Source organism: Salinicola sp. RZ23, assembly GCF_003206675.1.
GTDB lineage: Bacteria > Pseudomonadota > Gammaproteobacteria > Pseudomonadales > Halomonadaceae > Salinicola > Salinicola endophyticus.
In genome coordinates, this window is record NZ_PZJK01000005.1 from 1 (window position 1) to 57,165 (window position 57,165).

The 57,165-nt window shown below is 67.1% G+C and carries 51 protein-coding genes (1 of these 51 only partly in view); 38 read left to right on the top strand and 13 right to left on the bottom strand.

Going from position 1 to position 57,165, the window contains the following annotated elements; all coding sequences use genetic code 11:
• Positions 1–221 precede the first annotated feature (221 nt).
• Together epsC and ilvD are read left to right on the top strand one after the other, a co-directional pair.
• On the top strand, positions 222–1,133 hold the full coding sequence (gene epsC / locus DOM67_RS03840; RefSeq protein ID WP_110674357.1) for a serine O-acetyltransferase EpsC: 912 nt from the start codon (positions 222–224) through the stop codon (positions 1,131–1,133).
• Between the two features lie 270 nt (positions 1,134–1,403).
• Entirely contained in the window at positions 1,404–3,254 is a 1,851-nt protein-coding gene (gene ilvD / locus DOM67_RS03845; protein WP_110674358.1) for a dihydroxy-acid dehydratase, read from the top strand.
• Between the two features lie 157 nt (positions 3,255–3,411).
• Here the strand turns inward: ilvD and cmoB are convergent, their stop codons facing one another.
• A complete protein-coding gene (cmoB, locus tag DOM67_RS03850; protein ID WP_110674359.1) occupies positions 3,412–4,452 on the bottom strand; it encodes a tRNA 5-methoxyuridine(34)/uridine 5-oxyacetic acid(34) synthase CmoB in 1,041 nt (346 codons plus the stop codon).
• A complete protein-coding gene (cmoA, locus tag DOM67_RS03855) occupies positions 4,449–5,246 on the bottom strand; it encodes a carboxy-S-adenosyl-L-methionine synthase CmoA (RefSeq protein WP_110674360.1) in 798 nt (265 codons plus the stop codon). Before cmoA ends, cmoB begins: the two co-directional genes overlap by 4 nt.
• A 228-nt stretch (positions 5,247–5,474) precedes the next feature.
• Here cmoA and pgi point away from each other — a divergent pair, with 228 nt between their 5' ends.
• The 9 genes from pgi (at position 5,475) to DOM67_RS03900 (ending at position 17,621) form a co-directional block, all read left to right on the top strand.
• Positions 5,475–7,124, top strand: a complete 1,650-nt coding sequence (gene pgi / locus DOM67_RS03860) for a glucose-6-phosphate isomerase (RefSeq protein ID WP_110674361.1) — start codon at positions 5,475–5,477, stop codon at positions 7,122–7,124.
• 4 nt (positions 7,125–7,128) lie between these two features.
• Positions 7,129–7,785 carry a YqiA/YcfP family alpha/beta fold hydrolase gene (locus DOM67_RS03865; RefSeq protein ID WP_232825128.1) on the top strand — a complete coding sequence of 219 codons (657 nt, stop codon included), beginning with the start codon at positions 7,129–7,131 and terminating at the stop codon, positions 7,783–7,785.
• A 189-nt stretch (positions 7,786–7,974) separates the two neighbouring features.
• Entirely contained in the window at positions 7,975–9,855 is a 1,881-nt protein-coding gene (gene parE, locus DOM67_RS03870) for a DNA topoisomerase IV subunit B (protein ID WP_110674363.1), read from the top strand.
• Positions 9,856–10,023: 168 nt separating this feature from the next.
• On the top strand, positions 10,024–12,276 hold the full coding sequence (gene parC / locus DOM67_RS03875; protein ID WP_110674364.1) for a DNA topoisomerase IV subunit A: 2,253 nt from the start codon (positions 10,024–10,026) through the stop codon (positions 12,274–12,276).
• Positions 12,277–12,390: 114 nt separating this feature from the next.
• Positions 12,391–13,605: a phosphoserine phosphatase SerB gene (gene serB / locus DOM67_RS03880; RefSeq protein WP_110674365.1), complete on the top strand. Its 1,215-nt coding sequence runs from the start codon at positions 12,391–12,393 to the stop codon at positions 13,603–13,605.
• A 145-nt stretch (positions 13,606–13,750) separates the two neighbouring features.
• Complete coding sequence (locus DOM67_RS03885) at positions 13,751–15,457, top strand: HD domain-containing phosphohydrolase (RefSeq protein WP_110674366.1); 1,707 nt, start codon at positions 13,751–13,753, stop codon at positions 15,455–15,457.
• A 111-nt stretch (positions 15,458–15,568) separates the two neighbouring features.
• Positions 15,569–16,621: a M4 family metallopeptidase gene (locus tag DOM67_RS03890; protein ID WP_110674367.1), complete on the top strand. Its 1,053-nt coding sequence runs from the start codon at positions 15,569–15,571 to the stop codon at positions 16,619–16,621.
• Positions 16,618–16,962, top strand: a complete 345-nt coding sequence (locus tag DOM67_RS03895) for a protealysin inhibitor emfourin (RefSeq protein WP_110674368.1) — start codon at positions 16,618–16,620, stop codon at positions 16,960–16,962. Before DOM67_RS03890 ends, DOM67_RS03895 begins: the two co-directional genes overlap by 4 nt.
• Before the next feature lie 233 nt (positions 16,963–17,195).
• Positions 17,196–17,621, top strand: a complete 426-nt coding sequence (locus DOM67_RS03900; RefSeq protein ID WP_198651721.1) for a DUF3465 domain-containing protein — start codon at positions 17,196–17,198, stop codon at positions 17,619–17,621.
• 48 nt (positions 17,622–17,669) lie between these two features.
• Here DOM67_RS03900 and DOM67_RS19750 read toward each other — a convergent pair whose 3' ends face one another.
• Positions 17,670–18,359 (bottom strand): glycosyltransferase, encoded by a 690-nt coding sequence (locus DOM67_RS19750; protein WP_157958789.1) that lies wholly within the window; start codon positions 18,357–18,359, stop codon positions 17,670–17,672.
• Between the two features lie 310 nt (positions 18,360–18,669).
• Between DOM67_RS19750 and DOM67_RS03910 the strand changes: the two genes are divergently transcribed.
• The 3 genes from DOM67_RS03910 (at position 18,670) to DOM67_RS03920 (ending at position 21,164) form a co-directional block, all read left to right on the top strand.
• On the top strand, positions 18,670–19,332 hold the full coding sequence (locus DOM67_RS03910) for a response regulator transcription factor (protein WP_110674529.1): 663 nt from the start codon (positions 18,670–18,672) through the stop codon (positions 19,330–19,332).
• The gene (locus DOM67_RS03915) at positions 19,329–20,723 is read left to right on the top strand and encodes an ATP-binding protein (RefSeq protein WP_110674371.1); all 1,395 of its coding nucleotides are present in this window, start codon (positions 19,329–19,331) and stop codon (positions 20,721–20,723) included. The genes DOM67_RS03910 and DOM67_RS03915 overlap by 4 nt, the downstream gene beginning before the upstream one ends.
• Before the next feature lie 102 nt (positions 20,724–20,825).
• The gene (locus tag DOM67_RS03920; protein ID WP_110674372.1) at positions 20,826–21,164 is read left to right on the top strand and encodes a DUF2834 domain-containing protein; all 339 of its coding nucleotides are present in this window, start codon (positions 20,826–20,828) and stop codon (positions 21,162–21,164) included.
• Here the strand turns inward: DOM67_RS03920 and epmB are convergent.
• Positions 21,159–22,184 (bottom strand): EF-P beta-lysylation protein EpmB, encoded by a 1,026-nt coding sequence (epmB, locus tag DOM67_RS03925; RefSeq protein ID WP_110674373.1) that lies wholly within the window; start codon positions 22,182–22,184, stop codon positions 21,159–21,161. The two genes, DOM67_RS03920 and epmB, sit on opposite strands and share 6 nt — an antisense overlap.
• An 89-nt stretch (positions 22,185–22,273) precedes the next feature.
• Between epmB and efp the strand changes: the two genes are divergently transcribed.
• From efp to epmA, 3 genes are all read left to right on the top strand, one after another.
• On the top strand, positions 22,274–22,840 hold the full coding sequence (gene efp / locus DOM67_RS03930; protein WP_110674374.1) for an elongation factor P: 567 nt from the start codon (positions 22,274–22,276) through the stop codon (positions 22,838–22,840).
• A 170-nt stretch (positions 22,841–23,010) separates the two neighbouring features.
• Entirely contained in the window at positions 23,011–23,781 is a 771-nt protein-coding gene (locus tag DOM67_RS03935) for an SDR family oxidoreductase (protein ID WP_110674375.1), read from the top strand.
• 5 nt (positions 23,782–23,786) lie between these two features.
• Entirely contained in the window at positions 23,787–24,761 is a 975-nt protein-coding gene (epmA, locus tag DOM67_RS03940; RefSeq protein ID WP_110674376.1) for an EF-P lysine aminoacylase EpmA, read from the top strand.
• Positions 24,762–24,844: 83 nt separating this feature from the next.
• On the opposite strand, the gene arfB is transcribed toward epmA, so the two are convergent.
• From arfB to DOM67_RS03955, 3 genes are all read right to left on the bottom strand, one after another.
• The gene (arfB, locus tag DOM67_RS03945; protein WP_110674377.1) at positions 24,845–25,261 is read right to left on the bottom strand and encodes an alternative ribosome rescue aminoacyl-tRNA hydrolase ArfB; all 417 of its coding nucleotides are present in this window, start codon (positions 25,259–25,261) and stop codon (positions 24,845–24,847) included.
• A 355-nt stretch (positions 25,262–25,616) separates the two neighbouring features.
• Positions 25,617–26,066, bottom strand: a complete 450-nt coding sequence (locus DOM67_RS03950; RefSeq protein WP_110674378.1) for an NUDIX domain-containing protein — start codon at positions 26,064–26,066, stop codon at positions 25,617–25,619.
• On the bottom strand, positions 26,066–27,346 hold the full coding sequence (locus DOM67_RS03955) for an NAD(P)-binding protein (RefSeq protein ID WP_157958790.1): 1,281 nt from the start codon (positions 27,344–27,346) through the stop codon (positions 26,066–26,068). Before DOM67_RS03955 ends, DOM67_RS03950 begins: the two co-directional genes overlap by 1 nt.
• A gap of 191 nt (positions 27,347–27,537) precedes the next feature.
• Between DOM67_RS03955 and DOM67_RS03960 the strand changes: the two genes are divergently transcribed.
• Positions 27,538–28,152, top strand: a complete 615-nt coding sequence (locus DOM67_RS03960; protein ID WP_198651722.1) for a TetR/AcrR family transcriptional regulator — start codon at positions 27,538–27,540, stop codon at positions 28,150–28,152.
• A gap of 109 nt (positions 28,153–28,261) precedes the next feature.
• On the opposite strand, the gene asd is transcribed toward DOM67_RS03960, so the two are convergent.
• Together asd and DOM67_RS03970 are read right to left on the bottom strand one after the other, a co-directional pair.
• Positions 28,262–29,092, bottom strand: coding sequence for an archaetidylserine decarboxylase (gene asd / locus DOM67_RS03965; RefSeq protein WP_110674381.1), 831 nt, complete (start codon positions 29,090–29,092; stop codon positions 28,262–28,264).
• Between the two features lie 162 nt (positions 29,093–29,254).
• Positions 29,255–30,085, bottom strand: a complete 831-nt coding sequence (locus DOM67_RS03970; RefSeq protein ID WP_110674382.1) for a sulfurtransferase — start codon at positions 30,083–30,085, stop codon at positions 29,255–29,257.
• A 283-nt stretch (positions 30,086–30,368) separates the two neighbouring features.
• On the opposite strand from DOM67_RS03970, the gene DOM67_RS03975 reads away from it, so the two are divergent.
• Positions 30,369–31,703, top strand: a complete 1,335-nt coding sequence (locus tag DOM67_RS03975; RefSeq protein WP_110674383.1) for an NCS2 family permease — start codon at positions 30,369–30,371, stop codon at positions 31,701–31,703.
• A gap of 71 nt (positions 31,704–31,774) precedes the next feature.
• On the opposite strand, the gene rsgA is transcribed toward DOM67_RS03975, so the two are convergent.
• Positions 31,775–32,821 carry a small ribosomal subunit biogenesis GTPase RsgA gene (gene rsgA / locus DOM67_RS03980; protein WP_110674384.1) on the bottom strand — a complete coding sequence of 349 codons (1,047 nt, stop codon included), beginning with the start codon at positions 32,819–32,821 and terminating at the stop codon, positions 31,775–31,777.
• 132 nt (positions 32,822–32,953) lie between these two features.
• On the opposite strand from rsgA, the gene orn reads away from it, so the two are divergent.
• Positions 32,954–33,523: an oligoribonuclease gene (gene orn / locus DOM67_RS03985; RefSeq protein WP_110674385.1), complete on the top strand. Its 570-nt coding sequence runs from the start codon at positions 32,954–32,956 to the stop codon at positions 33,521–33,523.
• 180 nt (positions 33,524–33,703) lie between these two features.
• Here orn and queG read toward each other — a convergent pair whose 3' ends face one another.
• On the bottom strand, positions 33,704–34,822 hold the full coding sequence (gene queG / locus DOM67_RS03990) for a tRNA epoxyqueuosine(34) reductase QueG (RefSeq protein ID WP_110674386.1): 1,119 nt from the start codon (positions 34,820–34,822) through the stop codon (positions 33,704–33,706).
• Between the two features lie 111 nt (positions 34,823–34,933).
• Between queG and DOM67_RS03995 the strand changes: the two genes are divergently transcribed.
• The 18 genes from DOM67_RS03995 (at position 34,934) to DOM67_RS04080 (ending at position 55,830) form a co-directional block, all read left to right on the top strand.
• The gene (locus tag DOM67_RS03995; protein ID WP_110674387.1) at positions 34,934–36,421 is read left to right on the top strand and encodes an NAD(P)H-hydrate dehydratase; all 1,488 of its coding nucleotides are present in this window, start codon (positions 34,934–34,936) and stop codon (positions 36,419–36,421) included.
• A 141-nt stretch (positions 36,422–36,562) separates the two neighbouring features.
• Positions 36,563–37,042 carry a tRNA (adenosine(37)-N6)-threonylcarbamoyltransferase complex ATPase subunit type 1 TsaE gene (gene tsaE / locus DOM67_RS04000; RefSeq protein WP_110674388.1) on the top strand — a complete coding sequence of 160 codons (480 nt, stop codon included), beginning with the start codon at positions 36,563–36,565 and terminating at the stop codon, positions 37,040–37,042.
• On the top strand, positions 37,036–38,562 hold the full coding sequence (locus DOM67_RS04005; protein ID WP_232825129.1) for an N-acetylmuramoyl-L-alanine amidase: 1,527 nt from the start codon (positions 37,036–37,038) through the stop codon (positions 38,560–38,562). The genes tsaE and DOM67_RS04005 overlap by 7 nt, the downstream gene beginning before the upstream one ends.
• A 31-nt stretch (positions 38,563–38,593) precedes the next feature.
• Positions 38,594–40,624 carry a DNA mismatch repair endonuclease MutL gene (gene mutL / locus DOM67_RS04010; protein WP_110674390.1) on the top strand — a complete coding sequence of 677 codons (2,031 nt, stop codon included), beginning with the start codon at positions 38,594–38,596 and terminating at the stop codon, positions 40,622–40,624.
• Positions 40,625–40,646: 22 nt separating this feature from the next.
• On the top strand, positions 40,647–41,588 hold the full coding sequence (gene miaA / locus DOM67_RS04015; RefSeq protein WP_110674391.1) for a tRNA (adenosine(37)-N6)-dimethylallyltransferase MiaA: 942 nt from the start codon (positions 40,647–40,649) through the stop codon (positions 41,586–41,588).
• A gap of 159 nt (positions 41,589–41,747) precedes the next feature.
• Positions 41,748–41,999 carry an RNA chaperone Hfq gene (gene hfq / locus DOM67_RS04020; protein WP_035469968.1) on the top strand — a complete coding sequence of 84 codons (252 nt, stop codon included), beginning with the start codon at positions 41,748–41,750 and terminating at the stop codon, positions 41,997–41,999.
• A gap of 14 nt (positions 42,000–42,013) precedes the next feature.
• Positions 42,014–43,336, top strand: coding sequence for a ribosome rescue GTPase HflX (gene hflX / locus DOM67_RS04025; protein WP_110674392.1), 1,323 nt, complete (start codon positions 42,014–42,016; stop codon positions 43,334–43,336).
• A gap of 174 nt (positions 43,337–43,510) precedes the next feature.
• Positions 43,511–44,758, top strand: coding sequence for an FtsH protease activity modulator HflK (gene hflK, locus DOM67_RS04030; protein WP_110674393.1), 1,248 nt, complete (start codon positions 43,511–43,513; stop codon positions 44,756–44,758).
• Entirely contained in the window at positions 44,758–45,717 is a 960-nt protein-coding gene (gene hflC / locus DOM67_RS04035; RefSeq protein WP_110674394.1) for a protease modulator HflC, read from the top strand. The genes hflK and hflC overlap by 1 nt, the downstream gene beginning before the upstream one ends.
• Positions 45,718–45,940: 223 nt before the next feature.
• Positions 45,941–47,122, top strand: coding sequence for an ATP phosphoribosyltransferase regulatory subunit (locus DOM67_RS04040; RefSeq protein ID WP_110674395.1), 1,182 nt, complete (start codon positions 45,941–45,943; stop codon positions 47,120–47,122).
• A gap of 55 nt (positions 47,123–47,177) precedes the next feature.
• The gene (locus tag DOM67_RS04045) at positions 47,178–48,470 is read left to right on the top strand and encodes an adenylosuccinate synthase (RefSeq protein WP_110674396.1); all 1,293 of its coding nucleotides are present in this window, start codon (positions 47,178–47,180) and stop codon (positions 48,468–48,470) included.
• A gap of 484 nt (positions 48,471–48,954) precedes the next feature.
• Complete coding sequence (locus tag DOM67_RS04050; protein ID WP_035470671.1) at positions 48,955–49,428, top strand: SUF system Fe-S cluster assembly regulator; 474 nt, start codon at positions 48,955–48,957, stop codon at positions 49,426–49,428.
• Between the two features lie 105 nt (positions 49,429–49,533).
• The gene (gene sufB / locus DOM67_RS04055) at positions 49,534–50,976 is read left to right on the top strand and encodes a Fe-S cluster assembly protein SufB (RefSeq protein ID WP_110674397.1); all 1,443 of its coding nucleotides are present in this window, start codon (positions 49,534–49,536) and stop codon (positions 50,974–50,976) included.
• Between the two features lie 76 nt (positions 50,977–51,052).
• Positions 51,053–51,805: a Fe-S cluster assembly ATPase SufC gene (gene sufC / locus DOM67_RS04060; RefSeq protein WP_110674398.1), complete on the top strand. Its 753-nt coding sequence runs from the start codon at positions 51,053–51,055 to the stop codon at positions 51,803–51,805.
• Positions 51,802–53,139 carry a Fe-S cluster assembly protein SufD gene (gene sufD, locus DOM67_RS04065; protein ID WP_110674399.1) on the top strand — a complete coding sequence of 446 codons (1,338 nt, stop codon included), beginning with the start codon at positions 51,802–51,804 and terminating at the stop codon, positions 53,137–53,139. The genes sufC and sufD overlap by 4 nt, the downstream gene beginning before the upstream one ends.
• Positions 53,139–54,380: a cysteine desulfurase gene (locus tag DOM67_RS04070; RefSeq protein ID WP_110674400.1), complete on the top strand. Its 1,242-nt coding sequence runs from the start codon at positions 53,139–53,141 to the stop codon at positions 54,378–54,380. Before sufD ends, DOM67_RS04070 begins: the two co-directional genes overlap by 1 nt.
• Positions 54,380–54,949 (top strand): putative Fe-S cluster assembly protein SufT, encoded by a 570-nt coding sequence (gene sufT, locus DOM67_RS04075; RefSeq protein WP_110674401.1) that lies wholly within the window; start codon positions 54,380–54,382, stop codon positions 54,947–54,949. The genes DOM67_RS04070 and sufT overlap by 1 nt, the downstream gene beginning before the upstream one ends.
• Positions 54,950–55,173: 224 nt before the next feature.
• Positions 55,174–55,830, top strand: coding sequence for an ElyC/SanA/YdcF family protein (locus tag DOM67_RS04080; RefSeq protein WP_110674402.1), 657 nt, complete (start codon positions 55,174–55,176; stop codon positions 55,828–55,830).
• 126 nt (positions 55,831–55,956) lie between these two features.
• Here the strand turns inward: DOM67_RS04080 and DOM67_RS04085 are convergent, their stop codons facing one another.
• Both DOM67_RS04085 and rimK read right to left on the bottom strand, forming a co-directional pair.
• Positions 55,957–56,397 carry a hypothetical protein gene (locus tag DOM67_RS04085; protein WP_035470638.1) on the bottom strand — a complete coding sequence of 147 codons (441 nt, stop codon included), beginning with the start codon at positions 56,395–56,397 and terminating at the stop codon, positions 55,957–55,959.
• 109 nt (positions 56,398–56,506) lie between these two features.
• A protein-coding gene (gene rimK / locus DOM67_RS04090; RefSeq protein WP_110674403.1) for a 30S ribosomal protein S6--L-glutamate ligase crosses the window boundary here: on the bottom strand, positions 56,507–57,165 show its 3' portion. Its footprint extends 250 nt past the window's final position; only the last 659 of its 909 coding nucleotides appear in the window; its start codon lies beyond the right edge, outside the window; it ends in the stop codon at positions 56,507–56,509.

The window sequence follows — 57,165 nt, forward strand, 5'->3', positions numbered from 1 at the left end:
TGGGAAGCGAAGGACGTGCGGGAGCTTTTCAAGCGCTGAGACGCGCTCGCGCGACGCTTCGCTTTCACGATGGCGGCCCCGGCAGCGGGGCCGCCTTTTTGCGTCCCGTGGGTGGGCGAGGCCGTCACCCCGGGGCGCGCGACCCTCGCCGTGGTTGGTCAACGCGGCGTCGAGTCGTATGATATCGCTCCGGCCCGTGCGCAGATTCAAAGGACACGCTCATGCAACACGTCAACTGGCAGCTCGATGGCATCGTCACTCAGCTTCGCGCGACCCGCGAACAGTGGCGCGCCCAGAACGGTCGTGAGAAAGAGCGCGGCTGTCGGGAGCTGCCGTCGCGTCATCGCCTGCGCGATACCCTGGATGTCCTCAGTGGCGCGGTCTTCCCGATGCGTCTGGGGCCTTCGGACCTGCGCAAGGAGAGCGAGGACTTCTACGTCGGCCATACCCTCGACCGGGCGCTCAACGCGCTGCAAGAAGAGGTGCTTCTGGAACTGCGCTACATGGCACGTCTGGACGGTGATCGCGACAGCGACCCCAGCGAGCGCGCCAACCAGATCGTGCAGGGCTTCGCCGACAGCCTGCCGGGGCTGCGTCGACGCCTCGATGGCGACGTCATGGCGGCCTACTACGGCGACCCTGCCGCGCGCAGCGTCGACGAGGTACTGCTCTGCTATCCCGGTGTCCATGCGGTGATCTATCACCGGATCGCGCACTACTTCTATCGCGCCGGCGCCGGCCTGGTGGCCCGTATCATCGCCGAGCTGGCGCACTCAGATACCGGGATCGACATTCATCCCGGCGCGCAGATCGGTGAAGGCTTCTTCATCGATCACGGCACCGGCGTGGTGATCGGCGAGACCGCGATCATCGGCGACCGCGTGCGCCTCTATCAGATGGTGACCCTCGGCGCCAAGCGCTTCCCGGCCGACGAGAAGGGGCATCTGGAGAAGGGGTTGCCGCGCCACCCGATCGTCGAAGACGACGTGGTGATCTATGCCGGCGCCACGATTCTCGGCCGTATCACCGTCGGCCGCGGATCGGTCATCGGGGGCAACGTCTGGCTCACCTGCAGCGTGGAACCCGGCAGTAACATCACTCAGGCAAACATCCAGAGTGGTCCGTGTCCTTAACGACACCTTTCGACGCGCACCCCTGCCGCCGCGTCGTCCTGCGCGGGTGCTCGACGCCCGCCGCTGAGAGGGTGTTTACAAAATGCCTGCGCTCGGCAATACGGCGTTAAAATCGGCCTCAAAATGCTCATTTACCCCGTGTAAACTCCGCTTTTTCGACCGATTTTGCCTTGTCTTGCCTTCGCTCGCCGAATTTGTAAACACCCTCTGAGACCCTGACACGACCCGGGCCCGGCCAGGCCGGCCCCGACCCAGACAGATGAGGACAGCATGCCCGAGTATCGCTCGCGAACCACCACCCAGGGCCGCAACATGGCCGGCGCCCGCGCCCTGTGGCGCGCCACCGGGATGAAGGACGACGACTTCCACAAGCCGATCATCGCCGTCGCCAACTCCTTTACCCAGTTCGTTCCCGGCCATGTGCACCTGAAGGACATGGGCCAGCTGGTGGCGCGTGAAATCGAAAAGGCCGGCGGGGTGGCCAAGGAGTTCAATACCATCGCGGTCGACGACGGGATCGCCATGGGCCACGACGGCATGCTCTATTCGCTGCCGAGCCGCGACATCATCGCCGACAGCGTCGAGTACATGGTCAATGCCCACTGCGCCGATGCGCTGGTGTGTATCTCCAACTGCGACAAGATCACCCCCGGCATGCTGATGGCGGCCATGCGCCTCAACGTGCCCACCATCTTCGTCTCCGGCGGGCCGATGGAGGCCGGCAAGACCAAGCTGCTGGACCATGGCCTCGACCTGATCGACGCCATGATCTCCGCCGCCGACGACAAGTACAGCGACGACGAGATCGCCGAGATCGAGCGCAGCGCCTGCCCGACCTGCGGCAGCTGCTCGGGGATGTTCACCGCCAACTCGATGAACTGCCTGACCGAGGCGCTGGGCCTGGCGCTGCCCGGCAACGGCACCATGTTGGCGACCCACGCCGACCGCCGCCGGCTGTTCGAGACCGCGGGCGAGCGCATCGTCTCGCTGGCCAAGCGCTACTACGAGGGTGACGAGGCGCACCTGCTGCCGCGTGCCATCGGCTCCAAGCGCGCCTTCCGCAATGCGATGACGCTGGACATCGCGATGGGCGGTTCGACCAACACCATCCTGCACCTGCTGGCCGCGGCGCAGGAGGCGGAGGTCGACTTCACCATGGCCGACATCGACCGCCTGTCGCGGGAGGTGCCGCAGCTGTGCAAGCTGGCGCCCAACACCCAGAAGTACCATGTCGAGGATTGCCACCGCGCCGGCGGGATCATGGGGATTCTGGGTGAGCTGGATCGCGCCGGGGTGCTGGATACGTCGGTGCCCACCGTCTATGGCGACTCGCTGGCCATCGCGCTCGACGAGTGGGACATCATGCGCAACCCGACCCCGGAAGTGGTCGAATTCTACAAGGCCGGCCCCGGCGGCGTGCCGACCCAGCAGGCCTTCTCTCAGGCGGCGCGCTGGCCGTCGCTGGACGGCGACCGCGCCGAGGGCTGTATCCGCAGCCTGGAGCACGCCTTCTCGCGCGAGGGCGGCCTGGCCGTGCTCTACGGCAACATCGCCGAGAACGGCTGCGTGGTGAAGACGGCCGGCGTCGACGATGCCATCCTGGTGTTCGAGGGGCCGGCCCATGTTGTCGAGTCCCAGGATCAGGCGGTCGAGCGCATTCTCGCCGGTCAGGTGAAGGCGGGTGAAGTGGTGGTGATCACCTACGAGGGGCCGAAGGGCGGCCCGGGCATGCAGGAGATGCTCTACCCGACCTCCTACCTGAAGTCGAAAGGGCTCGGCAAGGCGTGCGCGCTGATGACCGATGGCCGCTTCTCCGGCGGCACCTCGGGGCTCTCGATCGGCCATGTCTCGCCGGAGGCTGCTGCCGGTGGCGCGATCGGTCTGGTCGAGAGCGGCGACACCATCCGTATCGACATCCCCAACCGCACCATCGAGGTGCTGCTCTCCACCGAGCAGCTGGCGCATCGCCGCCAGGCCATGGAGGATCGCGGTGCCCAGGCGTGGAAGCCAACGATCCAGCGCGAGCGCAAGGTCTCCGCGGCGCTCAAGGCCTACGCCATGCTGGCGACCTCGGCGGACCGCGGCGCGGTGCGCGACCTGGACAAGCTCGAAGCGCGCTAGGCGGTAGATCCCAATGGCTGTCCAGACTGACTGAATGCACCTGGCCGCCATGACCGAGAACGCCCGCTGACCAGCGGGCGTCCTCTTTTGGGGAGCGCTTCTGTGGTGGGCTTCGCGCGGGCTGGGTGCCCCCCGGTATCTATACGAGGCCCTAGGGTCAGCGTTGCGGCTTGCGTGCGATCAGCGTTGCCCTGCGCGGCGCGGGGTAACCTTCGATCGTCCGGCTGCGGTCCTGCGGATCGAGAAAATCGGCCAGCGAATGGAAGGTCATCCACTCGGTGGCGCGCTGCTCGTCGAGACGGGTGACGGTCTCGTCGACGCAGCGGATCGCCTCGAAGCCGCAGCGTCCGAGCCAGTGTGCCAGCGCCCGCGACGATGGCAGGAAGTAGACGTTGGGCATGCTGGCGTAGCGCTCGCCGGGCATGAACACGGTCTGTTCGTCGCCCTCGACCACCAGGGTCTCCAGCACCAGCTCGCCGCCGGGGGCGAGGGCGTCCTTGAGCTGCAGGAGATGCTCCAGCGGCGAGGCGCGGTGATAGAGCACGCCCATCGAGAACACCGTGTCGAAGGCGGCGAGGCGCGGCGGTACGTCCTCGATGCCCACCGGCAGGAAGTGAGTGCGGTGGCCGTCGGCGTCGCCGACGAAGTGACGCACTGCCTGGAACTGGTAGTAGAAGCGCGGCGAGGGGTCGATCACCAGCACGAAGGCGGCCCCGGCGCCGGCCATGCGCCAGGCGTGGTAGCCGTTGCCGCCGCCCACGTCGAGCACCCGGCGCCCGGCCAGCGGCGAGAGGTGCGGCGCCACGCGCTGCCACTTCCAGTCCGAGCGCCACTCGGTGTCGATGGTGATGTCGCCGAGCCGATAGGGCCCCTTGCGCCACGGCATCAGAATGCGCAGCAGGTTGTTGCAGCGGCGGCGATTGGCGTCGCCGAGGTCGACCTCGACGCTGACCTGATCGGCATCGAGATCGACCCGACGCGCGGCGGGCAGCGGCGGCAGCTTGGCCACCGCCTTCTCCCACGCTGGCAGATCGCCGTGGCGCTGGCGGTCGAGCCCGCGGGCGAGCTGTTCGGGCAGGGCGGCCAGCCAGCGGGTCAGCCCCTGGTCGAGAAAGGCCAGGTAGAGGCGGCGCTCGGCCTCGGCCAGGGTGGTGGCGGCGTCGCGGCTCTCTGCGGGCAGGGCGGAGGGCTGGCTCATGCGGGGTCGCCACCTGCGCTGGTGTCGGCGGTCTCTGTGCTGGCGCCGCCCGCGCGCTCCTTGAAGGCGACCATCGAGGCGAAGTTGAGGTACTGGAACCAGGTCGTCACGCGGGCGAAGCCGACCGCTTGCAAACGCGCCTGGTGCTGCGCCAGGGTATCGGGCATCAGCACGTTCTCCAGCGCGGTACGCTTCTGGCTGATCTCCATGTCGCTGTAACCGTTGGCGCGCTTGAAGTCGTGGTAGCGCTCCACCAGCCAGGCGTTCTCCTGCTCGTCGGGGGCGACGATCTTCTCCGACAACACCAGGATGCCGCCGGGTTCGAGCGCCTCGAAGAGTCGCGCGATCACCGCGTCGCGATCCGCCGGCGGCAGGAACTGCAGGGTGAAGTTGAGCACGATCATGCCGCTGGCCCGATAGTCGAGCTCACGAATGTCGCCCTCGACGAATGCCAGCTGATGGCGTGGGGCCTCGGTCTCGGCGGTGGCACGGGCGCGGGCGAGCATCGCCGGTGACAGGTCGACCCCGGTCAGCGCGAACGCCTCCGGTGCCAGGCGCCCGGCCAGCGACAGCCCTACCGCGCCCAGCGAGCAGCCGAGATCGTAGACGTGAGCGCCGTGGCGCAGGTGACGCTCGGCGAGCAGGCCGAGCATGCCCAGGATCTGGCCGTAGCCGGGAATCGAGCGGCGCACCATGTCGGGAAAACACGCCACGACCTGCTCGTCGAACGAAAAACTGGCCACGCGATCGAGGGGTGTCGAAAAGATGGCGTCACGGTAAGATGCGTCAGTCATTGTCGGAAGACTACGTGGAAGATCCGTTTCATCGTGGAAGATCATTTTCATCGGGATCGCGTGAAGCGAGCGACGGGGCACGGCTCACGCCAAGCGTAGTGTACGTTTTGCGCGCCCGGGCTGCACGTGACCGGGATGCACCGGGTGGCCACGCCGGCTTCCTTCGCGCCAGCGTGCCCCGACGCCGCTCGTTCGCCGCCAGTTCCCCGATACAAGGAGAGTCAATCGATGTCGATCCGTGAGACCCAGGCATGGCAGGCGCTCGAGCAGCAGCTCGAGGGTGGCATGCGCGATGTCCACCTCAAGACCCTGTTCCAGCAGCCGTCGCGTTTCGAGACCTTTGCCCTCGAAGCGGCGGGTATTCACCTCGATCTGTCCAAGCAGCGCTGGACGCCGGAGGTGCGCGATCAGCTGATCGCGCTGGCGGAAGAGGCGCGGGTCCCCGAGGCCATCCAGCGCCTGCTCCGCGGTGAGCGGGTCAACCAGACCGAGGATCGCCCGGCGCTGCACAGCGCGCTGCGGCTGCCGCGGGAGGCCAAGCTGGAGGTCGAGGGCGTCGATGTCGTCGGCGAGGTGCACGCGACCCTCGACAAGATGGAGACCCTGGTCGGTAAGCTGCTGCAGGGGCAGTGGCGCGGTGCCACCGGCAAGCCGATCACCGACGTGGTCAACCTCGGCGTCGGCGGCTCCGACCTCGGCCCCTTGATGGTGACCTCGGCGCTGGCCGACTTCGAGCCGGATCACGCCCACGAGGTGGCGACCCACTTCGCCTCCACCATGGACGGCTCGCAGCTGGCGGACTTCCTCGGCTGGCTCAACCCCGAGACCACGCTGTTCATCCTGTCGTCGAAGTCCTTCGGCACCATCGATACGCTCTCCAACGCTTCCACCGCGCTGGACTGGATCGCCTCGCGCCTGGGTGGCGACGAGAAGCTGATCAAGCGCTTCCACTTCGTCGGCGTCTCGACCAAGCCGGACAAGATGAGCGAGTGGGGCATCGATCCGGCCAACCAGCTTCTGTTCTGGGACTGGGTCGGCGGGCGCTACTCGCTGTGGAGTGCCATCGGCCTGCCGATCGCCATTCGTGTCGGCATGGACAACTTCCGGCGTCTGCTCGCCGGCGCCCACGCCATGGACGAGCACTTCCGCACCGCGCCGCTGGCCGAGAACCTGCCGGTGCAGCTGGCGCTGATCGGGATCTGGAACGTCAACTTCCTCGATATCCGCTCGCACGCCGTGCTGCCCTACGATGGCCGGCTCAAGCATCTGCCGGGCTATTTCCAGCAGCTGGAGATGGAGTCCAACGGCAAGTCGGTGACCAACGACGACGCTGTGGTCGACTACTCCACCTGCCCGGTGATCTGGGGCGAGATCGGACCCAACGGCCAGCACGCCTTCTATCAGCTCTTGCACCAGGGCACCCAGCCGGTGGCGTGCGACTTCCTGGCGCCGATCAACCGCTACAACGACGTCGAGGACGTGCGCTTCCGTGACGATCTGATGGCCCAGCACCGCCTGGCGCTGGCCAACTGCTTTGCCCAGTCGCGGGTGCTGATGCTGGGTGACGATGCGATCAAGTCCGAGAGCACGCCGCCGAGCTACAAGCGCTACCGCGGCAACCAGCCCTCGACCACGATGCTCTTCGACAGCCTCAACCCGGCCACGCTGGGGGCGCTGATCGCGCTCTACGAACACAAGGTGTTCGTCCAGGGGGTGATCTGGAACATCGACTCCTTCGACCAGTGGGGCGTGGAGCTGGGCAAGAAGATCGCCACCGAGACCGAGGAGATCATCGCCACCCAGAGCGGGCTCGAGACCCTCGACGACTCCAGCCGTGGCCTGATCGAGGCGATCTGGCGCGGCCAGCAGCAGGCGTGAGCGGGTGCCTGCGCACTCTGCCGTGATGGTGAGCGAGTCGGCCGGTGTTTCGACGCCGGTGGATTCGCTGCTCTACCTGCACGGCTTCAACAGTGCCGGTGCCTCGCCCAAGGCGCAGCTGGTGGCTGCTGCCTGCGAGACGCTGGCGGCGCAGGGCGGGCGCGAGCTGGCCTGTGCCACGCCGGACCTGCCGCACTACCCCCAGGCCGCCCTCGACCACGCCGAGGCGTGCCTGGACGAGCTGCCCGGTACCACGCTGCTGGTGGGCAGTTCCATGGGGGGCTTTCTCGCCACCTGCCTGGCCGAGCGCCACGGCCTGCCGGCGGTGCTGATCAATCCTGCGGTTCAGCCGGCGCGCTTCGTGGCCGATTATCAGGGACAGCACCTGGTCAACGCCTACACCGGCGACTCCTTCACCATCGGCACTGCCCATCATGAGCAACTGCTGGCGCTGCAGTGGTCGCGCCTGGTGCACCCCCAGCGCTATCTGTTGCTGCTGGGCAGCGCCGACGAGACGCTCGATTGCCGCGATGCGCTACACGCCTACGCCGGCTGCCGAACGCTGATCCATCCCGGTGGTGATCACGGCTTCAGCGAGCTGGCGCGCTATCTGCCGGCGCTGTTCGCGCACGGCGGCTGGACGCTGCCGCCGGTGGTCTGACCCTGGCCGCTGACACGTGAGATGCCCGCGTCTGGCGCAACCCGGTACTGATGATTTGAACAGTGGTGTATGATGTCCGCCGCGGTGACGGATACCGCCGATAGTCACGCTTTCGATATCGGTGGCGTCCAGGCCGTGGGACCGCTGCGGCATCACCCCTTCGTTTCTGCAAATACGGCGAGACACTGCATGACGCAATACAGTGCCAGCTCCATCGAGGTCCTCTCGGGGCTCGATCCGGTCCGCAAACGGCCGGGCATGTACACCGATACCTCCCGCCCCAACCACCTGGTGCAGGAGGTGATCGACAACAGCGTCGACGAGGCGCTGGCGGGCCACGCCCACGATATCCGCGTGGTGCTGCTCGACGACGGCGGCATCGAGGTCTCCGACGACGGCCGCGGCATGCCGATCGATCTGCACCCCGAACATGGGGTCTCCGGGGTGGAGCTGATCCTGACCCGGCTGCATGCGGGCGGCAAGTTCTCGCAGTCGAGCTACCGCTTCTCCGGCGGCCTGCACGGGGTCGGGGTCTCGGTGGTCAACGCGCTGTCGACCCGGCTCGAGGTCGAGGTGTGCCGCGACGGCAGCCGCTACCGGATCGCCTTCGAGAAGGGCGAGAAGGTCGAGGAGCTGGCGGTGATCGGCAGCTGCGCCAAGCGCGCCACCGGTACCGTGGTGCGGTTCTGGCCGGAAGCCAGCTACTTCGACAGCCCCAAGCTGTCGCTGCCGCGGCTGAAGCATCTGCTGCGGGCCAAGGCGGTGCTCTGTCCGGGGCTCAAGGTCTCGCTCAAGGAGAGTGACGGCAACGAGAGCGTGTGGCAGTACGCCGACGGCCTGCGCGACTATCTGGCCCAGGCCACCGATGGCTTCGAGGTGCTGCCGGCGGCGCCGTTCACCGGCCATTTCGAGGATGACGAGCAGGCGGTCGACTGGGCGATCCAGTGGCTGCCCGAGGGCGGCGAACCGCTGCTCGAGTCCTACGTCAACCTGATCCCCACGCCGCTCGGCGGGACCCACGTCAACGGCTTCCGCAGCGGGCTGCTCGAGGCCGTGCGGGAGTTCTGCGAGTACCGCAACCTGCTGCCTCGGGGGGTCAAGCTGAGCCCCGAGGATCTGTGGGAGCGGGTCTCGTTCGTGCTCTCGGTGAAGATGCTCGACCCGCAGTTCGCCGGCCAGACCAAGGAGCGGTTGTCGTCGCGTACCGTGGCCGGCTTCGTCTCCGGGGTGGTCAAGGATGCCTTCTCGCTGTGGCTCAACCACCATACCGATCAGGCGGAAGCGCTGGCCGAGCTGGTGGTCAGCGCCGCCCAGCGGCGCCAGAAGAGTGCCAAGAAGGTGGCGCGCAAGAAGGTCACCTCCGGTCCTGCGCTGCCGGGCAAGCTGGCCGACTGCTCGGGCCAGGACCCGGTGGCCAGCGAGCTGTTCCTGGTCGAGGGCGACTCCGCCGGCGGCAGCGCCAAGCAGGCGCGCAATCGCGAGACCCAGGCGATCCTGCCGCTGCGCGGCAAGATCCTCAACACCTGGGAGGTGGAGTCGGGGGATATCTACAGCTCCCAGGAGGTCCACGACATCGCCGTGGCGATCGGTCTCGACCCCGTCAGCGACGACCTCTCCAAGCTGCGCTACCACAAGGTGTGCATCCTCGCTGACGCCGACTCCGACGGCCTGCACATCGCGACGCTGCTGTGCGCGCTGTTCGTGCGCCACTTCCCGGCGCTGGTGGATGCCGGCCATGTCTTCGTCGCCATGCCGCCGCTCTACCGCATCGACCTGGGCAAGGAGGTCCACTACGCCCTCGACGAGAGCGAGAAGGCCTCGATCCTCAAGCGCCTGGAGAAGAAGCGTGGCACGCCCAATGTCCAGCGCTTCAAGGGCCTGGGCGAGATGAGCCCGCTGCAGCTGCGCGAGACCACCATGGCGGTGGACACGCGGCGGCTGGTGCAGCTCACCCGCGAGCTCGACGACGGTACGCTGGAGATGATGGACATGCTGCTGGCGCGCAAGCGGGCGAGCGATCGCAAGAGCTGGCTGGAAGACTACGGCAACCTGGCGGATATCGAAGTGTAGCGCCAGGGCGCGCGGCGCCGGGGGCAGGTCTCAGCGGAGGTCATTTGCCAGGGATGGCAAATGTAGCGCCCAGGGAGGGGTTCACAGCGCCTCCGCGAAGACCTGCCGCCGGGTAAGCCGCGAAGAGGGCAGACAATGATTCTTGAACCCTGACCAAGGGCTTAGCGTATGACCATGGATATCCAGGTGGCGGAGGGCGACGTCGAACGCCTTTCGCTCAAGGAGTACACCGAGAAGGCGTACCTCGACTATTCGATGTACGTGATTCTCGACCGCGCCCTGCCGCACATCGGTGACGGCATGAAGCCGGTGCAGCGGCGCATCGTCTACGCCATGCGTGAGCTGTCGTTGACCGCCAACGCCAAGTACAAGAAGTCGGCGCGTACCGTCGGCGACGTGCTCGGCAAGTTCCACCCCCACGGCGACAGCGCCTGCTACGAAGCGATGGTGCTGATGGCGCAGCCGTTCAGCTACCGCTATCCGCTGGTCGACGGCCAGGGCAACTGGGGTAGTCCCGACGACCCCAAGTCGTTCGCCGCGATGCGCTACACCGAGGCGCGGTTGTCGCGCTTCTCCGAGACCCTGCTTGCCGAGCTGGGGCAGGGTACGGTGGACTGGACCCCCAACTTCGACGGCACCCTGAACGAGCCGTCGGTGCTGCCCTCGCGTCTGCCCCACGTGCTGCTCAACGGCGGTACCGGGATCGCTGTGGGCATGGCGACCGACATCCCGCCGCACAACGTGCGTGAAGTGGTGGATGCCACCTGCCACCTGCTGCGCCATCCCGGCGCCAGCGTCGCCGACCTGATGGCCTATGTGCCGGCGCCGGACTTCCCCACCGAGGCCGAGATCATTTCGCCGGCCGCGGACCTGCGCAAGCTCTACGAGAGCGGCCGCGGCTCGGTGAAGCTGCGTGGGCGCTACCTGCGCGAAGAGGGCAACATCGTCATCACCGCGCTGCCGTATCAGGTCAGCGGGGCCAAGGTGCTCGAGCAGATCGCCGCTCAGATGCAGGCCAAGAAGCTGCCGATGGTCGCCGACCTGCGTGACGAGTCGACCCACGAGACGCCGACCCGGCTGGTGATCGAACCCCGTTCCAACCGCATCGATGTCGAGGGGCTGATGGCGCACCTGTTCGCCACCACCGATCTCGAGAAGAACGTGCGCGTCAATCTCAACGTGATCGCCCTCGACGGCCGGCCGCGGGTGATGCCGCTCAACGACATGCTTGGCGAGTGGCTCACCTTCCGCCGCGAGACGGTGCGTCGGCGCAGTCAGCACCGTCTCGACAAGGTCGAGGAGCGCCTGCACATCCTCGAAGGCTTGCTGGCGGCCTATCTCAACATCGACGAGGTGATCCGCATCATCCGCGAGGAGGACGAGCCCAAGCCGGCACTGATGGCGGTGTTCGGGCTCAGCGAGCGCCAGGCCGAAGCGATCCTCGAACTGCGCCTGCGCCACCTGGCCAAGCTCGAGGAGATGAAGATCCGTGGCGAGCAGGACGAGCTCGAGGCCGAACGCCAGCGGCTGCAGAAGCTGCTGGGCAGTGAGGCGGCCATGACCAAGCTGATCGAGAAGGAGCTGCGCGACGCCGCCAAGGCCTATGGCGACGAACGCCGTTCGCCGCTGGTCGAGCGCAGCGAGGCCAAGGCGCTCTCCGAGGTCGAGCTGCTCGGCGCCGATCCGGTCACCGTGGTGCTCTCCGAGAAGGGCTGGATTCGCGCCGCGCGGGGGCATGACATCGACCCGGCGGGACTCTCCTACAAGGCCGGCGACAAGTTCCATCTCGCCGCCCGCGGCAAGACCAACCAGCCGCTGGTGCTGCTCGACGACAGCGGCCGCAGCTACACCCTGAGCGCCCACAATCTGCCGTCGGCGCGCGGGCAGGGTGAGCCGATCACCGGGCGGGTCAATCCGCCGGCGGGGGCGAGCATGATCGGGTTGATGCTCGACGTGCCCGAGGCGCGCTACCTGCTCGCCACCGACGCCGGCTACGGCTTCGTGGTCAAGCTCGAGGATCTGCTCGGCAAGAACAAGGCCGGCAAGGCGGTGCTCTCGGTGCCCCAGGGCTGCAACGTGCTGCCGCCGCAGCGGATTCCGGCCGCTGACACGCTGCGCGTGGCGGTGGTCTCCAACGAGGGCCGGCTGCTGGTGTTCGCGCTCACCGATCTGCCCGAGATGGCCAAGGGCAAGGGCAACAAGATGATCGCGATTCCCGGCCAGCGCGCCGCCAATCGCGAGGAGTTCGTGCGCGACCTGGTGCTGCTGCCGGAGGGCGCGGCGCTGGTGGTGCATGCCGGCAAACGCAAGCAGACGCTCAAGGCGGCCGATCTCGACTACTATGCCGGCGAGCGTGGGCGCCGCGGCAGCAAGCTGGCGCGCGGTTTCCAGAAGGTCGACCGGCTCGAGGTCGAGGGCTGAGCGCGCCGCCACGCGTCACCCTGTGAAGACGACACCGACTGACAAGCGCACGGCCCGGCGCTGCCGGCCGTGCCACTGACGAAAGGGGCGTCGACGGCGCCCCGTGGGGAAAACATGGCACGACGTTTCGTGATAAGAGCCACCGGCCCGGCACGCCCGGGGCAGACCGCTACCCTGAGCACCGCGCTGGCGACGGCAGGGCTGCAGCTGCTGGACATGGATCAGCATGTGGCCTTCGGTCAGGTCCGCCTGGAGGCGCTGGTCGAGACCGACGACGAGGTCGACGTGGCCGCGCTGCTGCCGAGTGCCGGCGACATCTGCGGACTCGACTGCCGGGTCGAGGCGGTCACCCCCGAGATGACCCTCGGCTGGGCCGAGGAGGCCGCTGCACCGCGGTGGGTGCTCAGCGTGCTGGGGCCGCGCATCAGCGCCGAGGTGGTGGCCGAGGTGGCCACCCTGACCGCCAGTGAGGGGCTCACCATCGAGCGTATCAAGCGGCTCTCGGCGCCGCCGAGTCTCGACGCCGCGCCTGAAGCGCTGTCCCATGGTGCCTGCCTGCAGTGGCGGCTGCGCGGCGAGTCCGCCGATCTTCAGGCACTGCGCGAGCGCATGCTGGCGTTGAGCGAGCGTTTTGCGGTCGACGTCACCCTGCAGCCCGCCGAGCTGTGGTCGCGGCACCGCCGTCTGGTCTGCTTCGACATGGATTCGACCCTGATCCAGGCCGAGGTGATCGACGAGCTGGCCCGGTGCCACGGCGTGTTCGACGAGGTGGCAGCGATCACCGCACGGGCGATGCGCGGCGAGCTCGACTTCCAGCAGAGCTTTCGCGAGCGCATGCGCAAGCTGGAGGGGCTGGACGAATCGGTCCTCGCCGAGATCGCCGAGTCGCTACCGCTGATGCCCGGGGCGGAGCGTCTGATGCGCCATCTCAAGCGTCTGGGTTACCGCACCGCCATTCTCTCCGGCGGCTTTACCTATTTCGCGCGCTATCTGCAGCAGCGCCTGGGATTCGACGAGATCCATGCCAACGAGCTGGTGATTCGCGACGGCAAGGTGACCGGTGAGGTTGCCGAGCCGATCGTCGATGCCGCACGCAAGGCGCAGTTACTCGAGCAGATCGCTAGCCGCGAGGGGCTCGATCTGGCCCAGACCGTGGCCGTGGGAGATGGCGCCAACGATCTCCAGATGCTGGCCCGGGCGGGGCTCGGCGTTGCCTTCCACGCCAAGCCGCTGGTGCGCCGTGAGGCCGCGCTGTCGGTTTCGACCCTGGGTCTGGATGGCTTGCTCTATCTGCTGGAGTATCCGGAGTGGGCGCTGGTGCCGGAGTGAACGGCATGCGCAGCTGCTGGCACCAGTGAGGCGCTGGTCACTGCGATGCGACCTCGGGTGTATTTTAGTAACGGCAATAGAAGATTTTTGAAATATAGTGTTGTAAATTGTATCTCAGTATCTGCTGCCGGTATCGAGAACCCGCATGAGCACCTCCGCTTCGACCGACATCCTCAATGCCAAGGCCAAGTGGGAGTGGCTCGATCCGCTCTGCATTCAGGGTAGCGTCAATCTGGCGTTCGACCAGGGCGAAGAGTCGTGGCCGGTGCTGCTCGACGATATCGAGCGCGATCATGCGCTGATCATCGATATCAGTGCCGTCCCGGCGCTGGCTGAGCAGCTGAAGCGGGGCGATGCCTTCCACCTCTTCGGGCATGTCAACGGCGCCATGGTGCGCACCTCGACCCTGGCGGTGATCGAGTGGCTCGAGACCGATGGCGACCGGCTGCGTGTGCGCTGCAGCTACCCTGAGCTGCTGAGTACCGTGCATCGACGCAATACCTTCCGGGCTCCGATCCGCGCGGAGATGGGCGTCGAGGCGCGTCTCGTGCTGGAAGGGCACGAGACGCCCGTGGCCGTGGAGCTGCGCAATCTCTCCCTGGGTGGCTGCCTGCTGGCGATGCCGCTGGGGCGTGCCGTCTCGCTGGCCTCGGGTCAGCGCTTCGCGCCGCTCGAACTGCATTTTCCCAGTCTTCAGTCGCTGCGCCTCAGCGGTTCCATTCGCCATGTGCGCAGCGACGAGGGGTGGCGCGAGGCACTGATCGGCTGCGAGTTCGATGATCCCAGTCTCGATAAAGAGCGTCTGCTGTGGTACTGCGTCAAGGAGGCCGAGCGTGAGGGCGCGCGCAGCGTGATGACCCGCGACAAGGTACTCTCACCTTCGCCGCTGTTCCGGGGGCCGGACGGCCAGCGTCCGGCCCCGAAGCCAGCGGAGACAACTGCGTTGGCGGTCGGCAACGCCACCGCGCGGCGGCTCAAGAAGATCGCCGACTATCTCAGTGCGCAGATCCTGACACTGCAGAATGGCGGCGCGATCGCTTCGTCGCTGCTCTCGCGCCACGCCGATACCCTGGTCACCCTGAGCGGTCAGGGGCAGGACGCGCTGCTCTATGCGCTCGGTTACCTGCACGAGGAGACGCCGCTGGTGCGGCATTCGCTCGGTGTCGCGGTGCGTGCCACCGATCTGGTTCGCTGGCAGGGCTATCCCGAGGATGTGATCAAGGCGGTGGCGGCCAGCGCACTGGTGCATGATCTGGGCAAGTGCCAGCTGCCGGCATCGATCCTCGACAGCCGTGAGCCGCTCGACGCCGAGGCGCGCGCGCGTCTGGCCGAGCACGTACCGGCAGTGCTCACCCAGCTCGAGCACTGCCGCTGGCTGTCACCTGAGATTGCCCGGGCCATCGTCGGCGAGGCCAACGAGCGGCTTGACGGCAGCGGCTATCCGGCGGCGCTGGGGGATGCGCAGTTGAGCCCACTGGGGCGCATGATGGCGGTGGTCGACGTGATCGATGCGCTGGGACAGCCCCGCGCGGATCGCGACGCCTGGCCATTGCTCGAGCGCTACCGCCATGTGCTGGGTCATCCGGCGCTGTTCGATGCCACCTGGGCGCAGCGCTACGTGCGCCGCTTCGGTACCGCGCCGGTAGGCTCGCTGGCGCGCTTCTCCAGCGGTGCGCTGGCCTGGGTGCAGCGTATCGATGATCAAGGGCGGCCGGCCCAGGTGCATCTGGTACTCAATACCAAGAGCCCCCAGCGGCGCCTCGATCAGATACTCAATGACGGAGACATCGCCCAGCTCGGCAAATTCGAAGGTGTGTTGCCCGAGGCGAGTTACGGCCTGCATCTGAGCTGAGCCCATCGCCCCACCCGGGGCGGTGACAAAATGCAACAGGTCCGCCACGGCATCGCCGCCATGCCTGAGCCACACTGACTGTGATCTTGGTCTCATCACAGGAGGTGTCCGATGCCAGCGACGACGCGCCCAGGTCAATCCCAAGGTTTCATGCCGCCCCATGTGCTGGAGCGCATTCTCTCCCACGGCAACGCGCGCTTGCAGCGCTGTGCCCAGGCCACGCTCAAGGCCGACGCCCAGTTTCGTCTGCGCAACGCCAGTCAGGCCGCGGCGCGCCCCGCGGATGGCAAGCGTGGCGGCGAGCCCGCGCGCTATATCTACACTGCCGCTCAGCAGGAAATCCTGCCGGGAGAGCGGGTGCGCAGCGAGGGCGACCCGGAGACCGGCGATCTCGCCGTCGACGAAGCCTATCTTTGGCTGGGCGCAACCTACCGCTTCTACTGGGAGGTCTTCGCCCGCGACTCCATCGATGCCCAAGGCATGGCGCTGCTGGGTACCGTTCACTACGGTGAAGACTACGACAACGCCTTCTGGAACGGCGCGCAGATGGTCTTCGGCGATGGCGACGGTGAGCTGTTCAACCGTTTCACCGTGGCCCTCGACGTGGTCGCCCACGAGCTGACCCACGGCGTGATCGAGCGCGAAGCGGGGCTGATCTATGCCGATCAGTCCGGCGCGCTCAACGAATCCCTGGCCGATGTGTTCGGCGCCATGGTCAAGCAGCACCACTTCGAGCAGGCGGCCGAGGAGGCCGATTGGCTGATCGGCGAGGGGCTGCTCACCGACCGCGTCAACGGTCGGGCGCTGCGCTCCATGGCCCATCCCGGCAGTGCCTACGACGATCCGGTGCTGGGCAAGGACCCGCAGCCGGGGCACATGGACGCCTTTGTCAACACCGCCTCCGACAACGGCGGCGTGCATATCAACTCCGGCATTCCCAATCGCGCCTTCTATCTGGCCGCCACGCGCCTCGGCGGCTTCGCCTGGGAGGCCGCCGGGCCGGTGTGGTTCGATGCGCTACGTGACCCGCGTCTGGCGCGGGATGCGGATTTTGCCACCTTCGCCGAGATCACCGTGCGCTGCGCCGAGCAGCGTTTCGGCGCTGACAGCCCGGTGGCGGATGCGGTGCGCCAGGCCTGGGTCGACGTGGGAGTCCTGCGGTGAGCGTGCGCGGCGTGCCTCGGCTGGCGCCGGCGTCGGTGCTGGCGGTGGTGCGCGAAGGGGGCTTTGCCGCCATGCCGGGGCTGGAGCGTCCGCGGCGGATCGAGTGCGGCAAGCTCAGCCAGCGTCAGCGTGAACGGTTGCAGCGTCTGCTCGAGGAGATCGATCGCCTGGACCCGGGCGAGCCGGCGGCGGCGGGGGCCGATCGGCGCGTCTTCCGGCTGTTTCTCGAGCAGCCGGAAGCGGAGTGCTGGCAGTGCGCGCTCGACGAGACGCAGGCGCCACGCGGTGTGGTGGGGCTATGGCAGCATGGCCCCGGTGCGCTGGACGAGCCGGATACCTGAATCGCAAACGCCTAATTTTCCCATTCCGGGAACTCTATCGGCATATCGTACTCTGATTAAGTAGCCCAGGACGGGCACACAGCGTAGGCCGAGCCCGGTATTGGGTTCGGCCTCTTTTTTTGTGTCCGGTTCTGTGTCCGGCAGAGCTGGCGCGCGCGTAGCGGCGAGCCAGCCCTGGGCTTTATCGCATACCGGCCCGGTGTCACAGTGTCTCCCTGGCAAGGGAAGAGACCATGACCCGAATGACAAGGCGCGGTATCGGCGGTGCGGTGATTGCACTGCTGTTGGCGGCACTGGTGGTGCCGATGCTGGCTCACTGGCAGGCACCGGCGATGACGCCGCAGGCGGCCTTCGAGGCCCAGCGGGAAGGCGTCTGGATCGAGGGTGAGGGACAGGTGCAGCGCCTGCTGCCCGATGACGACAAAGGCAGCCGGCATCAGCGTTTCGTGCTTGCCCTGAGGAGCGGTCAGACGCTGCTGATCGCCCACAACATCGATCTGGCGCCGCGGCTCGACGGGCTCGCGCGCGAGGATACGGTGCGTTTCCGTGGTGAGTATGTCTGGAATGCCAAGGGGGGCGTGGTGCACTGGACCCACCGCGACCCGCGTGGCGAACGCCCGGGCGGATGGCTCGAGTGGCACGGGCGGCGTTACCGCTAGGGGCTATAGGTCAGTTGACTTACACGGACTCGCGCTGACGCCAGACGTTCACGCCGGGCGGCGCGAGACCTGGCGCGGACGCCAGCGGCGGGCCTGACGCCACTGCATCAGGGTCTCGCCGAGTGCGCCGAGAGAGGGGCGTGGTGCGGGTGCTACGGCGTCACTCGGCGTGCGCCAAAGGATCGGATGCTGGCCCACGCGGCCGCCACCGCGGCGGATCAGCATCGGCAGAAAGCGCATCAGGCCCTTCAGCGGCGGCAGGGCGCGCAGTGCCTCGCGCTCGATCACATATAGCCCCTGGGGGGGCTGGTGGGCGGCGGTGAATGGCGTCGCCAGCCGTGCCAGCCAGCGCTGTGCGCCCGAGGCGTGGTGCGCTCGCCCCTGCACCAGCGCCAATCCCTGATGCCGCGCCGCGCAGAGCATGTCGGGAAGATCGTGGGGGTCGGCGCGGCCGCTGCTGTCCAGGGTCACGAGCCAGTCGCCCTGAGCCTGGCGCGCCGCCTGGCCCAGAGCCGTATCGATATCGCCGCTCCATGGCAGAATCCGTACGCGGGCGACGTCGAGCGCCAGGTCCCCGAGCGCCTGTGCGAGACGTGCATCGCGCCCGCCGTCGAGGATCAGAAACTCCAGTGCCCGGGCATGCACCAGTGCGCGCGACGCCTCCTCGATCAGCGCCGCGATCTGCGCTGCGGGGGCGGTCGCGAAGACGATCAACGAGAGCTTGGGCAGTGCGAGCATCGTGGTCTCCCTGGGCGTGGGTTGATTCGGCAGCGGGTCGTTGGACGGACCTGGCCATGGTCCAGATCGACTGTGACAGGGTTTCCTTAACTCAGGCTTAGAAACGGGCCTGGGATGCGCGGGTCCACCTCCGCGGCGCCAGGCTGCGCGCTGCCGATGACGCGGTGATGACAGCGCCGGACAGGCGAGCAGACGACGTTGTATGCTGAAACGATGCATGCTGACACCGCGCCGAGCGCCGCCGGGAGGCGAGGTGCCAGACGCGAGATGCCGGCTCGAGGCGAGCCGTGGCAAGACGAGAGAGAGAGCTATGCGGGTAATGCTGGTGGAGGACGACCCCCTGCTCGGCGAGGGAGTGGTCGAGGTGCTGCGGCGTGAGAACATCACGCCGGAGTGGCTGAGTGAAGGTGACGGTGTGTGCGAGGCGCTGACGCACTCGACCTTCGATGCCCTGATCCTCGATGTCGGCCTGCCCGATATCGACGGCTTCGAGGTGCTCAAGCGGCTGCGCGAGGCGCAGTGCCAGATACCGGTGCTGATGCTCACCGCCCGGGACGGGGTCGAGGATCGGATCCGCGGGCTCGACGGCGGCTGCGACGACTATCTGGTCAAACCGTTCGACAATGGCGAGCTGCTGGCGCGCCTGCGTGCGCTGATCCGGCGTAGCGCGGGGCGCGCCTCGCCGCAGGTGACCCATGGTCTGCTCAGTCTCGATCCGGCCGCCCACGAGGTGCGTCTGGGAGGAGAGCTGATCCCCCTCGGACGGCGGGAGCACGATCTGCTGGCCTATCTGATGACCCACCCGGGCCAAGTGTTTTCCCGCGACCAGCTGGTGGAGGTGCTCTACGGCTGGGATGCCGAGGTCGAAAGCAACGTCATCGAAGTGCATGTCCATCATCTGCGGCGCAAGTTCGGCAGCCGCGTCGTCGCCACCGTGCGCCATGTCGGCTATCGCATGGGAGAAGCGGGTTGATTTCGATCAGACGCCATCTGCGGCGTGTGCTGCTGATCTCGGTGACCTCGATCACCGCGGTGGCGGCGCTGTGGAGCTACTACGACACCCGCGATCAGATCGACGAGCTGTTCGACGCCGAGCTGGCGCAGACGACGCGCACCATGGTGGCGCTCTACTTCGCCTATCGCGCCGGGTCGGTGAACGGCGAGGACGTGCCCGAGGACCTTCAGCTCCGGGCGCCGCTGGTGCCGGACAACGCCACCGACGCGCCGACCGCCCTCGGCCACCCCTACGAGAAGAAGCTGGGGTTCCAGGTGTGGGACGAGCAGGGACGGGCGCTGTTCGGCATGCAGCCGACCGGGGCGCTACCGGCGCTCGAGCGGCGCCCCGGCTACTCCCATGCGCGTAGCGGCGGGCACGACTGGCGCACCTTCACCCTGCATGACGAAGCCCGCGGCGTGTGGGCCAGCGCCGCCCAGCGCGACGACGTACGCGATGAGCTGACCTGGCAGATCGCGCTGCGCAATCTGATGCCGCCGGTCATCGGGGTGCTGCTGATCGCGCTGCTGATCCCGTTCGCCATCGCCCGCGGCTTTTCGCCCCTGCTGCGGGTCAGCCGGCAGATCACCGCGCGCCAGCCCAACTTCCTCGAGCCGCTGGACGCAAGCCAGGTGCCGGATGAGATTCGCGGCATGGTCGATGCGCTCAATGGCCTGTTCGCGCGACTGGCCGAGACTCTCGAGAAGGAGCGCCGCTTCACCGCCAACGCCGCCCACGAACTGCGTACGCCGCTGGCGGCGGTCAAGGTCCATGCCCAGAACCTGCTCAGCGAGACCGATACCGAGAGCGCTCGGCGCGCGGCGCAGTCGATCATCAACGGTGTCGATCGCATGACCCGGGTGGTCGAGCAGTTGCTCACCCTGTCGCGGCTGGAGAGCGGCCAGGCGATCACCCGTCAGACGGTGCGGTTGGCGCGGCTGGGCAGCGAGCTGGCCCGCGACACCCAGCCGCTGGCCGAGCAGCGCGATATCCGCCTGACCCAGGAGTTGCCCGAGGGGCTCAGCGTGCAGAGCTACGAGAATGGCCTCTATGTGCTGCTGCGCAACCTGCTCGACAACGCCATGCGCTATACCCCCAGTGGCGGTGAGGTCCACCTGCGCATGGCCGCTGAGGCGTCGAAGCTGCATATCGAGATCGCCGATACCGGTCCGGGTATCCCGCCCCAGGAGCGTGAGCGGGTGTTCGAGCGCTTCGTGCGTCTGGCGGGGCAGAAGACCAGCGGCTCGGGGCTGGGGCTGTCGATCGTCAAGGAGCTGGTCGAGCGCCTGGATGGCGAGATTCGTCTCGACGAGACTTCGCTGCCCGCGACCAGCGGCCTCAGCGTTCACGTCTATCTGCCGCTATCCTGAGCGTGAGCGGTAGCGCTGCGGGAGTTTGCGCCGTTACCAGTCAGGGTGGTGCGGCGGCCGATGCGATAACGGCCGCCGGGCCCGCAAGCGGGGAGATGAGAGATGCTGCGTTTCTGGGTGCCGCTGACGGCACTGATCGCCTTTTCGGCCTACACCGTCTATGCCATCGCGACCAGCGACCAGAGCCTGGGGGCTTTCGCCAGCGAGCTGATGCGCCGGCCCACCACCGCACTGGTGGTGTTCGACGTCTATCTGGCGCTGCTGATGCTGGCGGTGTGGATGTTCTTCGATGCCCGGCGCCGGGGGCACGGGCTGGCCTATCTGCTGGTGTTCTACGTCATCACCTTCTGCTTCGGCTCGGCCGGGCCGCTGGCCTATCTCACCCTGCGCGGCTGGCGTGACTGGCGCGCCGCGCCGAGGCACACGCCCTCGTCCTTATAGCGGGGTCTTGCTCTGCTCACCGGGAATTTCGCGCACCAGCCGCGGCATCAGAAAGCCCGGTAGGCGTTGGCGCAGCGATGCCACCAGTGCCCGCGCGCTGTCGTCGTCGACATCGAAGTGGGCCGCGCCGCTGACCGGGTCGAGCACGTGCAGGTAGTAGGGCAGCACACCGGCGGCGAACAGCCGTTCCGACAGCTCGGCCAGGGTATCCACCTGATCGTTGACGCCACGCAGCAGTACGCTCTGGTTGAGCAGGGTGACGCCTGCCGCCGCCAGGCGCCGGCAGGCGTCGACCACCGCGGTGTCGATCTCCTGGGCGTGATTGATGTGCAGCACCATCACCTTCTGCAGGCGTGTGCCGCCGAGCCAGTCGAGCAGGGCGGCATCGACCCGGTCGGGAATCACCACCGGCAGACGAGTGTGGATACGCAGGCGCTGGAGGTGGGGGATCGTCTCCAGCCGGGCGACCAGTTCGGCGAGACGTCGGTCCGGTGACGCCAGTGGGTCGCCGCCGGAGAGGATCACCTCGCGGATCGAGGCATCCTCGCGCAGATAGTCGAGGCTGGCGTCCCACTCGCGCATCGAGGGGGCGTGCTCGGCGTAGGGGAAGTGGCGCCGGAAGCAGTAGCGGCAGTTGATCGCGCAGGTCGGGCTGGCGATCAGCAGTACCCGCCCGGCGTATTTGTGGATCAGGCCGGGTCGCGGGGTGTGTTCGCGTTCGACCAGCGGGTCGGCGACGAAGCCGCCGACCGCCTCCTGCTCCGCCGCCAGCGGTAATACCTGACGCAGCAGCGGGTCGTCAGGATCGGCGTGGCGGATACGCGCCAGGTAGGCTTCGGGCACCCGCACCGGGAACAGCGCATGGCCCGCGCTGGCGCCGGGCAGCAGCGCCGGGTCGAGGCCGAGGCGCTGGCACAGCACCAGCGGGTCGCGAATCACCTCTTGCAGCTGACGCTGCCACGCGGCAGGCGCGCGCGGTTCGGCTTCACGATGCACGGCGATCGGGGTTCGGGTTATCATGCGGACCACCTGAGTTAGAACGCGCCCTGGCAGCGCTGTTACGGAATTCTCGTCGCGGACGCCCCGCGATCGTTCATTAGTGAGGAAACATGGCGAACTATTCTACCAACGAATTCAAGGGCGGCCTGAAAGTCATGCTGGATGGCGACCCGTGTAACATTCTCGAGAACGAATTCGTCAAACCCGGCAAGGGACAGGCGTTCAACCGCGTCAAGCTGCGCAACCTGATCACCGGTCGGGTCTGGGAGCGGACCTTCAAGTCGGGTGAGTCGCTCGAGGGCGCCGACGTCATGGATCTCGACATGGAGTACCTCTACACCGACGGTGACATGTGGCACTTCATGAAGACCGACGGCTCGTTCGAACAGTACGCGGTGGACCGCAAGGCGATCGGCGACGTCGAGAAGTGGCTCAAGGAGCAGGCGGTCTACACCGTCACCCTGTGGAACGACAACGCCATCGCCGTTAGCCCGCCCAACTTCCTCGAGCTCGAAGTGGTCGAGACCGATCCGGGCCTCAAGGGTGACACCGCCCAGGGTGGCTCCAAGCCGGCCAAGCTCTCCTCTGGTGCCACGGTGCGCGTGCCGCTGTTCATCAACCAGGGTGAAGTGCTCAAGATCGATACCCGCACCGGCGAGTACGTCTCCCGCGCCTGAGGCTGGCGTCGTGCCGGCTTCGAAGTCGCGCGGGTGCAGGTCGGGTCTCAGCCAGGTTGGCCACGCTTCGGCGTGGCCTTTTGCGTTCTCCCGCCGGCCGCGGCCGGCGGGGTCGAATTGCCGGCGTGCTCGCGCCGTCTAGCGCCGCGGCGCCACCGGAGGAGATCGGGATGGGCAGACTGGCAGGGCGAACCGCCCTGATCACCGGCGCGGCCAGCGGGATCGGCCTGGCCACGGCGCGGCGCTTTGCCGCCGAGGGCGCCGACCTGGCGTTGCTCGACCGCGCCCCGTACGCCCTGGCGCAGGCGCGCGAGTGCATCGAGCAGGAGAGCGGCCGCCGGGTGGTGGGCGTCGAGGCCGATGTCGCCGAGGCCGACAGCGTCACCCGCGCTGTGGCCGAGGCCGGGGCGGCGCTGGGGGCGCTGCAGCTGGTGGTCAATGCCGCCGGGGTCAACGTGTTCAGCGATCCGCTGGCGACCGACGAGGCGAGCTGGCGGCGCTGCCTGGCGATCAATCTGGAGGGGGCCTGGCATGTGATCCAGGCGCTGCTGCCGGAGATGCTGGCAAACGGCTATGGCCACGTGGTCAATATCGCTTCTGTGCATGGCCACAAGATCATTCCCGGTGCCTTTCCCTATCCGGTGGCCAAGCATGGCCTGATCGGGCTGACCCGCGCGCTCGGGATCGAGTACGCCGCCCGCGGGCTGCGCTTCAACTCGATCTCGCCGGGGTTGATTCGTACCCCATCGGCCCAGGCGTGGCTGGATGGCCTCGACGCGGCCGAGCGTCAGCGCCAGATTGCGCTGCTGCCGTGTCAGCGTATCGGCGAGGCGGAGGAGGTGGCCAACACGGCCCTGTTCCTCGCCAGCGATGAGGCGCGTTTCATCAATGCCACCGATATCCTGATCGACGGTGGCCGCAGCCAGGTCTATCACACGTGACGACGATGCCCCGGTCAGATGACTGGCAACCTTCGGCGACGATCGAGACGCTGCGCCAGCGGGCGCGGCTGCTGGCGGCGGTGCGTGCTTTCTTCGCCGCCCGCGACGTGCTCGAGGTGGAGACCCCGATCCTCGGTCACGCCGGCAGTACCGACCCGCACCTCGATTCGCTCTCGCTCAGCGCGACCACCTCCGCCGGGCGCGAGACGCTATGGCTGCAGACCTCGCCGGAGTTCCACATGAAGCGCCTGCTGGCGGCGGGCAGCGGCCCGATCTTCCAGCTCGCCCGCAGCTTCCGCGATGATGAAGTGGGGCGTCGGCACAATATCGAGTTCACCATGCTCGAGTGGTACCGCCCGGGCTTTTCGCTGGCAGCGCTGATCAGCGAGTGCGAGTCGCTGATCCGCACGCTGATGCCGGCGGTCGGTCCGGCACGGCGGCGGCGCTATCGCGATCTGTTTCGTGATGCGTTGGCGCTCGATCCCTTCACCACGCCACTGGCCGAGCTGCAGCGTGTGGCGGGCGAGCGCGGCGGGCTCGATATGGCCGACAGTGATCGCGACGGCTGTCTCGACCTGCTGATGAGTCTGGTCATCGAGCCGACGCTGGGGCGTGATGGCATCGATGTGGTGGTCGACTATCCCGCCAGCCAGGCGGCGCTGGCGCGCAAGCGGATCGACGAGGAGGGCGACGAGGTGGCATCTCGCTTCGAGATCTATCTGCAGGGCCTCGAACTCGCCAACGGCTATGACGAGCTGACCGATGCCCAGGAGCAGGCCTCTCGGTTCGACGATGACAATCGTCAACGTGCGGCGCTGTACAAATCGGCTGTCGCTGTCGACCGCCGGCTCGTCGCCGCCCTGGTGCACGGCATGCCCGCGGGCAGCGGCGTGGCGCTGGGTATCGACCGCCTGGTTCAGCTGGCGCTGGGCAAGGCGTCCCTGGCCGAAGTCATGGCGTTCCCGACGCCACGCTGCTGACCGGCGATTGCGTTGCCACCACGCCGCCAGTGGCGGCTTCGATGGCAAGGCTACCGAGGCGGTGCGGCGAGGCAGACCGAGTCTCAGTCGTCGATACGCCCGCGCAGGCGTTTCTTCTGTCCATGTTTCGTCTTCTGATCGACGCGCTTGCGTTTGGCGCTGCGGCTCGGCTTGGTGGCCTGCCGCGGCTTGTCGCCGTAGAGCACGGGTTTGATCAGCTGTTTCAGCCGGACGAGTGCCGCTTCCCGGTTGAGCTCCTGAGTGCGGTGCTCCTGCGACTTGATCACGACGATGCCGTCGCGGGTGATGCGTTTGTCACTCAGGGCCAGCAGTTTCTCCTTGAACCCGGGGTGCAGGCTGGAAGCGCGGATATCGAAGCGCAGATGAATCGCCGAGGAGACCTTGTTGACGTTCTGGCCACCAGCGCCCTGGGCGCGGACGGCGATGAGTTCGATCTCGTTGTCGGGAATCGAGACGTTTCGCGAAATCTCTAGTGCCATCGTCGGAGCCCCGCAGGTCGAACGGAATGAGAAGGAAGGACGTTATCGCCACCCAGCGCAGAGGTCTGGCCGCTTGGCCTGCATCGAGACGCGCTGTGCGAGACGCCCGTCACGTGAGCGCACCTCGTCCGCCGGCACGCTTAGCCCCGCCGATCGGTCGCAGGATCGCAGGCTGCGTCAGCGGTTGGCCTGGCGATGCGCTGCTGGCGCTCCACGATGCGCTCGATGACCGGGCAAGGGGGCGAAATACGGTAGCGGCACTCCCCGATGGGTGCAACAGGCGGTGCGATGGTGAGGCGGACGGGTGCGGCCGAGATGGTGGGCTCGCTGCCGTCAGGGTCGGCAGCGAGCCGGGTCAGCCAGTCGCCAGCGGATAGGCGTGCCAGCCATCCGGTAGTGGCTGGCCCGCGGCCTGTGCCAACAGCGCCGCGCTGGCGGGGAACAGCGGTTGGGGCAGGTCATCTTGGGGGAACCAGCGCCACTGCGCGAACACCTCGGGTTCGGTGACCCTTGGGGTGGGCGGATCTGCCAGCTGGAGCCGTGCAGCGACGGTGATGGCCGTGCACTCGGGGTTCAGCTGATGCAGGAAGGCGCCGATCTCGATCGTCGCGTCGGTGAGGATGCCGGTCTCCTCGTGCAGCTCCCGCCGTGCCGCGTCAGCGAAGGTCTCGTTCGGTTCGACATGGCCGCCGGGCATGCACCAGCAGGGCGTTTCCCCCGCCTTGACGCGGTAGCCCAGCAGGAGCTTGCCATCACCGCGGGTGAGTATCAGGCCGACGCCCACGCGTGACTGGGGGGCTGGCATCAGGCGCGCTCCTGGAGTCGGGCTGGCTGGGTCAGCGCCTCGGCCACGGCGCTGGCGGCGTAGTGGCCGCTGACGAAGGCCGCGACGATGCCGCGGAACAGCCCGCAGGCGTCGCCCACCACCCAGGTGGGGCGGTCGCCGAGACGCAGGCTCTCATCGACCTCCGGATACCAGCCGACACCTTCCAGGGTGGGGCCGATCAGGCGCGTGCTCTCCGCCTCGAGCTGGGGGAAGTTGTCGACCAGCTGACGCAGCCCGCGCTGCATCGCCTGTGCCAGCGGCGCCCCATAGACCCGCTCCATGGCCGCCGTGGCGTCGTGGTCGTCGGCGAGCCAGGCGCTGAGCGGGAGGTCGAAATGCGTGTCCGCGCGGCCCAGCGTGCGGGTCAGCGCGGCGATGGTCTCGCGTGCCAGCGACTCGTCGAGAATCCGCGTGTTGAAGCCGACGTTGGAGCGCTCGGTGGGCGGGCCGTCCGAGTGTCCTGAGACCGTCCACAGCCCCTGGGTCTGCGTCAGCACGGTGCGCCCGTGGCGACAGGCGCAGAAGGTGCGCCACTCGGTCGTCTTGTCGGCGGCGTGCAGGGTCAGCTTGGGATCGAGATCGGCGAAGTCCTGGAAGAAGGCGTGCTCGCTGGGCTGCTCGATTCGGAAGCCCACTTCCAGCCGACGGAAGCGCGTGCGGATGCCGTCGCCCAGCGCCAGCGGTCCGAAGCGCCCTGCGGCCCACACCAGAGTGGTCGCGGTGAGCGCGCTCGACGTGCCGTCAGCGGCGCGCAGTTGGAGGTGGTGGCGCGCCTCGTCCTCGTCGTAGCGCTGGCTGATCACCTGGGTGTCGCTGACGATCTCGACATCGAGTGCGCCGACCAGGTTGGCGATCATCGCCTCGCGCTGCTCGAGCGGCAGGTAGTAGGAGGGGTAGTGCTTGAGCGACCAGGCGTTGTGGCACGGCGTATAGACATCGGCGCGGTCGGGAAACGGCGGGGTCGTCATGCCGTGGGCCGCGAGCAGTTCGCGGGTCCAGGCGTAGGCCTGGCGCAGCGGCGCCCGATACGGTAACCGCCACAGCTCGGTGGCGGAGGGGTAGAACGAGAACTTGCCGTCGGAGTAGAGGCCGGCGCCGCCGTGGCCCTGGGTCAGCTCGGCCTCGGCGTGGCGGTCACGGCGATCGATCGCATGACCCTGGTCGAGCAGCAGCACGCGCAGCCCGCGATGCGAAAGGCGGCTGGCGGCGGCGAGCCCGGCAGGGCCGGCGCCGACAATGACGCTGTCGTAGTGTGTCACTGGGGCCTCCGGCCGCACGGCGGCGAAAGATGGAAAGAGCCGACACCTGGTGTAGAGTGCCGCTTCGGTAAGGTTGGCGTACACCGATTCATGGTAATGTTTTACAATTCCTGACCGAAAATTGATACGAGTCGCTGCGTATCAGATAGTATCGTATTTCTCAGGAGCTGTTTTTGACAAGGATGTTTCCTATGTCCACTTCTACATCGTCAGTCGATACCCCTGTTCGCCCCGGGCGACCGCGCAGTGCCGCGGCCTCGGCCAAGGTGACGCGCGCCGCGCTCGAGCTGGCGCTGGAGGGTGGGTTGCCCTACGCCACCATCGAGCGTATCGCTAGTGTTTCCGGGGTCGCCAAGTCGACCATCTATCGGCGCTGGCCCAATGCGGGCGCGATCCTCATGGATGCGTTCCTCGACGTCATCGGCCCAACCATCGCCTATGACGACAGCCTGCCTATCGTGGCCAACTTCCGACGTAGTGTGGCCGGGCTCTCCGAGGTGCTCAACGGCCCCTACGGACGCCTGCTGCAGCATCTGTTGGGGGCGGCCCAGTCGGACCCCGAGCTCAGCCGCGCCTTCGTCGAGCGCTGGATCGGCCCGCGCCGGCAGATGGGGCGTGAGGCGATCGAGCACGCCGTGGTACGTGGCGAGCTGACTGCCGATATCGATCCCGGGCTGAGCATGGATCTGATCTATGGGGCGATCTACTATCGGCTCTCGGTATCGTTCAGCGAGATCGACCGTGAGTTCGTCGAGACCGTGGTGATGCGGGTGCTCGGCCCCTATCTGCCCGAAGGTACGAGCTGAGCCGGTAACGCGAGCGGGAGGCGGGGGCGCCACAAAGGCGCAGATAGCATTGACGAACGCCGCGGTCGGCCGACCGCGGCGTTCGTCGTCTTGGGCTAGGCGCTTGGCATCAGGCGCCGAGGCTCTGGCCCATGCGGATCGGGGTGCCGGTGGGATCGAAGTCGTGGAATTCGGCCTCGCGCCCGAGGCACATCACCACCGTGGAGCCGAGCTTGAAGCGGCCCATCTCTGCGCCTTTCTCGATCACCACCGGGGTGTCGAAAGACGTGGTCTGGACGCGTCCGCTGAGCGGCGTGATCTGGCCCGCCCACACGGTCTCGATGGCGGCGACGATCATCGCCCCGACCAGCACCATCGCCAGCGGGCCGCGCTCGGTATCGAACACGCAGACCAGACGCTCGTTGCGTGCGAATAGCCCCGGAACGTGATTGGCGGTCGCCTGGTTGACCGAGAACAGCCGGCCCGGCACATAGGTCATCTCGCGCAGGGTGCCGGTGAGCGGCATGTGCACGCGGTGATAGTCCTTGGGCGACAGGTAGACGGTGGCGAAGCTGCCCTGACGAAACGGCGCCGCGCGGGCGCTGTCGCCGCCGAGCAGGGCATTGAGCGAGTAGTTCTGCCCCTTGGCCTGGATCAGCGTGCCGTGGTTGATGCGGCCGAAGCGAGAGAGGGTGCCGTCGGCGGGCGAGATCAGACCCTCGCCTAGGGGGCGGGCATCGGGCTTGAGTGCGCGGGTGAAGAAGTCGTTGAAGCAGGCGTAGGCACCGGGATCGGGCTCGCGCGCCTGGCTCATGTCGACACCGTAGTGCTTGATGAAGTGGCGGATGAAGGGATCCTTGATCCAGCCGACGCGGCTCTCGGCGAGCTTGCCGATCAGGCGCGAGAGCGCGTGCTGGGGCAGCGGATACTGAATGTTGGCGAAGAGTTCCTGGCGATCCACGGTATGACTGCCCCTCGAGTCGGAAAGGCGCACAAGGTAGCGGCCGTACCGCGCGGGCGCAATAGCCCGTGGCGGCGACCGCACGGCGGCAGCGGCCGAGGCGGCATATGACCCCCGGCCGCTGCGCGAAGGACGACCGGCGCCGTACCGGTCGGACAGTGTCTAATGCTCCACGGGGGTATCGTCCCGATTACCCCACTCCTTCCACGACCCCGGATAGGCGCGCACCTTGTCGTAGCCCAGTGCGCGCGCGGCGAGCCAGGTCAGCCCGCTACGGTGATGGCTCTGGCAGTGGGTGACGATCTCCTTGTCCGGGGTGATGCCGCGCGCCTCGAGCTCCGCCACCAGTTCGGCGTAGTCGCGCAGGCGCAGGTCGCGCTGGCTGTCCATGACCTCCAGCCAGTCGAAATTGACCGCCCCCGGCAGGTGGCCGAGCTTGCGGTTGTCCCCCTTGAGGCCGCGATACTCGGCGTCGGAGCGGGCGTCCCAGATCGCCAGGTCGCGGGAACCCAGGCGTTCGAGCAGCTCCTCGCGGCGAATCTGTACCCTGGGGTTGAGATACTCCGCCTGGTAATCGCTGGGTGTCGGGGTGTTGGGCGTGGTCTCCAGCGGATAGCCGTCGGCGCGCCAGGCGTGAATGCCGCCGTTGAGATAGGAGTAGCGGGCGTGGCCGATCAGCTCCAGGGTCCACAGCAGGCGCCCGGCCCAGCCGCCGCCCTCGTCGTCGTAGGCCACCACGTGGGTTTCCGGGGTCAGCCCCAGCGCCGAGAAGAGCTCGCTGAGCGCCGTGGGGGAGGGCACGTCATTGGGCACCTCTCCGCTGCCGGCGAGCAGTTGGCGATAATCGAGGAAGCAGGCGCCGGGTACGTGGCCGTCGCGATAGCTCTCGGCCTTGAGCGGCACGTCGACGATCAGCAGATGCGGGTCGTCGAGGTGAGCAGCGAGGGTATCCGGTTCCAGAATCAGCGGTAGCTGCGGTTGTTCCGAGCTCATGGGGGCTCCTGGCTGAGAGGGCGCCTGGCTCTGGCAGAGCGGCGCCTGGGTCGAGGGGCGATCGGTACGCCGGGATGCCTTCATCATGGCATAGCCGTCGGAATCTGGCATAGCGGCTGGCGGTCGGCGGATGGCGCCGTGCGGTGGATTCGATATACTGCGCCCCGCTCGGCCCCCGCCCGAGCCCTTCACGGCTTTCCAAGCCCCTGCTTTTTGTATACAAGTTGTCAAGCGCGATATGTTCGCGTGCCAACAATAATCGACTCTGCCAGGAGATTGCTGCGTGCTCGACAAATACTTCTCTCTGCGCTCGCTGGGGACCAGCTTCAAGACCGAGGTGCTGGCAGGCGTGGCCACCTTCCTGGCGGCGATGTACATCATCGTGGTCAACCCTTCGATTCTCTCCGCCGCCGGCGTGCCTTTCGCCGGGGCGCTGACCGCCACCGTGCTGATCAGCTTCTTCGGCAGCGTGATGATGGGCCTCTACGCGCGCAACCCGATCCTGGTGGCACCGGGGATGGGGATCAACGCGCTGTTCACCTACACCATGGTGATGGGGGCGGGCATTCCGTGGCAGACCGCCCTGGGCTGCGTGTTCTGGTCGGGGGTGCTGTTCGCGGTGCTGGCGCTGTTCAACGTGCGTCGCTACGTGGTCGACGCCATTCCGGCGACACTGCGCCATGCCATCGCCTGCGGTATCGGGCTCTTCATCACCGTGATCGGGCTGGTCAATGCGCGGCTGCTGGTCTCCAACCCGGCCACCGTGGTCGGCCTGGGTGAGATGACGCCGGCGCTGGTGACCTTTCTGATCGGTCTCGGCGTGACCGCGGTGCTGGTGGCACGACGCATCCAGGGCGCGCTGATCCTGGGCATCGTCTTCACCACGCTAGCGGCGGTACCGATCGGGCGCCTGTGGGGCGACGGCAGCGCCTACTTCCCCGAGGCGATCGCCACCCCGACGCTGGTCAACTTCCAGGGGATCTTCGCCTGGCCCGACTTCAGCGCGCTGGGGCAGGTCGACTTCGGTGGCGCGCTGGCGGTGGCCTACTGGCCGTTCATCTTCGTCATCCTGTTCACCACCTTCTTCGACGCCATGTCGACCTTTATCGGCGTGTGTCAGGCGGGCAATCTGCTCGACGAGAAGGGCGAGCCGCGCAATATCCGCCGCTCGATGATGGTCGACGCCTTCTCCGCGCTGATCTCGGCGCCGCTGGGTACCAGCCCTGCCAACGCCTACGTCGAGTCCGCCGCCGGTATCAGCCAGGGTGGTCGCTCGGGGCTGGTTGCGGTGGTCTCCGGCCTGCTGTTCCTGCCGTTTCTGTTCCTGTCGCCACTGCTGGCGCTGGTGCCGGCGATCGCCACTGCGCCAGCGCTGATCATGGTCGGGGTGTTCATGCTCTCGCCGATCCGCACCATCGACTGGCAGCAGTATGACGATGCCATCCCGGCGTTCGTGGCGATGATGCTGATTCCGCTCACCTACTCGATCACCCACGGGGTGGTGTTCGGCTTCCTCACCTATGTGGTGGTCAAGGTCGGCGTGGGTAAAGCGCGCGAAGTGCGTCCGGCGATGTGGGTGCTGTTCCTGCTCTCGATTCTGATGCTGTTCGAGGGCTGATCCAGACTGCCTGCGCTCGATCCCGCTTGGTTAAGTTAACAAGCGGTTCGAAGGACGCATCGACAACCCCATCATCGGGCCGCGGCGATGTCGTCGCGGATGCGCTGAAAGCTGGCGAAGCGCTCGGGATGGATCTCGCCGCGCTCGACGGCGCCGAGCAGCGCACAGCCCGGCTCCTCGCGATGCCGGCAGTCCCGGAAGCGGCAGCGGCCGAGCAGCGGGCGGAACTCGATGAAGCCCTCGGCCAGCTCGCGTTCGTCGAGGTGCCAGAGGCCGAATTCGCGGATGCCCGGCGAGTCGATCAGGTCGCCTTCGCGTGGCCGGCCGCTCTCGCCATCCTCCGGCAGCGGGTAGAGGCGTGCGGTGGTGGTGGTGTGCTTGCCCTTGCGGGTCTCTTCCGAGAGGGCGCCGATGCGCAGGGTCTCGTCCGGCAGCAGGCGGTCGATCAACGATGACTTGCCCACGCCGCTCTGGCCGACGAAGACCGACGTGCGTCCCTTGAGACGGGCGTGCAGGGCAGCCAGGCCGTGATCGCGCTTGGCCGAGGCTTCGATCAGCGGGTAGCCGAGGTCGACATAACGTGCCAGCAGCGCGCGCACCGGGCCCGCCTTGGGCGGCAGCAGGTCGCTCTTGTTGAGCACCAGTACCGGGGCGATGCCGGTGCTCTCCGCGGCGACCAGATAGCGGTCGACCAGGTTGGCGTAGGGCGTGGGCTCGGCGGCGATCACCACCAGGATCTGATCGATGTTGGCGGCCACCGGGCGCAGCTGGCCCTGGGCGTCGGGGCGCTCGAGCACGCTGATCCGTTCGCCGCGGGCGACCACCACGCCACTGCCGTCCTGGGCCTCGCGCCATATCACGCGGTCACCGGTGACCAGCCCTTCGAGGTTGGCGCGCAGATGGCAGCGGTGACGCGAGGTCTGCTCGCCTTCAACTGCCTCGACCTCCAGGGTACGGCCGAAGTGGGCAGCCACGCGGCCCGGGCGTTCGGGGCCGTATTCGCCGCCCTCGAGGGCGCGCTCATCGCGCGCCGCGCGGCGATCGACGCGGGCGGCGCGTTCGGCCTGGACCTTCTCTACGCGCCAGCGTTGCTGGCGGGTCAGTTTGCGTCGGCTCATCGGTGGCGTCGGTCCTTGGGTCATGGCCGCTCGGGCGGCGCGGGCTTACAATGGTCGGCATTGTAGCCATCCCTATCCGTCGTGTCCGCCCATCTCGGTCGGCACCAGGGCGGTACCCCACTGGAGATAGTCATGTCGGCGACCCCCGAAGCCTCCCCCCGTAGCGATCTGCTGGTCTGGATCGATCTCGAGATGACCGGGCTCGATCCCAACCGCGAGCGCATCATCGAGGTGGCGACGCTGATCACCGATGGCGACCTCGAACTGATCGCCGAGGGCCCGGTACTCGCCGTGCACCAGCCCGAGGCACTGCTCGACGGCATGGATGCCTGGAATCAGAAGACCCACGGCGACTCCGGGCTGATCGAGCGGGTGAAGCGCAGCGAGATCGACACCACCGAGGCAGAGCAGCTTACCCTTGACTTCCTTCGCCGCTATGTGGCGCCGGGCACCTCGCCGGTGTGCGGCAACAGCATCCATCAGGATCGCCGTTTCCTCGAGCGCGAGATGCCGGCGCTCAACGACTTCTTCCACTACCGCAATCTCGACGTGTCGACGCTCAAGGAGCTGGCCAAGCGCTGGAATCCGGCCGTGGCCAGCGGTTTCAGCAAGCGCAATACCCACCAGGCGCTGGATGACATCCGCGAATCCCTGGCCGAGCTCAAGCACTATCGCGAGACCTTCCTCAAGCTGGCCGAGTGAGCCAGCGCCGGAGCTAATCAACAGGCCCGGAGAGACACAAGGGTTTGTACGAAAAGTCAGCGAGCGAAGGCCAGACCGGGGCGCGTAGCCAAGGCAGAAATCGGCGAAAACGGACCGGGCTGGCGATCCAGCCGATTTTTAACGCCGTATTGCCGAGTGCAGGTAGTTTTCGTACAAAACCTAGGCGCTTGCGATCCGCGTCTGACGCTTGTGGCGCTGCTCCTCGAGCGCCCAGCGCACGTGCTCGCGCACCAGATCCGAGGGGTAGGCCAGCCGTGCGCGCAGGGCGCTTTCGACACGCTCGCTCCAGGGCGCGTTGCCCAGTCCCACGGCGAGATTGCGCAGCCAGCGTTCGTAGCCGATCCGCCGGATCGGACTGCCTTCTGTGCGTTTGAGAAACTCCGTCTCGCTCCAGGCGAACAGCGTCACCAGCTCGGCACGATCGAGGTCGTGGCGCGGAGCGAAGTCGGGCTCGTGGCTGGCACGGGTGAAGCGGGTGAAGGGGCAGAACAGCTGGCAGTCGTCGCAGCCGTAGACGCGATTGCCCATGGCGCGGCGGTACTCGACGGGGATGGCGCCATGCAGTTCGATGGTCAGATACGAGATGCAGCGCCGTGCATCGATCACCTTGTCTTCGACGATGGCGTCGGTGGGGCAGGCGGTCTGGCAGCTCGAGCAGGAGCCGCAGTGCTCGCGTTCGAAGGGCGCATCGACCGGTAGCGGCAGATCGGTGTAGAGCTCGCCGAGGAAGAACAGCGAGCCGGCCTTGGGGTCGAGCAGCATGGCGTTCTTGCCGAACCAGCCAATGCCGGCCTTCTGCGCCAGGGCGCGCTCCATCACCGGGGCCGAGTCGACGAAGGCGCGATAGCCGAAGGGTCCCACCGCCGCCTCGATCAGCCGCGCCAGCTGGTCGAGGCGCTTGCGGATCAGCTTGTGATAGTCGCGGCCGAGGGCGTAGCGCGAGATATAGGCCCGCTGCGGCTGGCCCAGCACGCGGGTGGTCTCAACCTCCGGCGGTAGATAGTCCATGCGCGCGCTGATCACCCGCAGGGTGCCGGGGACCAGTTCGGCGGGTCGGGTGCGCTTGGTACCGTGCTTGGCCATGTAGGCCATCTCGCCGTGGTGTCCGGCCTCTAGCCAGCGCGCCAGATAGCGCTCATGGGTGGCGAGATCGGTATCGGTGATCCCCACTGCCTGGAAACCGAGTTCGCGCCCCCACTGCTTGATCTGGGTGGCGAGGGCGGCGGGGTCGATCTCGGCGGACGGGGTGCGCGCGGAGCACGGGCGCTGCTCGCTCATGCGTCTTCCTGCTCGTCTCGGGTGGGCTCGGGCCGCGAGCGGTGCTCGGGTGCGCTACCCTACACCAGATTGGAGATCAACGGCAGGCCACGGCCCCCATCAGGAGTCGACATGCAGACACAGATCGAGGCGAGGCCGCTCTACCTCGCGGCCCAGGTACGCGAGATGGACCGCCGCGTGATTGCCGCGGCAGGGGAGGGGTTCTGGCTGATGCGTCAGGCGGGCGAGGCGGCCTATGCGCTGCTGCGGGCGCGTTGGCCCGAAGTGCGGCGGTTGTGCGTGCTGTGCGGCGGGGGCAACAACGGCGGTGACGGTTATGTGCTGGCGGCGCTGGCCGCCGCCGATGGTGTTGCCGTGGAGCTGATCGCGCTCACCCCGCCGGAGAGGCTCGAAGGCGATGCAAGGCGGGCCTTCGAGCTCGCCGCGGAAGCCGGGATCGAGGCGCTCGGCTGGGCCGACGAGCTGACCCTGGATGGCGAGATCATGGTCGATGCGATGCTCGGGACCGGGGCCCACGGGGCACCTCGCGGCGACGTCGCCACGGCGATCGCGCAGCTCAACGCCGCCGGCAAGCCGGTGATGGCGCTGGACGTCCCCTCCGGGGTCGATGTCGACAGCGGCCACGTCGAGGCGGCGGCAGTGCACGCCACGCTCACGCTCACCTTCATTGCCGACAAGCTCGGCCTGCATACCGGCGCCGCGCTGGATCATGTGGGGGAACTGACCCTGGCCGACCTGGGGGTCGAGGCAAGCGCCTTCACCGATCTGGTCCCGGTGGGGTGGCGTCAGGATGCGCAGCAGCTGGCGGCATCCCTGCCGCGGCGTCGGCCCAGCGCCCACAAGGGCACCCAGGGCCACGTGCTGGTGGTCGCGGGCGCGCCGGGCATGGGCGGGGCGGCGCTGATGACCAGCGAAATGGTGGCGCGGGTCGGTGCCGGCAAGGTGAGCCTGGCGACCGATGCCGCCCACGTGGCGGCGAGTCTCACCCGCTTTCCCGAGATCATGGCCCACGGCGTGCGCGGTGGCGCCGATCTCGCCTCGCTGGTGACGGCCGCCGATGTGCTCGCGGTGGGGCCGGGTATCGGTACCGGCGCCTGGGGACAGGCCGCGCTGCAGCAGGTACTGGCCGTCGGCAAGCCCTGCGTGGTCGATGCCGATGGTCTCAATCTGCTTGCCAGCCACGCGGCAGAGACCCGGCGTGACGACTGGGTGCTGACGCCGCATCCTGGCGAGGCCGGGCGACTGCTCGGCTGGACCACGGCGGCGGTGCAGCGTGATCGGCGTGGTGCGGTGATCGCGCTGCAACAGCGCTGGGGCGGCTGCGTGGTGCTCAAGGGTCCCGGTACGCTGATCTATGACGGCGAACGACTCGACCTGTGCCCCTACGGCAACCCGGGAATGGCCAGTGGCGGAATGGGCGATGCCCTGACCGGAATCGTCGCCGGCCTGCTGGGTCAGCTCGGTGACCCCGCCCGAGCGGCGCGGCTGGGGGTGCTGATCCATGCCCTGGCCGCGGACGCGGCGGCCGCCGACGGCGGTCAGCGTGGTCTGCTGGCGAGCGATCTGGCATCCTATGCGCGACGCTTGGCCAACCCCTGACGGCCGGTAGCGCGAGCCGTGAAGGCCACGCTGCCGCCGATCCGTCGTGGCCGCGCCGGTGCCGTTATAGGGGCAGCGGCTGCTTTTTGACTTGAGGCCGGTCTGTCATACAGGCCGACCTTTGATGAAGCTAGTGCAATCATGCCGATCCTACTGCAAGACGAAGCCGCCCAGGTGGCCTTCGGCGAAACCTTGGGACACGCCCTCGCCGGGCGCGGCCAGATCCATCTGATCGGTGAGCTGGGCGCCGGCAAGACCACGCTGACGCGGGGCATTCTGCGCGCTTATGGTCACGCGGGAGCGGTCAAGAGCCCCACCTATACGCTGGTCGAGCCCTACGATCTGGGCCGTTACCGTGTCTACCATTTCGATCTCTACCGCCTCGGCGATCCCGAAGAGCTCGAGTTCATGGGCGCGCGCGACATGCTGGACGATAGCGTCCTCAGCGTGATCGAGTGGCCCAGCCGCGGCGCAGGATGGCTGCCGCGTCCCGATCTCGAGCTGCACCTGAGCCTGGCCGAGGCGGGCCGCCGGATCGCCGCGGTGGCACACACCCAACATGGACGTGACGTGCTGGCCTCGCTGCCGGCAGCGTTGAGCGACAAGGAAGATGCATGCTGACAGACGTGGCACACAGGGACATGGCAGCGCGCGGGCCGCGTGCCGGGGCCGGACAGAGCCTCATCGGCGGAGCCTGGCGGCGCCGGTTCGCCAGTGTGGCGCTGGCGCTGGTGGCACTCTGCTGCCTGGTGCTGACGACCGCGGCGCAGGCGGCCACGGTCAACAACCTGCGCCTGTGGTCGGCCCCGGACCATGTGCGCCTGGTGTTCGATCTCTCGGGGCCGGCACGCGCCAATGTCTTCACCCTGGATAATCCGCGCCGGGTGGTGATCGATCTCGACAGCACCAAGCTCGATGTCGACATCGACAAGCTCGATCTTGACGCCAGTGCCATCGACAAGGTGCGTACCGGCGTGCGCGAGAGCGGCGGGCTTCGCGTGGTGCTCGACGTCAATCGGGCGGTGGTGCCCAAGAGCTTCACCCTGCCGCCCAACGAGCAGTACAGCGATCGTCTGGTGGTCGATCTCGACTATCCCGGCGCCAGTGCCGTGGCCGATCCCATCGATCCGATCGAGGCGATGATCCGCGATCAGGAGATCGCCGCGCAGCGGGCGCAGAAGGAAGCCGTGGCCGAAGGCAAGCCGGAGCAGGCCGATGCGGTCGCCGCCACGGTGGAGGCGCAGCCGCATCCCAAGCGCGACATCATCATCGCCGTCGACCCGGGGCACGGCGGCGAGGACCCGGGGGCAACCGGCCCCCACGGCACGCGCGAAAAGGATGTGGTGCTGGGCATCGCGCGCAAGCTGAAGCAGCGCTTCGATCAGACCCCGGGGTTCAAGGCCTTCATGACCCGCGACGGTGACTACTATGTCGGCCTGCGTCAGCGCACCCTGCTGGCGCGTCAGCAGAAGGCGGACTTCTTCGTCTCGATCCACGCCGATGCGGTGCGCAGCCGGCAGCCCTCGGGCAGCTCGGTGTATGCGCTCTCCCAGGGCGGGGCGACCTCCGAGACGGCGCGCTGGCTGGCGGCGAGCGAGAACCAGTCGGACCTGATCGGTGGTGTCGACGGCAATCTCAGCCTCGACGACAAGGACGAGGTGCTGCGCGGCGTGCTGCTCGACCTGACCATGACCGCGACCATGAACGACTCGCTGGCCACCGGCGGCCAGGTGCTCGACAAGCTGGGGCGGATCAACAAGTTGCACAAGTCCAAGGTGGAGCAGGCCGGTTTCGTGGTGCTGAAGTCGCCGGACATCCCCTCGCTGCTGGTGGAGACCGGCTTCATCTCCAACCCCAAGGAGGAGGCGGAGCTGCGTTCGCCGCGGCATCAGGCCGAGCTCGCCCAGGCGATCTATGCCGGGATCGTGGCGCACTTCCGTCAGCATCCGCCGCCTGCCAGCCTGCTGGCGTGGCAGCGCGACCAGGGCCGTGGCAGTGCCAGCAACGAGTATCGCGTGCGCGCCGGCGATACCCTGTCGCAGGTGGCGGCGGGGCACGGTATCAGCATGCGGGCGCTGAAGCAGGCCAATGGCCTCGACAGCGACATCCTGCGCGTGGGTCAGGTGTTGACGATTCCGTGAGCCGGCCATATCCGACGAGGAGAGCAGAGAGATGAGCGAGGCGTCACGTATCCGTGTGCTCGACCCACGCCTGGCCAACCAGATCGCGGCGGGGGAGGTGGTCGAGCGCCCCGCCTCGGTGGTCAAGGAGATCGTCGAGAACGCCATCGATGCCGGTGGGCGGCGCATCGAGATCGAGCTGGAGTCCGGCGGCACGCGCCTGATCCGGGTGCGCGACGACGGCAGCGGCATCGGCGAGACGGATCTGCCGCTGGCGCTGTCGCGCCATGCCACCAGCAAGATCGCCTCGCTCGACGACCTCGAGGATGTCGCCAGCCTGGGCTTCCGCGGCGAGGCGCTGGCCTCGATCAGCGCGGTGTCGCGACTGGAGCTGATCTCCAACGCCGCCGATGACCCCAGTGGCGGCTGGCGCGTGGTCGCCGAGGGGCGCGAGATGGCGCCGAGGGTGACTCCGGCGCCGCATCCCCGGGGTACCTCGGTGCTGGTGCGCGATCTGTTCTTCAATACCCCGGCGCGGCGCAAGTTCCTGCGCACCGAGAAGACCGAGTTCGGACATGTCGAGGAGGCCTTCCGGCGTCTGGCGCTGTCGCGCTTCGATATCACCTGGCTGCTGCGCCACAACCAGAAAGTGGTTCACCAGCTGCCGGCGGCGGTGGACGATCAGCGTGGCCACGAGCGACGTATCGCCGCGCTGCTGGGCAAGCGCTTCATCGACGAGTCGCTGCATCTCGATATCGAGGCCTCCGGCCTGCGCCTGTGGGGCTGGGTGGGGCTGCCCACCCACTCGCGTGCCCAGGCCGATCAGCAGTACTTCTTCGTCAATGGGCGCGTGGTGCGCGACCGCCTGGTCGCCCACGCCATCCGCCAAGCCTACCGCGACGTGCTGTTCCATGGCCGCCACCCGGTATTCGTGCTCTATCTCGAACTCGACCCCCGGGTGGTCGACGTCAACGTCCACCCGACCAAGCACGAGGTACGCTTCCGCGACGGGCGTCTGGTCCACGACTTTCTGTTCTCGAGTCTGCACCGGGCGTTGGCCGAGGTACGGCCCAATCATCAGGGCGCGGCCGATGGCGACGCGCAAGCGTCGGGCAGTGCAGACGACCGGGAGGTGCAGACTCCGAGTCCGGAAAGCGTGGCCCCGGTGGCCGATGACACCGCGGCGTCGGCGTGGCAGCAGCAGCGCATGCCACTCTCCGGCCAGCACGAGCGCGGCGGCGCGGGCGGCGGTTACGCCCCCCGTCAGGACGGCGCCCTGCGGCCGCCGGCCCAGCGTATCCGCGAGTTCATGGCCGGCTACCACGCCCTGCACCCGGATCATGAGTCGACCCTGCTGACACCGCGCCAGGCGGCGGATGGTAGCGGGGTAGAGACGACACCGGTCGCAGAGGGGCCCGGTGGCAGCGCCGCCGCGGTCGCCAGTCGCGAGCGTCCGGCGCCGGATGTCACCACGCTGGGCGCCCCCGACGATACCCAGGCGCCACCGCTGGGCTATGCGGTGGCGCAGCTGCACGGGGTCTATATCCTGGCCCAGAGCGAGCGCGGCATGGTGGTCGTCGACATGCACGCCGCCCACGAGCGCATCGTCTATGAGCGCATGAAACAGCAGATTCATGCCGGCGCACTGGACGCCCAGCCGCTGCTGGTACCGGTCTCGATCGCGGTCGGCGCGGCCGAGGCGGAGACCGCCGAGCGCGAGCGCGAGGCGTTTTCGCGGCTCGGTGTCGAGCTCGATGCCGCCGGGCCGGAGACGCTGCTGGTGCGTCAGGTGCCGGCGCTGCTCGCCGATGCCGATATCGAGCCGCTGATCCGCGACATGCTCGGCGATCTCGAGCGCTACGGGCGCTCCGACCGCTTCGAGACACACATCAACCAGCTGCTCGGTACCATGGCCTGCCACGGCAGCGTGCGCGCCAACCGCGCGCTGACCCTGCCGGAGATGAATGCGCTGCTGCGTGACATGGAGCGCACCGAGCGCAGTGGCCAGTGCAACCACGGACGCCCGACCTGGACCGAGATGTCGATGGCGCAGTTGGACAAGCTGTTCTTGCGCGGCCAGTGAGACACCCTTGTAGAGAACACACGTGACCCGAGATGACCGCCCGACGGCGATCCTGCTGCTGGGGCCCACCGCCGCCGGCAAGACCGATACCGCGATCGCGCTCCACGAGCGCTGCGGCTGCGAGTTGATCAGCGTCGACTCGGCAATGATCTATCGCGGCATGGATATCGGTACCGCCAAGCCCAGTGTCGAGGAGCTGGCGCGCGCGCCGCACCGGCTGATCGATATCCGCGATCCGGCCGAGCGCTACTCGGCGGCGGACTTTCGTGAGGATGCCCTGGCCGCCATGGCGTCGATCTCCGCCTGCGGCAAAACGCCGCTGCTGGTCGGCGGCACCATGATGTACGCCAAGCGTCTGATAGAGGGCGTGGCCGAGATGCCAGGGGCGGACCCTGAGCTGCGCGAGGCGCTGCGCCAGCGCGGTGAGTCGCACGGCTACGCGGCGCTGCACGCCGAGCTGGCGGCGGTCGACCCCGAGGCCGCGGCGGCGATCCACCCGCACAACCGCCAGCGCCTGATCCGGGCGCTGGAGGTGCAGCGGGTGAGCGGGATCGCGCTGAGTGAGCACTGGCGTCGGCAGCAGCGCGCAAACTTTCCGTGGCGGCTGTTGTCCATTGCTCTCGCGCCCGCTGATCGTGCCGACCTTCACCGGCGCATCGCGACGCGATTCGAGGCGATGCTGGATGGCGGATTCATCGAGGAAGTGGCTACATTGAAACAACGTGGTGACCTGCACCTCGATCTGCCCGCCATGCGCAGTGTCGGTTATCGCCAGGCGTGGGAGCATCTCGACGGCGTCTACGATCGCGACGGCCTGCGGGCCCGTGGGGTGGCCGCCACCCGCCAGCTGGCCAAGCGTCAGCTGACCTGGTTGCGGCGCTGGCCCGGGCTTGAGTGGGTCGACAGCAGCGCGCCCGATGCCCTCGAGCAGGTCGTGAAAATCGTGCGTGCCCATGGGAGTTAGCGTAAAATAGCAGGCTTCGTCACGACGATGGCGAGCAGCGGTCGCTGCCGCGCCACGATGCCGGAACCGAGCGCAGCGTCGCCGACAACAGAAAAGCAAGTCAAAAACAGTATGGCTCATCTCGCCAAGCGATGAGTTTTCACATTATGGGAGAGCAACATGTCCAAAGGGCAGTCCCTTCAGGACCCGTACCTGAACATCCTGCGCAAGGAGCGCATCCCGGTTTCCATCTTCCTCGTCAACGGCATCAAGCTGCAGGGTCAGATCGAGTCCTTCGATCAGTTCGTCATCCTGCTGCGCAACACCGTGAGTCAGATGGTCTACAAGCACGCCATCTCCACGGTCGTGCCCTCCCGTAACGTCCGGTTGCCGCCGCAGGACCCCAATGCAGCGCCCGGGCTCGACAATTGATCGAGAGGTAGTGATTGTTTTTCGAACGTCCCGACGCCGGCGAAACGGCGATTCTGGTCCATGTGGACTTTCAGGACGAGCAGGATCGCGAAGATCCGGGTGAACTCCTGGAACTGGTGCGATCCGCTGGTGCGGTGCCGGCGACCCTGATTCAGGGCAGCCGGCGTCGTCCCGACCCTCGTTCCTTCATCGGCAGTGGCAAGCTCGACGAGGTCAAGCATGCCCTCGCAGCCCACCACGCCGAACTGGTCATCTTCAACCACGCCCTGTCTCCCTCCCAGGAGCGCAACCTCGAGCGCAGCCTCAACTGCCGTGTGCTCGATCGCACGGGGCTGATCCTGGATATCTTCGCGCAGCGCGCGCGGACCCACGAAGGCAAACTGCAGGTCGAACTGGCTCAGCTCGAGTACATGTCGACCCGGCTGGTGCGCGGCTGGACCCACCTGGAGCGGCAGAAGGGCGGTATCGGTCTGCGCGGTCCGGGTGAGACCCAGCTCGAGACCGACCGCCGGCTGCTGCGCGCGCGCATCAAGTCGATTCACAAGCGCCTCGAGAAAGTGCGCAAGCAGCGCGATCAGAACCGCCGTGCGCGGGCCCGGGCCGAGGTGCCCAGCGTCTCGCTGGTGGGCTACACCAACGCCGGCAAGTCGACGCTGTTCAATGCCATCACCGCGGCCGAGGTCTACGCTGCCGATCAGCTCTTCGCCACCCTCGATCCGACCCTGCGGCGTCTCGACGTGCCCGATGTGGGCGAGGTGGTGCTGGCCGATACCGTGGGCTTCATCCGTCACCTGCCGCACAAGCTGGTCGAGGCGTTCCAGGCCACCCTGCAGGAGGCCACCGAGGCGAGCCTGCTGGTGCATGTGATCGATGCCGCCGACCCCGACCGCGAGCTCAACGTGGCCCAGGTCGACAGCGTGCTGGCCGAGATCGATGCCGAAGCGGTGCCGCGCCTGCTGGTGATGAACAAGATCGATCTGATGGACACCGCGCCGCGCATCGAGCGCGACGGCCAGGGGCGTCCGCAGGTGGTGTGGCTCTCGGCACGTGACGGCCAGGGGCTTGAGCTGCTGCGCGATGCGATCGGCGAGTGGCTGGCGGAGGACATTCTCGACATCCGCTTGACGCTGACGCCGGAGCAAGGTCGACTACGGGCAGCACTGCATGAACTGCAGGCGGTACGCGAGGAGTCGTTCGACGAGGGTGGTCTGACGATTCTCGAGATTCGCTTGCCCCGACGGGAGTTTATGCAGATGATGGCCCGCTTGGGCGAAAGCGCCGATAACTACTTGCCCGTACACGAGCAGACCCCGATCGACGACTGGGAACGGGTCTGACGCGGGAACCGATTACGCAGGGGAGCTTCGTGGCCCGCGGGCCCGATTTGCACAGGGCGACAACGATTCGACATCAGGCCGAACATGCCCAGCGCGCCGACGCCAACTGCTTCGGCGGCTCGTACTCCCCACGCCTGACGCAACGCTTTGATCGCATCGAGTGGAGACTTAGGTATGGCTTGGAACGAGCCAGGTGGTGGCAACAACCAGCAGGACCCTTGGAGCGGCGGGGGGGGCCGCCGCCCGAGCGGGAATGGTGGCGACAATGGCGATGGCAACAATCGAGGGGGCGGCAACAATCAGGGGCCGCCGGATCTCGATGAGGCGCTGAAGAAGTTTCAGGACAAGATCAACCGTCTGTTCGGCGGCCGCGGCAAGCGCGGCGGCGCCGGTGGTGGCGACAACAGCGGTGGCGGCAAGCGCAATCCGTTCGTGCTGCCGCTGCTGGTGGTGATCGTCGCGGCGGTGGTGTGGGCCGGTTCCGGCTTCCACCTGATCGACCAGTCCGAGCGTGGCGTGGTGTTCCGCTTCGGCAAGTACACCACCACCCTCAATCCCGGGCTTCACTGGAACCCGCCGATCATGGATCAGGTCGAGAACGTCAACGTGACCAGCATCCGCTCGGCCAACCAGACCGACTCGATGCTCACCAGCGACGAGAACATCGTCCGCGTCAGCGTCTCCACTCAGTACGTGGTCAGTGATGCCCATGCCTTCCTGGTCAACGTCAAAGAGCCGGAGATGACGCTGCAGAACGCGATGGACTCGGCTCTGCGCCAGGAAGTCGGCAACATGAAGTTGCAGCAGATCCTGACCACCGGGCGTGATCGCCTGGGGCAGCGCGTCTTCGATCGTCTCAGCGCCTACATGGAAGCCTACGGCACCGGCCTGCGTCTGCAGACCGTCAACGTCGAGTCGACGGCACCGCCGGATAAGGTCCAGAACGCCTTCGATGACGTCATCCGCGCGCGGGAAGAGCGCCAGCGCTCGATCAACCGGGCCAACGCCTACAGTCAGGCGGTGGTGCTCGAGGCCAAGGGGCAGAAACAGCGTCTGGTCGCAGAGGCACAGGGTTACAAAGCGGCCGCCGTGGCCGATGCCACCGGTCAGGCCAACCGCTTCAATTCGTTGCTGGGCGAGTATCAGCAGGCGCCGAAGGTCACCCGGGAGCGTCTCTACCTGGAGACGATCAGCCAGGTGCTGAGCCAGACGCCCAAGGCGTTGGTCGATCTCGGTGACAGCAGTGCGGTCACCGTGCTGCCCCTCAACCAGATGCAGGCCGGCGGCAACGGTAGTAGCGACTCGACCAAGATGAGCATGCAGCAACTCGAACAGATTTCGCGTGAGGTGGTCGATCACATGAACAGCAGCAGCAACTCGCAGCAGCACACGCGTAGTTCCAGCCTGCGGGAGGGCCGTTAATGTTTAACAATCGTGCCCTGATCGGCGTCATCGTCCTGGCGCTGCTGGCGTGGTTCGCCAGCGCGAGTTTCTATGTCGTCAACGAGACCCAGCGCGCCATCAAGCTGCGCTTCGGCGAGGTGATCGAGAACAATATCGGTCCCGGGCTGCACTTCAAGCTACCGGTGTTCAATACCGTGCGCATCTTCGACGTGCGCGTACAGACGGTCGACTCCGGCGCCACGCGCTACCTGACCGCCGACTCCAAGGCGGTGATCGTCGACTCCTTCGTCAAGTGGAAGATCGCCGATCCGAAGCAGTTCTACGAAGCCACCCGCGGCAACATCCAGGTCGCTGAGAACCTGATCGCGCCGCGGACCGACGAGGCGCTGCGCAACAAGTTCGGTCAGACCCAGATGTCCGACATCATCCAGGAGCGCATCGCCGCCGAGAGCAAGAAGGAGGATCTGGCCGGCAAGAGCAAGGGTCCGGATACGGTCGAGGGTGCGCGTGAAGAGCTGATGGTCGAACCGGTGCAGCAGCTCGATGCGGCCATGCGAAAGGAGCTCGGCGTGCACATCCTGGATATCCGGGTGAAGCGCATCGAGCTACCCACCGAAGTGACCCAGGCGGTCTACGAGCGCATGAACTCCGAGCGTGAACAGGCCGCGCGCACTTACCGCGCCGAGGGCTCGCAGCAGGCCGAGGCGATACGTGCCGATGCCGACCGCCAGCGTCAGGAGATCCTCGCCAACGGGCGCCAGGAGTCCGAGACCACCCGCGGTGAGGGTGATGCCCAGGCGGCCAAGATCTACGCCAGCGCCTACCAGAAGGATCCGGACTTCTACGCCTTCTATCGCTCGATGCAGGCCTACCGCGACAGTTTCGATGGCAAGGGCAAGGATCTGCTGGTGCTCAGCCCCGAAAACAGCCAGTTCTTCCGTTACCTGAAGAACCCGCACCCGGGGGCCGCGCAGTGAGCGCATGAGAAACCCACGCCCGCGGGATTTCCCCGCGGGCGTTTCGTGGTACCATTTTCAACGCCGGGTCTTGCCCGGCTTTTTTGTGCGAGAGGTTCATGCCACCGCAGGTTGAAAGGAGCGTGCGGGGTATGGACATGGCCGCATCCAGATGACGTTGTCGGGCGGCGCCGCGTGCCGGCGCCCCCGATCCTCACGACTTACCGCTTGGCAGGACAGGCTCATGACGATCGCTGACCGCTGGCTGCTTCCAGACGGCATGGACGAGATTCTGCCGCCGCAGGCAACCCGTATGGAGGAGCTGCGTCGGACGCTGCTCGACCTGTACGACCGCTGGGGCTATGACCTGGTCATGCCGCCGCCGGTCGAGTTCCTCGATTCGCTGCTGACCGGCACCGGCACCGATCTCGATCTGCAGACGTTCAAACTCACCGACCAGCTCACCGGACGCATGATGGGGGCGAGCGCCGATGTCACCCCGCAGGTGGCACGGATGGACGCTCACTCGCTCAAGCGCCAGGGCCCGGTGCGGCTGTGCTACTGCACCACCGTGCTGCGCGCCCAGGCGGACAAGCACCAGGGTGGACGCAGCCCGATGCAGGTGGGGGTCGAACTGTTCGGCCACGCCGGCCTCGAGGCGGACATCGAGGTGCTGCGCCTGGCGCTCTCCAGCCTCGAGGCGGCGGGCGCCGGCGAGGTCCACCTGGCGCTCAGCCATATCGCCATCTATCGCGCGCTGACCCAGGCGGCGGCATGTGACGACGATGTGGAGCGGGCGCTGTTCGACGCCATCGAGCGCAAGGCGTTCAATCGGGTCGATGCGCTGGTGGCGGCGCACGTCAACGATCCGGCCCTGGCGCGCATGCTCGGCGAACTGCCGCGGCTGCATGGTGGCGCCGAGGTGTTGGAAGCGGCGCGCGACGCGCTCGCCGAGGCGCCGGCAGCGGTGGGCGAGGCGCTGGCGCAGCTGGTACGACTGCATCGTGGTGTGGCCGCCGAGCATCCCGAGGTGTCGATCTATTTCGACCTGGCCGAGCTGCGTGGCTATCAGTATCACACCGGCATGGTCTTCGCGGCCTACGTGCCTGGCTACGGCCAGGCCCTGGCCAAGGGCGGGCGCTACGATGACACCGGTCGCGCCTTCGGCCGGGCCCGGCCGGCGACCGGGTTCTCCATGGATCTCAAGCAGCTGGCGACGCTGGCCGAGCGCGAACCGCCAGTCAATGGCATCTGGGCGCCCGACGATGACAGCGCTGCGCTCACCGAGACCATCAACCACCTGCGCGCTCAGGGAGAGCGCGTGATTCAGGCACTGCCCGGGCAGCACACCGGTCCGGGCGCTCACCGCTGCGACCGCCAACTGGCGTTCGAGGCGGGCGAGTGGCGCATCGCGCCGCTGCGCTGAGACGAACGGGATTCCGACGCACGCGTCGCAACGAGTCGAGCGAGAGACGAGAGCAATGGGCAAGAACGTAGTCGTATTGGGTACGCAGTGGGGTGACGAAGGCAAGGGCAAGGTCGTCGACCTGCTGACCGAGTCCGCCTCGGCGGTGGTGCGCTTCCAGGGCGGGCACAATGCCGGTCACACGCTGGTGATCGACGGGCAGAAGACCGTGCTTCACCTGATCCCTTCCGGGGTCCTGCGCGATGACAAGATCTGTGTGATCGGTAACGGCGTGGTGCTGTCGCCGGAGGCGCTGATCGACGAGATCAAGGAGCTCGAAGCCAAGGGTGTACCGGTGCGCGAACGCCTGCGCCTGTCACCGGCGTGTCCGCTGATCCTGCCTTATCATGTGCGTCTCGATCAGGCCCGCGAGAAGGCCCGCGGCGTGGCCAAGATCGGCACCACCGGTCGCGGCATCGGCCCGGCCTACGAGGACAAGGTGGCGCGCCGCGGCCTGCGCCTGGGCGACATGCTGCATCGCGAGCGCTTCGCCTCCAAGCTGGGTGAGGTGCTCGATTACCACAACTTCGTGCTGACCCGTTACCACGGCGAGCCGGCGGTGGACTTCCAGGAGGTGCTGGATCAGGCCATGGCGTTCGCTGAGGAGCTGCGGCCGATGGTGTGCGATGCGGTGACCCTGGTGCATGACATCCGCAAGTCGGGCGAGAACATCCTGTTCGAAGGCGCCCAGGGCTCGCTGCTGGATATCGACCACGGTACCTATCCGTTCGTGACCAGCTCCAATACCACCGCCGGCGGGACCGCCACCGGCTCCGGTGTGGGTCCGCTCTATCTCGACTACGTGCTGGGGATCACCAAGGCCTACACCACCCGTGTCGGCTCCGGTCCGTTCCCGACCGAGCTGTTCGACGAGTTCGGCCGTCACCTGGCCGAGAAGGGCCACGAGTTCGGTGCCACCACCGGCCGTGCCCGCCGTTGCGGCTGGTTCGATGCGGTGGCGCTGCGTCACGCGGTGCAGATCAACTCGGTCTCGGGTATCTGCCTGACCAAGCTCGACGTGCTCGACGGGCTCGAGAACATTCGCGTCTGTGTCGGCTACCGCAGCAAGGATGGCGAGACCATCGACAATCCGGTGGACTCCGAGGGCTACGAGGTGATCGAGCCGCTCTATCACGATCTGCCGGGCTGGAACGAATCGACCCTGGGCATCAAGCGTGTCGACGAGCTGCCGGCCAATGCGCGCGCCTATATCGCCTTCCTGGAACAGGAGGTGGGGACGCCGATCGATATCATCTCCACCGGTCCGGACCGTAACGAGACGATCGTGCTGCGCAATCCTTTCGACTGAGTCGCGACGCGGCCCGTCCTTTCGGCCCGCTGCCTTCGGCAGCGGGCTTTTTATTGCCTGTGTTATTGCCCGTGGCCGCGGCACTCAGGTTGCGATCCCGGCGGCAATTCTTTCAATCCGGGTGATAGGCAAAGGCTGTTGCCCGCGGGCGGCGCCCCGGTATCGTGCCGCTGCCGAGCCTTCAGGGCCTGCCGCCATCTTGTCGCGGCCCGGCGGGAAGCCGCATGCGGTGGGGGTTGGCGCCGGAACGAAACAGGTGGCGTAGACGATCGCCGGCAGCGCTATCGACCTGCGCTGGCGGGCCCGGCAGCGCAGGCGTTTGCCCCATGGCGAGGGTTCACACTCTCTCCAAAGGGGACTAAAATGGTCCTATATGATTCCGCGGGCCTGAATGCCTTTACCGAGCTGGCATGCGGGTCGCGAATCAGTCCGTTTCACCTAAGGTGGCGCGCTCCCGAGGCGCCGTCGAGTGCAGGCCCGGTGCATGCTGAAACTTTCCAAGCTGACGGACTACGCCGCGATGATGATGGCGCAGATCGCGCGGGCGCCCGAGGAGGCCCATACGGCTTCCGAGCTGGCCCAGCGTCTGCATCTGCCGCACCCGACCGTGGGCAAGACGCTCAAGATGCTGGCGAAAGAGGGGCTGTTGATATCGCGGCGCGGCTCCCACGGTGGCTATGTGCTGGCGCGGCCGGCCGTCGAGATCGCCGCCAGCGATATCATCGCGGCAATCGAAGGGCCGATCGGCATGACCGAGTGCAGTCACGTCGACGGTGAGTGCGAGCTGATCGGCACCTGCGGTGTCGCCGACAATTGGCAGCGGGTGTCGCAGGCGATCCGCACGCTGCTCGACGGCGTCACCCTGGCCCATCTGGCCCAAGAAGCACCGATCAAGTTACCCGTACTGATGCCGATCCAGAGCGTCACGCTGCCCAGCGTGGCCGAGGGCCGGCGCTAGAACAGTCAGCACGACTCCCGGGGTCCCGTGGTCGCGACCGGAAGGGGCGCATCGCGGAGAAGAGGCTGGCGCGACAAGACTCTCGAGAAGAGAGGAGAGGAGACCATGGCTAGCGAAGAGATGGAGCAGTTGGTCCGTCGCGAATACAAGCAGGGATTCGTGACCGACATCGAGAGCGAGACCGTGCCGCCCGGCCTGGACGAGAGCGTGATCGCGTTCATTTCCCAGAAGAAGGGCGAGCCCGAGTGGATGCTCGAGTGGCGCCTGGAGGCCTACCGTCAGTGGCTGAAGATGACGCCACCGTCGTGGGCACATCTGGAGTATCCGCCGATCGACTACCAGGCGATCTCCTACTTCAGTGCGCCGAAGAAGCCCGAGGATCGGCCGCAGAGCCTGGACGAGGTCGATCCCAAGCTGCTCGAGACCTACGAAAAGCTGGGCATTCCGCTGCACGAGCGAGCCGCCCTGGCCGGCGTCGCGGTGGATGCGGTGTTCGACTCGGTGTCGGTGACCACCACCTTCAAGGAGAAGCTGGCTGAGGCGGGCGTGATCTTCTGTTCGATCTCGGAAGCGATCCGCGAATACCCCGAGCTGGTGCGCCAGTACCTGGGGACCGTGGTGCCACGTAGCGACAACTACTTCGCCGCGCTCAACTCGGCGGTGTTCACCGATGGCTCCTTCGTCTACGTCCCCGAGGGCGTGACCTGTCCGATGGAGCTCTCCACCTACTTCCGCATCAACGCCGCCAATACCGGGCAGTTCGAGCGCACCCTGATCGTGTGTGACAACAAGGCTCAGGTCTCCTATCTCGAGGGCTGCACCGCGCCTCAGCGCGACGAGAACCAGCTGCACGCGGCGGTGGTCGAGCTGGTGGCGCTGGAAGAGGCCTACATCAAGTACTCCACGGTACAGAACTGGTACCCCGGTGATGAAGACGGCAAGGGCGGTATCTACAACTTCGTCACCAAGCGCGGTGACTGCCGCGGCGACCGCTCGCGCATCAGTTGGACCCAGGTCGAGACCGGTTCGGCGATCACCTGGAAGTACCCCTCGTGCATGCTGCGCGGCAAGGAGAGCATCGGCGAGTTCTACTCGGTGGCGGTGACCAACGGCCGCCAGCAGGCCGATACCGGTACCAAGATGATCCATATCGGCGAGGGCACGCGCTCGACCATCGTGGCCAAGGGCATCGCCGCCGGGCGCAGCGATCAGGCCTACCGCGGTCTGGTCAAGATCGGCCCGCGGGCCAAGGGGGCGCGCAACTATACCCAGTGCGACTCGCTGCTGATCGGTGACCAGTGTGGTGCGCACACCTTCCCGTATCAGGAGATCGGCAACTCCAGCGCCACCGTCGAGCACGAGGCGACCACCTCCAAGATCGCCGACGATCAGCTGTTCTACTGTCGCGCCCGCGGAATCGACGAAGAGGACGCCGTCAGCATGATCGTCAACGGCTTCTGCAAGGACGTCTTCCAGGAGCTGCCGATGGAGTTCGCCGTCGAGGCCGAGGCACTGCTCAACGTGACCCTCGAGGGGTCGGTCGGCTGAGACCGCATCATCCGAGCCGTTTATCGTCATCATCGAGCGGCCGCGCGGCGGCGCTCATCGTTTCAAGGGTTTTTTCATGCTCGAAGTCAAGGATCTTCACGTCACGGTCGAAGGCAAGGCCATCCTCAAGGGTCTCGACCTGACGGTACAGCCCGGCGAAGTTCACGCCATCATGGGCCCCAACGGCGCCGGCAAGTCCACCCTGTCCGCGGTCATCGCCGGCAAGGATGGCTACGAAGTCACCCAGGGCAGCATCCTGTTCGAAGGCCAGGACGTGCTCGATATGGAGATCGAGGAGCGCGCCCGTGCCGGCCTGCTGCTGGGCTTCCAGTACCCGATCGAGATTCCCGGGGTGAAGAACATCTATCTGCTCAAGGCCGCGCTCAACGCCGCGCGTGAAGCGCGTGGCGAGGGTGAGATCCCGGCGCCGGAGTTCATGAAGCTGGTGCGCGAGAAGAGCGCCGAGATGCAGATGGACCCCAGCTTTCTGCAGCGCGCGGTCAACGAAGGCTTCTCCGGCGGTGAGAAGAAGCGCAACGAGATCCTGCAGATGCTGGTGCTGCAGCCCAAGCTGGCGATGCTCGACGAGATCGACTCGGGTCTCGACATCGACGCCATGAAGGTGGTCGCCAACGGCGTCAACTCGCTGCGCAGCGCCGATCGCGCGATCCTGCTGGTGACCCACTACCAGCGTCTGCTCAACCATATCGAGCCGGATCGGGTTCACGTGCTGGTCGACGGCCGTATCGTCAAGAGCGGTGACAAGAGCCTGGCGCTCGAACTCGAAGCGCGCGGTTACGACTGGGTACTGGAGGAGTCCGTCGCATGAGTGCACCGGAACGCTTTCTCGAGCGTCTGAACGCGCGTCGCGAGAACGATCCGAGCTGGGTGGCGGCACGGCGCCAGGCCGGCGCGGCGCGCTTCGCGGCGGTCGGTTTCCCGACTCGGCGCGACGAGGCGTGGAAGTATACCGACGTACGCGCCATCGCCGAGGGTGACTTCGCCTTGGCCGCGGACGCCGAGTTCTCGGCCGAGCGACTGGCCGCCTGCGCCCTCGAACTCGACGCCCACCGCCTGGTGCTGGTCGACGGCCGCTTCAACGCCGAGCTGTCGTCGCTCGACGCGCTGCCCGCCGGCGTCAGCGTGACGCCGCTGTCGCAGGCGCTGGAGGCCAACCACGAGCAAGTGGGTGGCAGCCTGGGACGCCTGGCCGGCGTCGACTTCTCCGCCTTCACGGCGCTCAATACCGCCTTTGCCGATGAAGGTGCGGTGGTGCGCCTGGCGCCGGGTACGGTGGTCGACAAGCCGATCTATGTGGTGCTGATCTCGCGCGCCAACGAGCAAGCGGTGATGAGTCATCCGCGGGTGCTGATCGAGGCCGGCGCGCGCAGCGAGGCGACGGTGATCGAGCACTATGCCGGTGAATCCGGGGCGGCCAACTTCACCAACGTGGTGACCGAGGCGCTGCTCGAGCGTGGTGCCATCGTCAACCACTACAAGCTGCAGGAGGCCGCGCTCGGCGACCTGCACGTGGCCAGCATCCATGTCGATCAGAGCCGCGACAGCCGCTTCAACTCGTTCAACCTCAATCTGGGCGGTAGCCTGGTGCGTACCGATCTGGTCACCGATCTCAACGCCGAGGGTGCCGAGGCGGCCTACTACGGGCTGTTCTTCCTGCAGGGGCGCCAGCACGTCGACAACCATACTCTGGTCAACCACAACGCGCCGCGGACCTTCTCCAACGAGAGCTACAAGGGCATCCTCGACGATCGCTCCCACGGCGTGTTCAACGGCAAGGTCTACGTCAAGAAGGACGCCCAGCAGATCGAGGCGTACCAGAACAACGCCAACCTGCTGCTGTCGGATCGTGCCGAGATCGATACCAAGCCGGAGCTGGTGATCTACGCCGACGACGTCAAGTGCTCCCACGGTGCGACCACCGGTCAGCTCGACGAGGAAGCGGTGTATGCGCTGCGTACCCGCGGCATCGACGTGGCGATGGCGCGTGGTCTGCTGACGCTGGCCTTCGCCGGCGAGGTGATGGAGCAGGTCAAGCTGAACGAGATCGCCGAGCGCGTCGAGCGCGCGGTGGCGGGGCGCCTGCCGGAACGCTTCAATCTGGCCGATCTGGTCGAGACCGCCGAGGCGGTACAGGAGGCTTGATGACCGCGATCACCGATTTGACCCTGGACCTGGCCGCGGTGCGCCGAGACTTTCCGATCCTGGAGCGGGAAGTGCACGGCAAGCCGCTGATCTATCTCGATAACGCGGCGACCAGCCAGACGCCCACGGCGGTGATCGAGAGCCTGAGCGACTACTATCGCCGCTACAACGCCAACATCCACCGTGGCCTGCATACCCTGGCCGATGAGGCCACCGCTGCCTACGAAGGCGCGCGGACGCGGATCCAGACCCACCTCAATGCCTTCGAGCCGCGCGAGATCGTGTTCACCCGCGGTACCACCGAAGCGATCAATCTGGTCGCCAACAGCTGGGGGCGGGCCAACCTCCAGCCGGGTGACGAGGTGCTGGTGTCGCTGATGGAGCACCACTCCAACATCGTGCCGTGGCAGCTGCTGGCACAGGCGTTGGGCATCGTGGTGCGGGTGATTCCGGTGGACGAGCGCGGGGTGCTCGACCTCGCCGCCTACCGTGATCTGCTCGGCGAGCGCACCCGGCTGGTCTGCGTCAACCATGTCTCCAACGCCTTGGGCACGGTCAACCCGGTGGCCGAGATGGCGCGGGATGCCCACGCCCACGGTGCCCTGATCCTGGTCGACGGCGCCCAGGCGCTGCCGCACCAGCGGGTCGACGTGCAGGCGCTGGATGTCGACTTCTATGCCTTCTCCGGGCACAAGGTCTACGGCCCCATGGGCATCGGCGCGCTCTACGCCCGGGCGTCACTGCTGGAGGCGATGCCGCCGTGGCAGGGCGGCGGCGAGATGATCTCGCGTGTCTCCTTCGACCGTGGCACCGAGTTCGCTGCCATCCCCCATCGTTTCGAGGCGGGTACGCCGGCGGTACCCGAGGCGATCGCTCTGGGCGCGGCGCTCGACTGGATCGACGGCGTGGGTATCGAGCGTCTGGCGGCGTGGGAACAGTGGCTGCTGGCACACGCCACCCAGAAGCTCGAGGGCATCGATGGACTGCGGATCATCGGCACCGCGCCGGACAAGGCGAGCGTGATCTCGTTCGTGGTCGACGGTGCGCATGCGCAGGACATCGGGCTGCTGATCGATCAGCTGGGGGTGGCGATCCGTACCGGTCACCACTGCGCGCAGCCGCTGCTTCAGCACTTCGGGGTCGAGGCGACCTGCCGCGCCTCGCTGGCGGTCTACAACACGCCGGAGGAGGTCGACGCCTTCGTCGAGGCGTTGCAACGGGTGCTGGGGATGCTGCGCTGATGGCGATGGACGCGAAGCACGGACTCTACAGGGGGCAGGAGATGCCCCTGCAGCGGGACGTCGAGGTCATATCGATTCCCTTCGGCAAGACCATCACGCTGCCCGAGGACAGCGTGGTGGCGGTGATGCAGGCCAAGGGGAGTTCGGTGAGCGTCTCCTACGAGGGGCGGCTCTACCTGATCGAGGGCCAGGATCTCGACGCCCTGGGGCTGACGCCGACACCGCGGCCGACGCTCGACCCGGCGGCCTCCGAGGAGGAGATGGAGGCCTTCGTGTGGGAGCAGTTGCGCACCTGCTTCGATCCCGAGATTCCGGTCAATATCGTCGAGCTGGGGCTGGTCTACGGCTGCCGTATCGAGCGCCTGCTCAGCGGCGAACGCATGGTGACCATTCGCATGACGCTGACCGCCCCGGGCTGCGGCATGGGCGACGTGATCGCCGAGGATGCACGGCGCAAGATCCTGGGTGCGCCGCAGTTCTCCAAGGTGCACGTGGAAATCGTTTTCGATCCCCCGTGGAGCCGTGAGATGATGAGTGAAGAGGCGCGCCTGGAACTGGGCATGTTCTGAGCCGGCTTGGCGCAGGCGCCACGAGTAGACCCTGAGCGTGCGAGGTTCGGCGCTGCGTCGCGAAGACGTGCCGGCTTTCCGACAAGGCAACGACCGCAAAACGAACGCAAGATGCAGATCGACACCGACTCCCGCCGCTTACCCCGCTATTGCCGACGCTGTCTCTCTCCCCATCGAGGCAACCGCTGGTGGTTGCCTCGCTGTCTGCCTCACCGCGGCGCGCTATGCTGCGGTTACTGAAGGGGCTGCTCAAGGCGCTGCTGGTCGGGCTCGTGCTGCTCGTCCTCGGCGTCGTCGCGATCAATCTGTGGGTATTGCACCAGACCCAGTCGCGGATCGAACACGACGTGCTGCTGTGCCGGCCGCAGCCGGTGGGCCTGGTCTTCGGCACCGCCCAGTGGCTGCGCGCCGGTGGCCCCAACCCCTACTATCGGGCACGCATGGAGACCGCCGCGGAGCTGCTGCGTCTCAATCGCGTGCAGCATCTGCTGCTCTCCGGCGACAACCGTACTCGCTACTACAACGAACCGGTGAGCATGTGGCGCTCGCTGCGCCATCGCAACGTCGAGGATGCCCACATGACTCTCGACTACGCCGGGTTCAGCACTTTCGACAGCGTGGTCAGGGCCAAGGAGGTGTTCGGCGCCAAGCGCCTGATGCTGATCTCGCAGGCGTGGCATCTGCCGCGGGCGCTGTTCATCGCCGATGCGCTGGGGCTCGATGCCACCGGCTGTGCGGTGCCCGACGGAGGGATCGCCGGCGAGTGGCGACTCAGGCTGCGCGAGTGGCTGGCGCGGGCGGCGACCTTCGGTGATCTCTACCTGTGGGGGCGCGAGCCCTATTTTCTCGGCCCGCTGGAGCCGATCCAGCTATCGCCGTGAGCCGGTGCCATCCTCTGGCCAGAGCGGCTTGGGGTCAGCAGATAGGCCTGTGCCGCCAGGAAGGCGTCAGTCGAGTGTGGGCGTTGAAGGCAGGCGGTCGAGCCGCCGCTGGCGGCGGCTCATGGGTCAGCGCTGACGCTGCTGCAGCTTGGTGATCTCGCGGATCAGCGCACGGCAATTCTTCCAGCAGCGCTCCAGGGCCGGCTCCAACGGATCCGGCAGGGGATGGGTGAAGGCGTTGCCCAGCGCTTGCATCAGCACGCGCTCCTGCTCCAGCAGCTCACCCAGCAGCACCGCGCTGTCGTTGCCGACGAAGCTCTTGATGCGGCTCCATAGCCACAGATAGTCGTCGCGCTCGACGTCGGCGTCGCGGGGCAGCATGGCGAGGTGTTCGCGAACCAGATCCTGCAGCTCGCGCATCGCCGCGCCACGTTCCTCGTAATGCGGTTTCAGGGCATTGCGCAGCGCCGGGCGCAGGCGATCGAGATTGTCCTGAAAATAGTCGAGACTGTCGGCCAGCGCCTCCAGGACGCTGTCCATCGCCACCTGGCGATTGTCGAGAAACATGTGCGGTCACCTCCTGAGGTGACACAAATTGTGCGGCCGGAAACACTGTTTTTCTACCCCTGAAGAGATAAATTTTTAGGTTTTCCGGCTATTTGTTGAGATTGACGGATCAGCCATTGGGTTTGGGCGGCGCCTTGCGCGGGGTCGCGGCGTTCTTCTCCAGATGCTCGATGATCTGCCCGGCGATATCCTTGCCGGTGGCGCTCTCGATCCCCTGGAGCCCGGGCGAGGAGTTGACCTCCATGATCACCGGCCCATGGTTGGAGCGCAGCAGGTCGACCCCCGCCACGCGCAGCCCCATCGCCTTGGCCGCGCGGATCGCCGTGGAGCGCTCCTCGGGGGTGATGCGGATGACGCTGGCGGTGCCGCCACGATGCAGATTGGAGCGGAATTCACCTTCGGCGGCCTGGCGCTTCATCGCCGCGATCACCTTGTCGCCGATCACGAAGCAACGGATATCGGCGCCCTTGGCCTCCTTGATGTACTCCTGCACCATGATATTGGCCTTCATGCCCATGAAGGCCTGGATCACCGACTCCGCGGCCTGGTTGGTTTCGGCCAGCACCACGCCGATGCCCTGGGTGCCCTCCAGCAGCTTGATCACCAGCGGCGCGCCCTTGACCATGGTGATCAGGTCGGGAATGTCGTCCGGCGAGTGGGCGAACCCGGTCACCGGCAGGCCCAGCCCCTTGCGCGACAGCAGCTGCAGCGAGCGCAGCTTGTCCCGCGAGCGGGTGATCGCCACCGAGTCGTTGAGCACGTAAGTAC

Coding starts and splice junctions, on each gene's coding strand:
- parC (WP_110674364.1), top strand. CDS start 10,024: ATGACCATGGATATCCAGGTGGCGGAGGGCGACGTCGAACGCCTTTCG.
- sufD (WP_110674399.1), top strand. CDS start 51,802: ATGAGTGCACCGGAACGCTTTCTCGAGCGTCTGAACGCGCGTCGCGAG.
- parE (WP_110674363.1), top strand. CDS start 7,975: ATGACGCAATACAGTGCCAGCTCCATCGAGGTCCTCTCGGGGCTCGAT.
- DOM67_RS19750 (WP_157958789.1), bottom strand. CDS start 18,359: ATGCTCGCACTGCCCAAGCTCTCGTTGATCGTCTTCGCGACCGCCCCC.
- cmoB (WP_110674359.1), bottom strand. CDS start 4,452: ATGAGCCAGCCCTCCGCCCTGCCCGCAGAGAGCCGCGACGCCGCCACC.
- DOM67_RS04050 (WP_035470671.1), top strand. CDS start 48,955: ATGCTGAAACTTTCCAAGCTGACGGACTACGCCGCGATGATGATGGCG.
- queG (WP_110674386.1), bottom strand. CDS start 34,822: ATGAGCGAGCAGCGCCCGTGCTCCGCGCGCACCCCGTCCGCCGAGATC.
- rsgA (WP_110674384.1), bottom strand. CDS start 32,821: ATGAGCCGACGCAAACTGACCCGCCAGCAACGCTGGCGCGTAGAGAAG.
- DOM67_RS04080 (WP_110674402.1), top strand. CDS start 55,174: ATGCTGCGGTTACTGAAGGGGCTGCTCAAGGCGCTGCTGGTCGGGCTC.
- pgi (WP_110674361.1), top strand. CDS start 5,475: ATGTCGATCCGTGAGACCCAGGCATGGCAGGCGCTCGAGCAGCAGCTC.
- DOM67_RS04040 (WP_110674395.1), top strand. CDS start 45,941: ATGACGATCGCTGACCGCTGGCTGCTTCCAGACGGCATGGACGAGATT.
- DOM67_RS03920 (WP_110674372.1), top strand. CDS start 20,826: ATGCTGCGTTTCTGGGTGCCGCTGACGGCACTGATCGCCTTTTCGGCC.
- cmoA (WP_110674360.1), bottom strand. CDS start 5,246: ATGACTGACGCATCTTACCGTGACGCCATCTTTTCGACACCCCTCGAT.
- DOM67_RS03950 (WP_110674378.1), bottom strand. CDS start 26,066: ATGCCAGCCCCCCAGTCACGCGTGGGCGTCGGCCTGATACTCACCCGC.
- DOM67_RS03970 (WP_110674382.1), bottom strand. CDS start 30,085: ATGAGCTCGGAACAACCGCAGCTACCGCTGATTCTGGAACCGGATACC.
- DOM67_RS04005 (WP_232825129.1), top strand. CDS start 37,036: ATGCTGACAGACGTGGCACACAGGGACATGGCAGCGCGCGGGCCGCGT.
- tsaE (WP_110674388.1), top strand. CDS start 36,563: ATGCCGATCCTACTGCAAGACGAAGCCGCCCAGGTGGCCTTCGGCGAA.
- epmB (WP_110674373.1), bottom strand. CDS start 22,184: ATGATAACCCGAACCCCGATCGCCGTGCATCGTGAAGCCGAACCGCGC.
- DOM67_RS03900 (WP_198651721.1), top strand. CDS start 17,196: ATGACCCGAATGACAAGGCGCGGTATCGGCGGTGCGGTGATTGCACTG.
- DOM67_RS03935 (WP_110674375.1), top strand. CDS start 23,011: ATGGGCAGACTGGCAGGGCGAACCGCCCTGATCACCGGCGCGGCCAGC.
- sufT (WP_110674401.1), top strand. CDS start 54,380: ATGGCGATGGACGCGAAGCACGGACTCTACAGGGGGCAGGAGATGCCC.
- serB (WP_110674365.1), top strand. CDS start 12,391: ATGGCACGACGTTTCGTGATAAGAGCCACCGGCCCGGCACGCCCGGGG.
- DOM67_RS04085 (WP_035470638.1), bottom strand. CDS start 56,397: ATGTTTCTCGACAATCGCCAGGTGGCGATGGACAGCGTCCTGGAGGCG.
- DOM67_RS04045 (WP_110674396.1), top strand. CDS start 47,178: ATGGGCAAGAACGTAGTCGTATTGGGTACGCAGTGGGGTGACGAAGGC.
- DOM67_RS03885 (WP_110674366.1), top strand. CDS start 13,751: ATGAGCACCTCCGCTTCGACCGACATCCTCAATGCCAAGGCCAAGTGG.
- hflK (WP_110674393.1), top strand. CDS start 43,511: ATGGCTTGGAACGAGCCAGGTGGTGGCAACAACCAGCAGGACCCTTGG.
- sufC (WP_110674398.1), top strand. CDS start 51,053: ATGCTCGAAGTCAAGGATCTTCACGTCACGGTCGAAGGCAAGGCCATC.
- sufB (WP_110674397.1), top strand. CDS start 49,534: ATGGCTAGCGAAGAGATGGAGCAGTTGGTCCGTCGCGAATACAAGCAG.
- DOM67_RS04070 (WP_110674400.1), top strand. CDS start 53,139: ATGACCGCGATCACCGATTTGACCCTGGACCTGGCCGCGGTGCGCCGA.
- mutL (WP_110674390.1), top strand. CDS start 38,594: ATGAGCGAGGCGTCACGTATCCGTGTGCTCGACCCACGCCTGGCCAAC.
- efp (WP_110674374.1), top strand. CDS start 22,274: ATGGCGAACTATTCTACCAACGAATTCAAGGGCGGCCTGAAAGTCATG.
- orn (WP_110674385.1), top strand. CDS start 32,954: ATGTCGGCGACCCCCGAAGCCTCCCCCCGTAGCGATCTGCTGGTCTGG.
- ilvD (WP_110674358.1), top strand. CDS start 1,404: ATGCCCGAGTATCGCTCGCGAACCACCACCCAGGGCCGCAACATGGCC.
- arfB (WP_110674377.1), bottom strand. CDS start 25,261: ATGGCACTAGAGATTTCGCGAAACGTCTCGATTCCCGACAACGAGATC.
- DOM67_RS03995 (WP_110674387.1), top strand. CDS start 34,934: ATGCAGACACAGATCGAGGCGAGGCCGCTCTACCTCGCGGCCCAGGTA.
- epsC (WP_110674357.1), top strand. CDS start 222: ATGCAACACGTCAACTGGCAGCTCGATGGCATCGTCACTCAGCTTCGC.
- DOM67_RS03910 (WP_110674529.1), top strand. CDS start 18,670: ATGCGGGTAATGCTGGTGGAGGACGACCCCCTGCTCGGCGAGGGAGTG.
- hfq (WP_035469968.1), top strand. CDS start 41,748: ATGTCCAAAGGGCAGTCCCTTCAGGACCCGTACCTGAACATCCTGCGC.
- DOM67_RS03960 (WP_198651722.1), top strand. CDS start 27,538: ATGTCCACTTCTACATCGTCAGTCGATACCCCTGTTCGCCCCGGGCGA.
- epmA (WP_110674376.1), top strand. CDS start 23,787: ATGCCCCGGTCAGATGACTGGCAACCTTCGGCGACGATCGAGACGCTG.
- DOM67_RS03890 (WP_110674367.1), top strand. CDS start 15,569: ATGCCAGCGACGACGCGCCCAGGTCAATCCCAAGGTTTCATGCCGCCC.
- hflC (WP_110674394.1), top strand. CDS start 44,758: ATGTTTAACAATCGTGCCCTGATCGGCGTCATCGTCCTGGCGCTGCTG.